General features: G+C 44.0%; 43 protein-coding genes and 1 riboswitch (1 of these 44 only partly in view). Of the genes, 21 read left to right on the top strand and 22 right to left on the bottom strand.

Translation table 11 applies throughout. The annotated features are described in order from the left end of the window. Nucleotides 1-58: 58 nt before the first annotated feature. Nucleotides 59-727, top strand: coding sequence for a potassium channel family protein (locus FHS10_RS22075; protein ID WP_259095001.1), 669 nt, complete (start codon nucleotides 59-61; stop codon nucleotides 725-727). A gap of 35 nt (nucleotides 728-762) precedes the next feature. On the opposite strand, the gene FHS10_RS22070 is transcribed toward FHS10_RS22075, so the two are convergent. Next, on the bottom strand, nucleotides 763-1,224 hold the full coding sequence (locus tag FHS10_RS22070) for an Lrp/AsnC family transcriptional regulator (protein WP_259095000.1): 462 nt from the start codon (nucleotides 1,222-1,224) through the stop codon (nucleotides 763-765). 185 nt (nucleotides 1,225-1,409) lie between these two features. Further along, a riboswitch (cobalamin riboswitch) is annotated at nucleotides 1,410-1,609 on the top strand. A 160-nt stretch (nucleotides 1,610-1,769) separates the two neighbouring features. On the opposite strand from FHS10_RS22070, the gene metE reads away from it, so the two are divergent. Both metE and FHS10_RS22060 read left to right on the top strand, forming a co-directional pair. Next, nucleotides 1,770-4,076, top strand: a complete 2,307-nt coding sequence (gene metE / locus FHS10_RS22065) for a 5-methyltetrahydropteroyltriglutamate--homocysteine S-methyltransferase (RefSeq protein ID WP_259094991.1) — start codon at nucleotides 1,770-1,772, stop codon at nucleotides 4,074-4,076. A 294-nt stretch (nucleotides 4,077-4,370) separates the two neighbouring features. Then, nucleotides 4,371-4,787 carry a 6-pyruvoyl trahydropterin synthase family protein gene (locus tag FHS10_RS22060; protein ID WP_259095051.1) on the top strand — a complete coding sequence of 139 codons (417 nt, stop codon included), beginning with the start codon at nucleotides 4,371-4,373 and terminating at the stop codon, nucleotides 4,785-4,787. Nucleotides 4,788-4,868: 81 nt separating this feature from the next. Here FHS10_RS22060 and FHS10_RS22055 read toward each other — a convergent pair whose 3' ends face one another. Next, nucleotides 4,869-5,534 (bottom strand): peptidylprolyl isomerase, encoded by a 666-nt coding sequence (locus tag FHS10_RS22055; protein WP_259094979.1) that lies wholly within the window; start codon nucleotides 5,532-5,534, stop codon nucleotides 4,869-4,871. Nucleotides 5,535-5,681: 147 nt separating this feature from the next. On the opposite strand from FHS10_RS22055, the gene FHS10_RS22050 reads away from it, so the two are divergent. Together FHS10_RS22050 and FHS10_RS22045 are read left to right on the top strand one after the other, a co-directional pair. Continuing rightward, a complete protein-coding gene (locus FHS10_RS22050) occupies nucleotides 5,682-10,088 on the top strand; it encodes an MBG domain-containing protein (protein ID WP_259094977.1) in 4,407 nt (1,468 codons plus the stop codon). A gap of 71 nt (nucleotides 10,089-10,159) precedes the next feature. Next, nucleotides 10,160-11,596: a DUF3863 domain-containing protein gene (locus FHS10_RS22045; protein ID WP_259094961.1), complete on the top strand. Its 1,437-nt coding sequence runs from the start codon at nucleotides 10,160-10,162 to the stop codon at nucleotides 11,594-11,596. A 23-nt stretch (nucleotides 11,597-11,619) separates the two neighbouring features. On the opposite strand, the gene FHS10_RS22040 is transcribed toward FHS10_RS22045, so the two are convergent. Next, nucleotides 11,620-11,946 carry a hypothetical protein gene (locus FHS10_RS22040; protein ID WP_259094959.1) on the bottom strand — a complete coding sequence of 109 codons (327 nt, stop codon included), beginning with the start codon at nucleotides 11,944-11,946 and terminating at the stop codon, nucleotides 11,620-11,622. Nucleotides 11,947-12,302: 356 nt separating this feature from the next. On the opposite strand from FHS10_RS22040, the gene FHS10_RS22035 reads away from it, so the two are divergent. Then, nucleotides 12,303-13,505, top strand: coding sequence for a glycosyltransferase WbsX family protein (locus FHS10_RS22035; protein ID WP_259094957.1), 1,203 nt, complete (start codon nucleotides 12,303-12,305; stop codon nucleotides 13,503-13,505). Between the two features lie 72 nt (nucleotides 13,506-13,577). Here the strand turns inward: FHS10_RS22035 and FHS10_RS22030 are convergent, their stop codons facing one another. Next, the gene (locus FHS10_RS22030) at nucleotides 13,578-13,958 is read right to left on the bottom strand and encodes a CPBP family intramembrane glutamic endopeptidase (RefSeq protein ID WP_259094954.1); all 381 of its coding nucleotides are present in this window, start codon (nucleotides 13,956-13,958) and stop codon (nucleotides 13,578-13,580) included. Nucleotides 13,959-13,986: 28 nt separating this feature from the next. On the opposite strand from FHS10_RS22030, the gene FHS10_RS22025 reads away from it, so the two are divergent. Both FHS10_RS22025 and FHS10_RS22020 read left to right on the top strand, forming a co-directional pair. Further along, nucleotides 13,987-14,181: a hypothetical protein gene (locus FHS10_RS22025; protein WP_259094952.1), complete on the top strand. Its 195-nt coding sequence runs from the start codon at nucleotides 13,987-13,989 to the stop codon at nucleotides 14,179-14,181. A 678-nt stretch (nucleotides 14,182-14,859) separates the two neighbouring features. Beyond that, on the top strand, nucleotides 14,860-16,680 hold the full coding sequence (locus FHS10_RS22020; RefSeq protein WP_259094949.1) for a DUF885 family protein: 1,821 nt from the start codon (nucleotides 14,860-14,862) through the stop codon (nucleotides 16,678-16,680). Between the two features lie 212 nt (nucleotides 16,681-16,892). On the opposite strand, the gene FHS10_RS22015 is transcribed toward FHS10_RS22020, so the two are convergent. Then, the gene (locus FHS10_RS22015) at nucleotides 16,893-18,437 is read right to left on the bottom strand and encodes a Do family serine endopeptidase (RefSeq protein ID WP_259094941.1); all 1,545 of its coding nucleotides are present in this window, start codon (nucleotides 18,435-18,437) and stop codon (nucleotides 16,893-16,895) included. Nucleotides 18,438-18,664: 227 nt separating this feature from the next. Here FHS10_RS22015 and dapF point away from each other — a divergent pair, with 227 nt between their 5' ends. Then, nucleotides 18,665-19,450 carry a diaminopimelate epimerase gene (gene dapF / locus FHS10_RS22010; RefSeq protein WP_259094932.1) on the top strand — a complete coding sequence of 262 codons (786 nt, stop codon included), beginning with the start codon at nucleotides 18,665-18,667 and terminating at the stop codon, nucleotides 19,448-19,450. A gap of 88 nt (nucleotides 19,451-19,538) precedes the next feature. Here the strand turns inward: dapF and FHS10_RS22005 are convergent, their stop codons facing one another. The 11 genes from FHS10_RS22005 to FHS10_RS21955 all read right to left on the bottom strand — a co-directional run bounded on the left by FHS10_RS22005 (nucleotide 19,539) and on the right by FHS10_RS21955 (nucleotide 37,627). Then, nucleotides 19,539-21,173 (bottom strand): RagB/SusD family nutrient uptake outer membrane protein, encoded by a 1,635-nt coding sequence (locus tag FHS10_RS22005; protein ID WP_259094925.1) that lies wholly within the window; start codon nucleotides 21,171-21,173, stop codon nucleotides 19,539-19,541. 20 nt (nucleotides 21,174-21,193) lie between these two features. Continuing rightward, a complete protein-coding gene (locus FHS10_RS22000; RefSeq protein WP_259094922.1) occupies nucleotides 21,194-24,424 on the bottom strand; it encodes a SusC/RagA family TonB-linked outer membrane protein in 3,231 nt (1,076 codons plus the stop codon). Between the two features lie 564 nt (nucleotides 24,425-24,988). After that, a complete protein-coding gene (gene pgl, locus FHS10_RS21995; RefSeq protein ID WP_259094915.1) occupies nucleotides 24,989-25,720 on the bottom strand; it encodes a 6-phosphogluconolactonase in 732 nt (243 codons plus the stop codon). Nucleotides 25,721-25,840: 120 nt separating this feature from the next. Next, nucleotides 25,841-27,355, bottom strand: coding sequence for a glucose-6-phosphate dehydrogenase (gene zwf, locus FHS10_RS21990; RefSeq protein ID WP_259094907.1), 1,515 nt, complete (start codon nucleotides 27,353-27,355; stop codon nucleotides 25,841-25,843). Nucleotides 27,356-27,508: 153 nt separating this feature from the next. Continuing rightward, nucleotides 27,509-28,933 (bottom strand): NADP-dependent phosphogluconate dehydrogenase, encoded by a 1,425-nt coding sequence (gene gnd, locus FHS10_RS21985; RefSeq protein ID WP_259094901.1) that lies wholly within the window; start codon nucleotides 28,931-28,933, stop codon nucleotides 27,509-27,511. Beyond that, the gene (locus tag FHS10_RS21980) at nucleotides 28,930-29,559 is read right to left on the bottom strand and encodes an HAD family hydrolase (RefSeq protein WP_259094898.1); all 630 of its coding nucleotides are present in this window, start codon (nucleotides 29,557-29,559) and stop codon (nucleotides 28,930-28,932) included. The genes gnd and FHS10_RS21980 overlap by 4 nt, the downstream gene beginning before the upstream one ends. Before the next feature lie 13 nt (nucleotides 29,560-29,572). Beyond that, the gene (gene tal / locus FHS10_RS21975; RefSeq protein ID WP_259094891.1) at nucleotides 29,573-30,664 is read right to left on the bottom strand and encodes a transaldolase; all 1,092 of its coding nucleotides are present in this window, start codon (nucleotides 30,662-30,664) and stop codon (nucleotides 29,573-29,575) included. Between the two features lie 179 nt (nucleotides 30,665-30,843). Further along, complete coding sequence (rpiA, locus tag FHS10_RS21970; protein WP_259094879.1) at nucleotides 30,844-31,551, bottom strand: ribose 5-phosphate isomerase A; 708 nt, start codon at nucleotides 31,549-31,551, stop codon at nucleotides 30,844-30,846. Nucleotides 31,552-31,662: 111 nt separating this feature from the next. Further along, on the bottom strand, nucleotides 31,663-33,666 hold the full coding sequence (tkt, locus tag FHS10_RS21965; RefSeq protein WP_259094854.1) for a transketolase: 2,004 nt from the start codon (nucleotides 33,664-33,666) through the stop codon (nucleotides 31,663-31,665). 21 nt (nucleotides 33,667-33,687) lie between these two features. Further along, nucleotides 33,688-34,443: an ROK family protein gene (locus FHS10_RS21960; protein ID WP_259094842.1), complete on the bottom strand. Its 756-nt coding sequence runs from the start codon at nucleotides 34,441-34,443 to the stop codon at nucleotides 33,688-33,690. A 784-nt stretch (nucleotides 34,444-35,227) separates the two neighbouring features. Beyond that, nucleotides 35,228-37,627, bottom strand: a complete 2,400-nt coding sequence (locus tag FHS10_RS21955; RefSeq protein ID WP_259094840.1) for an alpha-L-rhamnosidase-related protein — start codon at nucleotides 37,625-37,627, stop codon at nucleotides 35,228-35,230. A 600-nt stretch (nucleotides 37,628-38,227) separates the two neighbouring features. Between FHS10_RS21955 and FHS10_RS21950 the strand changes: the two genes are divergently transcribed. Together FHS10_RS21950 and FHS10_RS21945 are read left to right on the top strand one after the other, a co-directional pair. Next, nucleotides 38,228-40,663, top strand: coding sequence for a DUF2339 domain-containing protein (locus FHS10_RS21950; protein ID WP_259094838.1), 2,436 nt, complete (start codon nucleotides 38,228-38,230; stop codon nucleotides 40,661-40,663). Further along, nucleotides 40,644-41,864: a DUF3999 family protein gene (locus tag FHS10_RS21945; RefSeq protein WP_259094825.1), complete on the top strand. Its 1,221-nt coding sequence runs from the start codon at nucleotides 40,644-40,646 to the stop codon at nucleotides 41,862-41,864. The genes FHS10_RS21950 and FHS10_RS21945 overlap by 20 nt, the downstream gene beginning before the upstream one ends. Before the next feature lie 277 nt (nucleotides 41,865-42,141). Here FHS10_RS21945 and FHS10_RS21940 read toward each other — a convergent pair whose 3' ends face one another. Both FHS10_RS21940 and FHS10_RS21935 read right to left on the bottom strand, forming a co-directional pair. Next, nucleotides 42,142-43,071, bottom strand: coding sequence for a TIGR01777 family oxidoreductase (locus tag FHS10_RS21940; protein ID WP_259094823.1), 930 nt, complete (start codon nucleotides 43,069-43,071; stop codon nucleotides 42,142-42,144). Between the two features lie 5 nt (nucleotides 43,072-43,076). Further along, complete coding sequence (locus FHS10_RS21935) at nucleotides 43,077-43,895, bottom strand: DCC1-like thiol-disulfide oxidoreductase family protein (protein WP_259094820.1); 819 nt, start codon at nucleotides 43,893-43,895, stop codon at nucleotides 43,077-43,079. Between the two features lie 187 nt (nucleotides 43,896-44,082). Between FHS10_RS21935 and FHS10_RS21930 the strand changes: the two genes are divergently transcribed. The 9 genes from FHS10_RS21930 (at nucleotide 44,083) to FHS10_RS21890 (ending at nucleotide 51,519) form a co-directional block, all read left to right on the top strand. After that, entirely contained in the window at nucleotides 44,083-44,229 is a 147-nt protein-coding gene (locus FHS10_RS21930; RefSeq protein WP_259094818.1) for a hypothetical protein, read from the top strand. A gap of 189 nt (nucleotides 44,230-44,418) precedes the next feature. Then, on the top strand, nucleotides 44,419-45,432 hold the full coding sequence (locus tag FHS10_RS21925; RefSeq protein WP_259094816.1) for an aspartate-semialdehyde dehydrogenase: 1,014 nt from the start codon (nucleotides 44,419-44,421) through the stop codon (nucleotides 45,430-45,432). Between the two features lie 217 nt (nucleotides 45,433-45,649). Continuing rightward, the gene (locus tag FHS10_RS21920; protein ID WP_259094807.1) at nucleotides 45,650-46,051 is read left to right on the top strand and encodes a hypothetical protein; all 402 of its coding nucleotides are present in this window, start codon (nucleotides 45,650-45,652) and stop codon (nucleotides 46,049-46,051) included. A 51-nt stretch (nucleotides 46,052-46,102) separates the two neighbouring features. Next, a complete protein-coding gene (locus FHS10_RS21915) occupies nucleotides 46,103-46,696 on the top strand; it encodes a penicillin-binding protein activator LpoB (protein WP_259094804.1) in 594 nt (197 codons plus the stop codon). A gap of 54 nt (nucleotides 46,697-46,750) precedes the next feature. Then, the gene (locus FHS10_RS21910) at nucleotides 46,751-48,172 is read left to right on the top strand and encodes a COG3014 family protein (RefSeq protein WP_259094802.1); all 1,422 of its coding nucleotides are present in this window, start codon (nucleotides 46,751-46,753) and stop codon (nucleotides 48,170-48,172) included. 85 nt (nucleotides 48,173-48,257) lie between these two features. Beyond that, complete coding sequence (locus FHS10_RS21905; RefSeq protein WP_259094800.1) at nucleotides 48,258-49,034, top strand: hypothetical protein; 777 nt, start codon at nucleotides 48,258-48,260, stop codon at nucleotides 49,032-49,034. 68 nt (nucleotides 49,035-49,102) lie between these two features. Next, a complete protein-coding gene (locus FHS10_RS21900; RefSeq protein ID WP_259094791.1) occupies nucleotides 49,103-49,885 on the top strand; it encodes a hypothetical protein in 783 nt (260 codons plus the stop codon). A 9-nt stretch (nucleotides 49,886-49,894) separates the two neighbouring features. After that, on the top strand, nucleotides 49,895-50,794 hold the full coding sequence (locus FHS10_RS21895) for a LysR substrate-binding domain-containing protein (protein WP_259094789.1): 900 nt from the start codon (nucleotides 49,895-49,897) through the stop codon (nucleotides 50,792-50,794). Between the two features lie 185 nt (nucleotides 50,795-50,979). Then, nucleotides 50,980-51,519: a DinB family protein gene (locus FHS10_RS21890; RefSeq protein WP_259094778.1), complete on the top strand. Its 540-nt coding sequence runs from the start codon at nucleotides 50,980-50,982 to the stop codon at nucleotides 51,517-51,519. Nucleotides 51,520-51,619: 100 nt separating this feature from the next. Here FHS10_RS21890 and FHS10_RS21885 read toward each other — a convergent pair whose 3' ends face one another. Further along, nucleotides 51,620-53,278: a S8 family serine peptidase gene (locus FHS10_RS21885; protein WP_259094776.1), complete on the bottom strand. Its 1,659-nt coding sequence runs from the start codon at nucleotides 53,276-53,278 to the stop codon at nucleotides 51,620-51,622. Nucleotides 53,279-53,302: 24 nt separating this feature from the next. Next, nucleotides 53,303-54,844, bottom strand: a complete 1,542-nt coding sequence (amaB, locus tag FHS10_RS21880) for an L-piperidine-6-carboxylate dehydrogenase (RefSeq protein ID WP_259094758.1) — start codon at nucleotides 54,842-54,844, stop codon at nucleotides 53,303-53,305. A 231-nt stretch (nucleotides 54,845-55,075) separates the two neighbouring features. Here amaB and FHS10_RS21875 point away from each other — a divergent pair, with 231 nt between their 5' ends. After that, complete coding sequence (locus FHS10_RS21875; RefSeq protein ID WP_259094755.1) at nucleotides 55,076-56,479, top strand: tetratricopeptide repeat protein; 1,404 nt, start codon at nucleotides 55,076-55,078, stop codon at nucleotides 56,477-56,479. An 83-nt stretch (nucleotides 56,480-56,562) separates the two neighbouring features. Here FHS10_RS21875 and FHS10_RS21870 read toward each other — a convergent pair whose 3' ends face one another. Together FHS10_RS21870 and FHS10_RS21865 are read right to left on the bottom strand one after the other, a co-directional pair. Beyond that, entirely contained in the window at nucleotides 56,563-57,447 is an 885-nt protein-coding gene (locus tag FHS10_RS21870) for a KilA-N domain-containing protein (protein WP_259094752.1), read from the bottom strand. Nucleotides 57,448-57,606: 159 nt separating this feature from the next. Beyond that, a protein-coding gene (locus FHS10_RS21865; RefSeq protein ID WP_259094749.1) for a M56 family metallopeptidase crosses the window boundary here: on the bottom strand, nucleotides 57,607-57,671 show its 3' portion. Its footprint extends 1,930 nt past the window's final position; 65 of the gene's 1,995 nt are visible here — the last part of the coding sequence; its start codon lies beyond the right edge, outside the window; its stop codon occupies nucleotides 57,607-57,609.

The following is a 57,671-nucleotide window of genomic DNA, read 5'->3' as shown; positions in this document are numbered from 1 at the left end:
TGGTAATATTTAATTAGGGTAGTATAGTTTTGAGGCAATAGTTAATACCCTATAACGCATGGAATACCATCCGCTGTTAAAAACACTGGAAAAATTAATAGCCCGTAAAAAATATGAATTGCTGCTGGTAAGCTTTTTAATTCTCATTTTTGGCAACACTTTCATCACCATACATACCGCCGGTGTTTTTGATATCTATCAGAACTTTTTTACCGGGCTCATTGTGTTCTTCTATAAAAAATGGCTTCGCTTTTTTATATTATTGGTTATTACATTTAATGCGGGCTTAGATGTTTTTGCCAAAGAACTGTTTTACCTTGATTTAAGAAGCTGGCACGGTATAGTATATATTATTTTTTTTGTGGTGATTTCTAAAGAGGTTTATAAAGAGGTACTGTACGCTAAAACGGTAAGCCGGGAATTGCTTGCTGCTTCGCTTTGCGGGTTTGTGCTGTTATGTTTGATGGGCACTTTTATATTTTACCAAATTGAGATTAAGCTTCCGCATTCGTTTACCAATGCGGGGCAAAAAAATGAAATTCTCAACAACCTCAATTATTTTAGCTTTACTACCATACTTACTATCGGTTATGGCGATATAGTCCCGCTATCGCTTGTTGCCAGGAGGGCTGTAATGTTTGTAGGGCTTTTTGGGCATTTTTATACGGTTTTTGTTACCAGTATTATTATAGGAAAATACTTGTCGGCAAGTAACGCAAAGGGCTAAATAGCTGGTGAGTTCAACTTCCTTATTTTACAGTACTACAAATTAATATTGTAGGAGTTTTTGTTCTCGCACATTACAAAGGTACTGTGCGCGCTGCCAATGCTTTTTACAGATCCCAGTTTGTTGAACACAAAATCCTGGTAGTGTTTCATATCCCGGGTGTAAACCTTGAGCAGAAAATCGAAATCGCCGGAGATATTGTAGCACTCAACCACTTCTTTTAGCCGCATAATGTCGGTTACAAACTCATGGCCTATGCTTTTATCGTGCTGCTTTAGCTTAATGTTGCAAAAAACAATTAAACCGTAGTTGAGCTTTTCGGCATCAATGAGTGCTATGTATTTTTTGATGTAGCCATTGGCTTTCAGCTTTTTTACCCTTTCAAAAACCGGCGTGGGCGATAAGTTTACTTTGGCTGCCAGCTCCTTAATGGTTACCTCGGAGTCCTCGCCCAATAACTTTAATAAGTGCAGATCGGTGTCGTCCGGTTGTTCCATAGAATAATTTTCTTTTATACCGTTGATTGCGTTGTGCGAAGGGTTTAATAATCTTTTATATAATCAAATGTAGATTATTAATCCTAATTAATGGGTTAATGATAGTGATTAAATCTTTCTTAATAGATTTGACAGGAATTTAGTCCTGTAATGGGGCTTTGTTATAACCAATAGTTCTTTTCTTTACTTTATCTACCGAAACAGGTTTTTCCCGTCGGCCGGCGGGGAGATTAAAAGGGAACCGTGTGCAAATCATGGGCTGTCGCGCAACTGTAAATAACAAAAAGGGTTTTAGCCGGTAATGTCCACTGACCGCCAATCGGCGGTTGGGAAGGATGGCTAAAATGTTATAAGCCAGGATATCTGCCCGTTTCGGAAGGACAATGCTTTCGCGAAATAAAGCAAACGGTCTTACCTGGTGTCTTTTTTACCGGCCGGCAATCTGCCAGCCCCGGATGTCATTGTATGCCCTGTTTTTCGCGACGCGTTGTAAAGTTTGTAAAAAGCGCTTTTAATCTGTTTTTATAACTAAATCAATTAAAAAAATGCTGACGCAAAACCTGGGCTATCCGCGAATTGGTAGCCAACGACAACTAAAAAAAGCCTGCGAACAATATTGGGCAGGTAAAACCGATTTGCGGGAACTGAAAGAGGTTGCCCGCAAGATTAAGGAAGAAAATTGGCAAACCCAACTGGATGCCGGCATCGATCTTATCCCCTGTAATGATTTTAGCTTTTACGACCAGGTGCTTGACACCAGCCTGATGCTGGGTGTTATCCCGCAGCGTTACTCACCCATATTATCGGAGGTGAAAACCAATAGCGAGATCGACCTTTATTTTGCCATGGCCCGCGGTTATCAAAAAGATGGGTTGGATATTACCGCCATGGAAATGACCAAATGGTTGGATACCAACTACCACTATATAGTACCTGAATTTACCGCCAACCAGGAGTTTCGTATTTTTCATGAAAATGTTTTTGGCGAATACAACAGCGCCAAACAACAGCTTGGGAACAAAGCTAAACCCGTATTGGTTGGGCCGGTGAGTTACCTGTTGCTGGGTAAAGAAAAGGAAGCCGGTTTTGACCGCGTAGACCTGATCAAAAAACTGGTGCCGGTTTATGTAGAGATCATTAACCGCCTGAAACAGCTTGGTGCCGAATGGGTACAGCTTGATGAGCCTTGCCTGGCGCTTGATCTATCTAAAAAAGAAAAAGAAGCCTTTGATTTTGCTTATCGCAGCATTGCCAACAGGGTAAGCGGTGTTAAGCTATTGGTGGCTACCTATTTTGAAGCTTTATTGGATAATACGCAATTGGCGGTTAACCTGCCGGTTACCGCACTGCATATTGACCTGGTGCGTGCGCCCGAACAACTGGACGAAGTGCTGGCCCTGGTTCCGGAACGCCTGCAGCTTTCACTGGGCGTGGTTGATGGCCGTAACGTTTGGAAAAACGATTACCAAAAATCATTGGGTCTGATTAACAAAGCAATTGAAAAGTTAGGTGCTGATAGGGTGATCATCGCGCCGTCATGCTCGCTGCTGCATAGCCCGATAGACCTGGACCTGGAAACGGCTATCGACCCGGAAATAAAAAACTGGATGGCCTTTGCCAGGCAAAAACTGGTTGAAATAAGCGAGATTAGGCAGATAGCCGATGGCAACAGCGATTTGCTGGAAGTCAACAAAAAAGCGATTGAAAGCAGGCGATTATCACAAAAAGTACACAAACAGGTGGTGAAAGATAGGGTTGCGGCGATTACCGAGGCAGATGCTACCCGTACAAGCGTTTTCCCGGTTCGCCAGCAAATACAGCGCGAGCGCTTTAACCTGCCCTCCTTCCCTACTACTACCATTGGCTCATTCCCGCAAACAGATGATATCCGCCAGTTGCGCGCTAAATTCAAAAAAGGCGACCTGGCACTTGAAGCATATGAAATGCAAATTGAACAGGCTACCATTGATGCCATCCGCTGGCAGGAGGAGATTGGGTTGGATGTACTGGTACATGGCGAATTTGAGCGCAACGATATGGTGGAATATTTTGGCGAACAATTGGATGGGTTCCTTTTCAGCAAAAACGGCTGGGTACAAAGCTATGGCAGCCGCTGTGTAAAACCACCGGTTATTTATGGCGATGTAAGCCGACCCAAAGATATGACCGTACGTTGGAGCACATTTGCCGCCGCGCAAACCAACAGGCCGATGAAAGGAATGCTAACCGGCCCGGTAACTATTTTGCAATGGTCTTTTGTGCGCGATGATCAGTCGCGTGATGTAACCACCAACCAGATAGCCCTTGCCATTCATGACGAAGTTTTAGCATTGGAGGCAGCGGGCATAGGCATTGTACAAATTGACGAGGCTGCTATTCGTGAAGGTTTGCCCTTGCGTAAATCAAAACGCGCGCATTACCTCAATTGGGCGGTTAACGCGTTTAGGATCACCGCCAGCGGCGTTGAGGACCGTACGCAGATCCACACGCATATGTGCTACAGCGAGTTTAATGATATCATTGAGCACATTGCCGCAATGGATGCCGATGTGATCACTATTGAAACATCGCGGTCGCAAATGGAATTGCTGCAGGCCTTTGCTCATTTCGAATATCCAAACGAGATTGGCCCCGGCGTATATGATATCCATTCGCCACGGGTGCCCACTACCCAGGAGATGGCCTCCCTTTTGGCCAAAGCGGCCGACTTACTGCCGGCACGCCACCTATGGGTAAACCCCGATTGCGGACTAAAAACCCGCAAATGGCCCGAAACGAAAGCCGCGCTGGAGAACATGGTAGCCGCCGCCAAACAGGCCCGGGAACAGATTAGTATTGAAAGTGTAATTTAATAACGGGAACGGCGGGCAATGCCCGCTTTTCTTTTTAAACAGGCTACTGTGTGTACATGCCTCTTTTATCAAAGAAAAATGTCATTTCGAACGAGCATGGGTAGGTAAAAGCGGGGTTGCGAGGAGAAATCTTATACGCCCTGCATGGTCGAATGTTCGCTTTTACAAGATTTCTCCTCACCCTAGGCGCACAATCCACCATCGGTTCGCTCGAAATGACAACGTTTTTGTTTAGTGATACGATTTTAAAAGATGTGTAGACACAGTAGCTTTTAAACAGGAAGGCAACCAATGATAGTACACGTTACCCGCAGGGAACATTTTAATGCCGCGCACCGGATGTACCGGGAAGAGTGGAGCGCGGAGCAAAACCAGGCTGTATTTGGCAAATGTGCCAACCCCAACTGGCATGGCCACAACTACAACCTGTTTGTAACGGTTAAGGGCGAAGTGAGTTATGCAACCGGTTACCTTATAGACTTGAAATTGCTTAAAAAGATCATACACGAGCATGTAATTGAAAAGCTTGATCATCAGAACCTGAACCTTGATGTTGATTTTATGCAAGGCAAAATGGCAACTACCGAGTTGCTGTGCATTGGCATATTTAACCAATTAAAGGCACCAATAGAAAACAACGAAGGCGTTTTTCTGCACTCGGTTAGGTTACACGAAACAGAAAATAATTCGGCAGAGTATTTTGGAGGCTGATAGAATTTGGCGCTTGCTGATGACAAATAGAAGGGGCAAAACATTCGTTTTGTGTAAATCATTACATTAACCCCGAGAGCTTTACTTTAAAATCTTGTCGGCTTGTTTATCCGTCAGCAGGGTCAGCTTCATCCACACCGCCTTATCAGGATTACCTGCTTTATCAACCTTTACAGCGGTGATCCGGTCAATCAGCTCAATCCCTTTAACAATCTCACCAAATACGGTATAATGCTGATCGAGGAAAGGCGTGCCGCCAATGGTACGGTACACGTTGCGCTGCTCATCGGTAAAATGAGTTTTATATTTTATTTCTATCGCGTCTAATTGTTCGTTGGTATAGGTTTTACCATCTACAATGTAAAATTGGGTGGTAAAGGATGATTGGGCTGCATTGCCATCGCGGCCCATGGCCACCGCGCCCCGGCGGTGATATAATCCGGCGGCAAATTCGGGAGCTATCCAATACATTTCTGGTTTTAACACATGTCCCTTTTCATATAGGGAATCTTGATCACCGCCCTGTATCACAAAGTTTTTGAGGATGCGGTTAAAAGTAGTGGCATCGAAGTAATGACTTTTAACCAGCTTGATAAAGTTATCGCGGTGTACCGGCGTTTGGTTATACAATTTTACCACGCACCAGCCCTGTGGCGTTTCTATTTTAACATATTGGTTTTTTTGCTGTGCGAATGTGTTTGCCAATAAGCAAAACATGAGGGCGGCGACGAGTAGTGATTTTTTCAAAGTGGAAAAGATTAAAATAACGTAAGCAGCTAAGAATACTAATTTATATAAAAATGAATAACCAATTCAACTGAATAAAATATATTTGAGGTTAATTAATATTATATCTAAACCGTTGAATACATTAGTGGATACAGCACCGTGCGAATGAAGAAATGTTTACTTTTTATAGCCATTACGGCATTTCTTTCCTGTTTATTAACCCGGGCTGGTGCGCAAACCAATCAGCATATTAAAAGCGGAGACCCTACCACTGCCGTTAATTTCCCGGCAGGCGGCTGTGTTTACACCTGGACTAATAACACTCCCGGTATTGGCCTGGCAGCCAGCGGTTCGGGCAATATTCCGTCGTTTACAGGTATCGATCCTGGTACTACGCCAATTACGGCTACCATCACTGCGTCGCCGGTATCCTCGGGGTTTGGGTATATCGCTAATTTAAGTTCAAATACGGTTTCTGTTATCAGTACGGCTACCAACGCTTTATTAACAACCATTCCGGTAGGTATAGCGCCTATTGCTGTAGTGGTTAGTCCCGATGGTAGCCGGGCTTACGTGGTAAATAATGGATCGGCCAGTGTTTCTATCATTAATACGGCAACTAACGAGGTAATATCTACCATAGGCGTGGCTGCTTCGCCCAACGGCGTAGCGATAAGCCCCAATGGCAGAAAAGTATATGTAGTAAGTCAGGATGAAATATCGGTGATAGATGTTATAGCCAATGCTGTATCTACAACATTCCCTGATGGTAGTCATCCCACCGGGATATCGGTAAGTGTTGATGGTACGCTCATTTATGTTACAAATGGCACGGCCAACACAATCTCTGTAATGGAGCCTATAACCGGTACGTTGGTAAAAACTATTACAGTTGGCACCAATCCCTTAACTTCGGCGGTAAGCCCCGATGGTAAATTTGTTTATGTTACTAACCAGTCGTCGGCCGGGGTATCAGTAGTTAGTACTACCAATAACCAGGTGACAACAACCATTCCGCTTAGCGGCACCCCGGCGGGGATTGTTTTTAGCCCCGATGGCACCAGGGTTTACGTAACAGACCCTACCGGCGGACAGGTTTTTGTGATTAATACCGCTATTAACGCGGTAACAACCAGCATATCCATCCCTACAAACCCTCAGGGTATTTCCATCAATCAGGATGGCAGCCGGCTATATGTTACCGATAGGGGAAATGCGGTTTCGGTAATCAATACGGCCAATAACGCTGTAATTGGCACAATCACTGTTGGGCAGTACCCGGTTTCGATAGGGAATTTTATAACACCTAACCTGGTTTGCAACGGGCAGCCTGTAAGCTTCAGTATTACTGTTGATCCTATTCCCATTGTTATTACAGATGTGGTTAGCGGCCATATTGCAACCTGTAAAGGTACGCCATCGCCCGTTGCGAATATCGCGCAATTCCCGGTATCGGGCAGCGGCGTATCTGCCGATATTACTGTAACAGCGCCTACAGATTTTGAGGTGTCTGTAGTTCCCGGCAGTGGCTACAGCAATACTGTTGCGCTAAAACAAACCGGCGGGGTAGTAAATAACACGGTGATTTACGTGCGGGCATCTGCACAGGCTGCAGCGGGAAATATAGCAGGCAATGTTATAATTAGCACCGCAGGGGTGCCAGACCGAAATATAGCAGTAACCGGTGTTGTAAACAACGCGCTTATGGTGAATACGGTGGCCAGCCAATCATTAGCCAATGGCGAAATAACCAAAGCAATAAAATTTACGGGTAACGGCAGCACCTTTAGCTGGGTAAACAACACGCCTGGCATTGGACTTGCGGCAACGGGAACAGGTGATATCGCCGCATTTAAGGCCATAAATACCACTGGTAGTCCTATTACGGCCACTATTACGGTTACGCCATTGCAGCCACCGCTTGCCTATATCACTAATTATTGGGCCAGTAGTGTTTCTGTTGTTAATACGGTAACTAATAAAATTATAAGCACTATACCAACAACCTTACGCAGCGATCCTTTTTACGTTGCGATAAGCGCGGATGGGAGCCGGCTTTACGTTAGCGAGGCAGACCAGGATGCTTTGGTAATAAATACAGCAACTAACACGGTAATAACAAGCTTTTACATTGGGGGGCAGGGTTTAGTTTTAAGCCCCGATGGCAGCAAGCTATATTCTGCCCAAACTTTGGGGGATAGGATTGGGGTATATAATACAGCTACAAATACGCTCATCAATACCATTAATATGTCCACCGCATGGGGAGCAGAAGGGTTGGCCATCAGCCCGGATGGAAGCCGTTTATATGTTACCAGTCAGCAAACTGGCTATGTTTCTGTATTTAATGCCACAACGGGGGCGCCCATCACCACCATTAAGGTTGGATTGCGCCCATGGAATATAGCCATTAGTCCGGATGGTAGCCGGGTGTATGTAACAAATATCAACTCAAACAGCGTATCGGTAATAAACACAGTTACAAACGCGGTTATCGCTACAATACCCGTTGGGGCTAACCCGGAGGGAGTTACCGTAAGCCCCGATGGTAGCCGGGTTTATGTTGCCGTTGCCGGGGCCAATTCCGTTGCGGTAATTGACGCGGCAAGCAATGCCGTAATAGCCACCGTTGGCGTGGGGTTAAACCCCTTTGGAATAAGTGTAACCCCGGATGGTAAGTTTGTTTATGTAGTTAATCAAGTGTCAAGCGATGTTACGGTTATCAGCACGGCTACCAATACCGTTTCAACTACTATACAGGCCGGGATAGGGAATTACCCAACATCACTTGGTAATTTTATTTCAAATGGAAGTAACATTTGCTCAACGCCTGTAACTTTTACCATAACGGTTAACCCTACCGCAAACATTACAGCTACCGTGCCCCTGCAAGCACTTAACACCACTTATGGTACGCCATCGGCATCAACCAGCTTTACGGTTTCGGGTACCAATTTATCGGCAGGTATTTTAGTTACCCCACCCGCCGGGTTTGAATTAAGTACCGATAATATAACGTTTACCAGTACTGTTACGGTAGGCGCGGCGGGTAGCCTGAACGCGGCACCGGTTTATATCCGGCTAAAATCAACCACCAATGCAGGCGGTTATGCCGGTAATATTGTACTAAGCAGTGCTGGCGCGCCTGCCACAAACGTGCAAATGCCCAACAGTATGGTAACCCCTGCGCCATTAACCATTCTGGCTAATAATGCCAGTAAAGTTTACGGAATGGTATTAAATAGCAACATAACATCTGCGGCATTCACCGTTTTGGGCAATGGTTTAAAAAATGGCAATACCATTACCACAGTTAACCTGTTTTTTGATGGCGGCACCCAGGCAACAGATCATGTAGGTATATATGAAACCATTATGCCTACAGTACCCACAGGGGCAAATGGCTTTTTGCCCGGTAACTATACCATAACCTATATTCCGGGCGCTTTGAGTATTACCCCAGCGCCGTTAACCATTACCGCTACAGATGTAAGTAAGCCCTATGGTACAGCGCTTACCGGGCTTACCGCATCTGTAGCGTTTACATCAAACGGGTTACAAAACCAGGAAAATATTGGCAGTGTTGCGGTAGCTTACGGCACTGGCTCGGGCGTTAACGATGCTTTAGGGTTTTACCCGGGTACCATAACCCCATCGTTGGCCGGCGGCGGAACATTTGATCCGGGCAATTATTTGATCACTTACAAAACAGGCAGCATCACGGTAACCCCGCCAACAGGTATTATCGTATCTGGTACATTGAACGCCCTGAATACCATTTATGGCACACCGTCTGTATCTACAAGTTTTAACGTTTCGGGTACCGGCTTATCTGGCGGTATTTTGATAACGCCGCCACCTGGTTTTGAAGTAGGCACCAACAATTCTACCTTCGGCACAAGCGTTATTATAGGGCAGGCCGGCGATGTTGCCGCCACTACGGTTTACATCAGGTTGGCTGCCACAACGCCGGTTGGCACTTATAGCGGTAATATTTCATTAACCAGTGGCACGGCAAACGCCAATGAAGCTATGCCTGCCAGTACAGTAATAGCCACTCCTTTAACCATCATCGCCAACAATAAAACCAAGGTTGCGGGGACTGCCAACCCAACCTTAACGGTAACATATGCAGGCTTTGTAAACAACGAGAGCGTGGCGCAGTTAGTAATTAAACCCATAGTAAGTACTACGGCAAATACATTGTCGGCAGCGGGGCTGTATCCAATAATGGCAAGTGGAGCTGCATCACCAAATTATATTATCAGTTATGTTGATGGTGTATTAACCATAAACCCTTTACCTCCATCGGTTAATATTCCCAACGCATTTACGCCAAATGGCGATGGCACCAATGATGTGTGGGCTATTGCGTCATTAGCCTACTATCCAAATAACACGGTAAGTATATATAACCGCTATGGTCAGCAACTTTACCATTCGGCGGGGTACGCAAAACCCTGGGACGGTACTTACAACGGTACCAGGGTTCCTGAAGCGGTTTATTATTACATTATACAGCTGGATAAAAACCAGCCTGCACTATCGGGGCATGTAACTGTTATACGGTAACAAATATGATGTAAACAGCCTTGCGGGAGTAACCGGGCCGATGTTTACATTTGAATCAACAATTTCAAAAAATGAAACGACGGGCTTTTTGTAAAAACGCTTTATTGGGCGGTGCCGCGGTACTGGCTAATCCCCTAACCGGCAAGGCCGATGCGCTGAATATTTTTGGCGGCAATCAACTAACCCCTTTAATGGGCAACCGGTTTGTTACTTTTTGTATTATGATCCGTACTTCGCCATGGGAGGTATCGCGGGATGTGAAGCTGATTAACCGCGACGAAGCTTTTGCACATACCTTGGAGGTAGCGCAGCGCTTAAGGGAAACCTTTGCCAAAAACGCGCCCGGTGGCCGGCTAACCTGGGGTTTTACGCTGAATGCACTGGAAGATAAACGCCAGAATTATGTGGATATCCGCAAGTATGTAGCCGATTGCCAGCTTAAATATGGCGATGAGGTTTCTTATTTCCCCGGTTATTTCCCGGCCATGTACCTGCCCAGGAAAAGGATAAACCAGGAAATGACCGAAGCCCTGCAGCGTATTACCGCCATGGTTGGCAATGGTTATCGCCCCAAAGGTATTATGGGGGGCTTTTTATCTGCCGATAACCTGGCTTACCTGGCCGAAAAGGAAGATATCCATGTGGCGCATGCCGTGATCTGGAGCCAGCATGAAACCGATGGCGGCGGGGCGGATGGCTCGCCCTCCTACCCTTTTTATCCATCCAAACAACATTTTTGCAAACCCGCGCAAGGCAAAAGCGATTTTATTGATTGCGTAAACCTGGATGGCTGGAGTGTGGATTTTTTATGCGCCCTGCAAAGCGGTAACGTATGGGGTACTACCCCATTTAATGGTGCAGCAAGCCGTCGCGGCGTGGGGCCGATAGAAACTTATGGCGATTGGGGACTGGATATTGGTCACCACTCCGTAATGCACACCCAATCTATCCATTTTGATAAAGGTTTTGAGTTGAATGGTTTTGGCTGGATCCCCAATATATGGGAAGCGGCATTAGTAAAGATAGCCGAACGCAAGAACTGGGACGATACCCTGGCCTACCGCGCATTGGATAAATGGATAGGCGCTACCGTACAACGCTGGCCCGATGTAAAATTTGTAACCTTTGGCGAGTACGGCGAGATTTGGCGCGGGCATTACCGTGATAACAGTCAATGGAATTACCGCTTTGAAGAAAAGGGCCTGGGCATTGGCAATTCATGGGGTAATGAAGAGATCAAATGGTATATGAACAAGGAGTTTCGCCTGGCTACGCTCAGGAACTGGCACCGTAACACGCCCGAAATGGTAGTTGATTTTACCCGGTATGACCTCCCGGCTCAGGAACCTGCCGATCCATCGCCACAAAAACCGGTGAAAGACTGGAGCCTCATGAACCGCATTAATCAAAAAGGCTTACGCCCGCAGGATGCGCCCATTTTATTGAGCCAATTGGGGAACGATGAAAGGGATATGATTGCTAAATATTATCCGGGGTTGATTAAGTAGGGGGATTGCCCCTTTCGGTTGGACTATTCTTTTGGATGCAGCGGCTTATTTATGCCCGGATGGTCTTTATTGTACTCAACTTCAACACTATCTCCAATTTTCAGTGTAGTATCATGAGCATTTCCGATATATTTTTGACCCTTAATTACGAATTGATATGAGTAAGAGAACTTTGGGTTGACCGGTTGATTGCCCATAAAGTTTTTTTCATCAATGATTATTGCCTTAATATGTTGAGGGGTATCGCCGAGAAAATGTTCTGTAAATGAGTTTTTAGCTATCTTATAAACAAGGCATCCTATTATTGCTATTCCTAAGGTTATCCAAAAAGCATTTTGTATTCTTTTCATTCTGTTTTTGCAATCAAAAAAAACGTGTTCGGCGCTTTAAAGTTAAGCTTTTGTTATAATTCGGCCTGTAAATATTAACGAAAAGCGAGATAATCAAAAGGTAATAAAATAAATGTCGCTTGTTATCCTAAATTAACCGCATTAGCGATAGTAGCGGATACCGGCCCCGCGCATAAGGCCCGTGGCGTATGAGCGGATAGCGCGGCCCAAAGGGAATGCTCTGATTATATTAACGGCTTAGTTTATTAATCCAAAAGGTAGTTGAATAACGTGCAATTAGCGCCATTTTTTACATGATGGTATAGGACAGTTGATTGCGTAAATAAAGTAGGTTTGAAAGTTAAACCGCTCCCGCCATGATACCTAAAAACAAGTTAAAATTAGCGCTGGCTATTGTTGCCATATTTTGTACAAACGTTGTTATAGGCCAGGTAAAAAAAACGCAGCCCAAACAGCATTATGATGTGGCCGCTTTTTTGTACCCCGCTTATGCCACCGGCGATCCACGCCTTCGGCCGTTTTGGCCGCAGGGTATTGGCGAGTGGGAAACGGTTACTAATATGCAACAAAGGTTTCCGGGTCATTACTGGAACAGGCAACCCGCCTGGGGAACGGTTAATGAGGCCGATCCATCCGTAATGTCGATGGAGATAAACCAGGCCACTAAACACGGCGTAAACGTGTTTATTTTTGACTGGTACTGGTACGATGGCCGCCCGTTTATGGAAACCACTTTAGATAGCGGATTTTTAAAGGCTGATAATGTTAACCAGATGAAGTTTTACCTGATGTGGGCCAACCACGACGTGGTAAATACCTGGGATACCCGCCTGAACAAATACCACGAAGATAATGTGATCTGGACAGGCAAGGTAAGCCGGGCCGAGTTTGAAAAGATCTGTAAACGCAACATCGAAAAATACTTTAAGCTTCCCCAATACTATAAAATTGATGGCAAACCGGTATTTATGATCTACGATCTGCCGCAGCTTATTACCGGGCTTGGCGGTGTGGAACAGGCTGCCGACGCGCTCACCTGGTTTAAAAACGAAACGAAGAAGGCAGGTTTTCCCGGGTTGGAATTGCAATTAACCATGTGGTCTATCAACGTAAATTACAGCGGTTTTGACGGCGGCAAGACAAAAAATCCCGAAAATGCTTTTGTGAAAAAGCTGGGCTTTACCAGCGCAACCCATTACCAGTTTGCCCATTTTGTAAATGTTGATGACGATTATATGCATATCCTTGATGGTGTTAAAAAAGAATGGGCCAGGATAGATACTACTTTTGAGCTTACCTATTACCCGCACATCAGCGTAGGCTGGGATAACAGCCCCCGCACCGGGCAAAGCGCCGTGGTGAAAAACAATACGCCTGCCAACTTTGAAAAAGCGTTACGCATGGCCAAAGGCTTTGCCGATGCCCACCCCAAACAAGCCCCTCTTATCACCATTAACAGCTGGAACGAGTGGACAGAAACCAGTTACCTGGAACCGGATAACGTGTTTGGGTATGGATATTTGGATGCTGTTAAAAAGGTTTTTGTTGATGGGGAATAGGTTGATTAGTCGCTACCGCAAGGTTCTGCCTTGTGGTCAATTAGAAAGGCAAACGCTATGCCGACCTCGTTTCTATTGATTTACCCTGACAGGAGCGGTCTTTCTATCAATTATAAAGCATCCACCCACAAATACAATTGCGGCCAAAACGCATAGCACAATGTAATAGGGCATTCCCAACAGGTTTAAAAGATCCTGCTTGTTTTTTGGTAAAAACACAAATAGCATCACGAGGCCATTATTGGTAGCATGAATGATCATTCCCGGTATCACCGATTTTGTTTTATAAAATATCCAGCCCAAAAACAAGCCTGAAAAAAAGGCGGGTAATGCCTGCCATGGATTAAGGTGGATGAGCGCGAAGAAAAGGGCCGAGATCAGGATGGCTTTATACGGAGGATAGTTTTTTAACAGGCCACCTAAAACAATTCCACGACAAAGGAGCTCTTCCATAATGGGAGCGGCAATAACCACACTGATAATGGAAAAAACATCCTTAGTAAAAATGTCTTCAAAAAACTTTTGTACCGAAGGCGGCATAGGTAATATGTCTGAAATGCGTTCTATCCCAACTACTAATCCCAATGTGGTGATGATGATTACCGGGAAAAGCCAACCAGAGATTTTATTAAAACTAAGGCTGAAAGAGTTGCCCTCCTGTTTTTTGCTTTTTTAATGGCATATCTTATGGTGAATAACAAACTAAAAATGTATCCCAACAAATTAACAAAGGGTTTTAGCAATGGCGGCCTCCACTCTAATCCCTTCGCTATAGACAGTAAAACAAGTAATACTATTGATCCGAGGATAGAATAAAAAAGCAGCACAAAAAACAACCTGATTATGGATTTGCCATCAGGATAGGCGGGCTTTAGAATTTCGCGGTCAAAAGATTCATTGATGAGCAGGCTTTCAGGTTCGGGTTGATTCATACACAAATATTATAAACAATATTAATATAATGGTTATGACTTAGCTTAATATTGGTGACAGGGCCTGATTAACGGTGGTGACACTATTTTGTCAGTAATTGCGCGAATTTGAGCTAAATTATGCCGGTTTTACGCTAAATGCCTGATACGCAGATATTAAAGTGTTCCATCGTGTTGGTTTTTAAATAATCTTAATGTCCTGGTTATCAGCGATGAAGGCGTTCGGGGTGTTCCAGGCGTTCCACACGTTCCGATGGAACACCCGCTGAAAAAACTCGGCCTAATACCTGGTATTTTCGCCCGCTTTAAGATAAAATTCGCCCATAATTGGCTAATCGCGGGTTTAGGCTTGCAGATGGATAATACTTATATTGAGATGCGGTAATATGCCGTGTTTTTAATTGTATTTCAACCCATATCGCATGTATCTAAAAATACCACATCGCCATTTAAAAAGCTTTCTAAAGCCCCTGGTTTTCACCATCGCCGCAGGGCTGGCATTATTGATCCCATATCAAATCTCGGCCCAAACTGCGCAACAAAAGTCGGCCCTGTATGAGCAGGCCAGCGAGGTGTCGGGCCTGGTGATCCAGTACGGGCGGGACGTGAACGCCATCCGCGATTTTTATTCGCCCTATACCGCCATTGACGGTTATACCGATCAATCGGTACAGGTATCGCCAGAAGAAAGCAAGCGCCTCACCGAAATAGCCAACGATTACCTGGAAAAGCTCAAACAAACCGATTTTGACGGCATGAGCATCTACGGTAAGGTAGATTATACGCTGCTAAAAAAACAGATAGTTTATGACCTGGGTGCCATCAACCTTGATGCCAGCGAATACAGCAAAATAGCCGGCTACATTCCCTTTGCTGATGAAATTTACCAGCTGGAAAAAAAGCGCCGTCGTGGTATTTATGTTGATGGGCAGGAAGCGGCACTACAGCTTAACAATATTTTAAAAGAAGTTAAATCCGCCCAAACGGCTTTTGCCGCCGTTAAATCATTAGATATGCCATTGGCCCGCAAAGGCAAAGCCGCGGCGCGGGGCTTAAGCCGCCGCCTTAAAAGCTTCTATGATTTTTACATGGGCTACGATCCTAATTTTACCTGGTGGATGCCTAAGCCCTACAAAAACCTCGATTCTGCATTGAATATGTATGCCGATCAGCTGATGAGCAAGGGCAAAATAAGCACCACACAAAAGCCCGATAGCAGTGGCATTAAAGGTGTGCCCATTGGTAACGACGAATTAGTGCGCCAGCTTAAAGCCGAAATGATTCCTTACTCGCCACAGGAACTCATCGCGTTAGCCAATAAAGAATTTGCTTTTTGCGATAAGGAAATGCTGAAAGCCAGCAATGAAATGGGTTTTGGTAACGATTGGCACAAGGCGCTTGAAAAAGTAAAGAACAGCTATGTGCCCGCCGGTCATCAGCCAGAGGCCATCCTCAAATTATACAACGACGCCCTATCGTTCATCAAGGCGCGCGACCTGATCACCATACCGCCGCTTGCCGAAGAAACCTGGGGTATGACCATGATGACGCCCGAACGCCAGCTGGTTAACCCCTTCTTTTTAGGCGGATCGGAGATCATTATCAGTTACCCCACCAACACCATGAACGAGGCCGATAAGCTCATGAGCATGCGAGGTAATAATCCTTATTTTTCGCGCGGTACAGTGCAGCATGAACTATTGCCCGGCCATAACCTGCAATACTTTATGAACAGTAGGTACAAGCCTTACCGTGATATGTTCAGTACGCCGTTTTGGATTGAAGGATGGTCGTTATACTGGGAGTTGTTACTGTACGATCAAGGCTTTGCCAAAACGCCAGAGGAACGCATAGGGATGATGTTTTGGCGCATGCACCGCTGCGCCCGTATCATTTTCTCGCTCAACTATCACTTAGGCAACTGGACACCGCAGCAATGTATCGATTTCCTGGTCGACCGTGTGGGCCACGAGCGCGCCAATGCCGAGGGCGAAGTGCGCCGGTCGTTTAAGGGCGATTACAGTCCGCTGTACCAGGTTGCATATTTAACCGGTGGTTTGCAGTTGATGAGCCTGAAACGTGAATTAGTTGATGGCGGTAAAATGACCTATAAACAATTTCATGATGCTATAATGAAGGAAAACGCCATGCCGATAGAAATGGTGCGCGCAACTCTCACCAACCAAGCCCTTACCCGCGATTTTACCACACAGTGGAAGTTTTATGATTTTGGAACAAAATAAAAAAATGTAGAGACGCAATATGTTGCGTCTCCCGCGTGCAAATCCAACACGCAAATCGCCCCGGCAAATTCGCCCTGTACAGTTGGAGACGCAAAATATTGCGTCTCTACATTGAAAATCAAAACATAAAAACATAAAAGCCCGGCGTCAGCCGGGCTTTTATGTTAAACATCATCTGCACATCTGAAATCTGCACATCTGCATATCAGGGTTTACTGTACCTGGAACATGTTGTTAAAGTTTGTGCCATCCGGGTAATAGCCAGATATAACCAGGTTGCCATTACGCAGGTTGGTGATCACTTTATCAATATCTGCAACACTGTTAATTGGCGATTTATTGATGCTGGTGATGATAGATCCAACCGGAATTCCAAAGCTATCAAACACACGGCCTTCACGCACCTGGGTTACCAATACGCCCGAGTTTACGTGATATTTGGCTTTTTGTGCCTGGGTTAATGGCTGGAAACTTGCGCCCATTTTGTTAAACAATTCCTCGGCCGATTTTGATACCGCCGCGGTACGGTTAGCAGGTGGGGTTGCATCAGCTTTGAGGGTTACCGCAAAGGCTTTTTCTTTGCCATCGCGCAGTACGGTAAGGTTTATTTTATCGCCTGGCTGCAAGCGGCCAACATGCTCCTGCAGGTCAGATGATTCGTAAACCTGTACGCCTTCTACCTTTTCAATGATATCGCCTTTTTGAAGGCCCGCGGCCTGTGCACCACCGCCGTCAACCAGCTCATTAACGTATAGGCCGGTTGTTTGGTTAACGCCTAATTTTTGCGCCACATCCGGGTTAAGCTCGGTAAAGCTTACGCCCACGTAGCCACGTTTTACGGCACCGTATTTTTTAATATCGTTCAATACTTTTTTGGCCAGGTTAACCGGAATGGCAAAGCCATAGCCTTCATAGGAGCCGGTGTGAGAAGCTATCGCCGCATTAATGCCTATCAGTTCGCCTTTGGTATTTACCAGGGCGCCACCGCTATTGCCAGGGTTAATGGCGGCATCTGTTTGAATGAACGACTCAATAGCCTTGTTCAATTTTGGTGCGGCCTGCTGATTGCGGGTACGGCCAAACGGGTTACTCTCGTCCTGGTTGTCTTCGCTGCCAATGATGCCAATGTTGCGGCCTTTGGCGCTGATGATGCCTGCTGTAACAGTTGAGGTAAGGTTAAAAGGGTTACCCACGGCTAACACCCACTCGCCAACACGGGCATCGTCAGAGTTGCCTAATTTTACAATTGGCAGATCGGTAGCGCTGATCTTGATCAGGGCCAGGTCGGTGTTCGGATCGGTACCAATCACTTTAGCCTCAAAGGTGCGGTGATCATTGGTAGCCACGGTAATCTTGTCGGCTTTTTCAACTACGTGGTTATTGGTAACAATGTAGCCGTCGTTTGAAATAATAACGCCAGATCCCGATGCCATTTGCGGCCCTTGCGGGCGCATACGCTGACCAAACATATCGCCAAACATTTGCTGCAGCTGGTCCTGGCTGCTGCTGCTGCCCTGACTGCTGTAAGTGGTGCGGATGTAAACTACCGCCGGCGTAACAGCCGCCGCGGCCTCTGTAAAATCAAGTGCTCCGGTCGACGATACTACCGGGGCCGAAGGGTTACTGGTAAAATAAACTTTTTGTTTGTCTTCGAAGCTCAGATTATCCGAGTATTTATTCTCGATAACCTTGTATGCGCCTAAAGCCATGGCTCCTCCAACAAAAGCGGTTAATAATGTTAAACCAATCTTTTTCATCTTTATATTTGCCTTTCTTTATTTTGTTTATAATTAACAAATCAAATTTAATACCATATAGACTACATAATCAACGATAAGTTATCATCGATTGTGTTAAATTTTGTTAAAATGATTTTACTGAATTTAAATTTCGGATTTGAGATGTTCGATTTCGGAATTTAGAAGCAAATGAAGTCTCCCCTACAGGGAGGAGATTTAGAGGGGGCTAACTAAATTACATTATTGTGAAGATACGATTTTATAAATACCAGGGTGCCGGCAACGATTTTATATTGGTTGATAACCGCGAAAACATTGTTGATCATAACAATCCTAAGCTGATTGAGCGCCTGTGCGACCGTCGTTTTGGGATCGGTGGCGACGGTGCAATGTTTTTGCAAAGCAAAGAGGGGTTTGATTTTGAAATGGTTTATTACAATGCCGATGGCCAGCCCAGCAGCATGTGTGGTAACGGGGGGCGCTGCATTGTAGCCTTTGCCAAATTTTTAGGGGTGATAGGTGCCGAAACTGAATTTTTGGCGGTTGACGGGCCACATAGTGCCAAAATTTCTGCCGAAGGCGATTGGGTGAGCCTGCAAATGATAGATGTTGATGAGCTAAATACCGACCTGGGCGCTTACGTACTCAATACGGGATCTCCGCATTACGTGAAATTAGTTGACGACCTGGAGAGCCGTGATGTATTCCATGAAGGCAAGGCCATCCGCAACAACGCTACCTACCGCGAAAAGGGCATCAACGTAAACTTTGTTGAACCGATGGATAAGGGATATTTTGTACGCACGTTTGAGCGTGGTGTTGAGGATGAAACCTTCGCCTGCGGTACAGGTGTTACCGCTGTAGCCTTAGCCATGGCCAGCCATAACCAGCAAACCGGTCACATAGATACACCGATAAAAGTATTAGGCGGTAACCTCAATATCCGTTTTGATTACGATGGCAAAGTGTTTACCAATATATTTTTAGAAGGCCCTGCAGTGCAGGTTTTTGATGGCGACGTAGAGATATAAACCAACGGTGATAAAAAATAAAAGGCCGTGCATTTGTTTGCACGACCTTAGCAGTATTAACTGAAATTATATAAAGAACGACAACAAATCAATTTGGATTTTTTACAGGGGCGCTGCCTGTTCCCGGAGGATTTAACACCGTTTCATCTGCCGGCACATCCCAGTAATCAAGAAAGTTGTAGTTGATGGTAGCATGTGTGTTCAAAACGCCCGCAGGGGTTAGTACAACGCAATTGGTACGGCCGCCACCTTTTGATATGTCGTAAATAACGCCCCATCTGCGGGCATCGTAAAACGCGGTACCTCTAAATAATAACGCCAAACGTCTTTCTTTTCTTAACTCTTCCAGTGCCTGTGTTAAAGTAAGGCCCGTGCCCGATACTTTTGCAAGGCCTGCGCCCTGGTAAGTACGTACATTATCAATACTTGCCAAACCAAGGTCAATTTTGCCGGTGTAGATGAGTGCTTCAGCTTTCATTAATTCATTTTCTTCGTAACTGCCGGCCATATACACTTCTTGTTTGCCCGGTGTTTTATTAGCTATCTGGATAGCGCCGGTATTAGGCACAGAATCAAGCTTGGCATCATACAATTTCCACCTGGTGCTAAAGGTGAAACCACCTACCTGGTTGTAAAAAGGCTTTACCTGCAAAAAGTTTTGTGTTTTGCGTTTATCCCCGGTCTTGATATCCTGTACCAATCTTTCGCTTATGGTAAAGCTGCTGGCGGTTTCATCGCCAGAGGTATTGGCTGCTACCGAGCCGCCGCCTGCCGAAAATACATAGTTATTTGCTGTGGTCCAGCCGGCAAATACATTATCTGATGAGATAATACCCGCATTGGTTAGGGTAAGTATGCTTGCCCAGTTATCGGCTGTCATGGCCGATGTTTTGGTGTTTACCAGCAGGTTACGCGCCAATAAAGTGTTTATGCTATGGATAAACATTTCGGGAGTAGGCACCTGTGAGTTTCCTGTTTGGAAAAACGAAGGGAGCAGCGACTTCATTAAAGTGGTATAAGCATCTGTACTGCTGATTGATTTCAGAAGCGTTGCTGCCTGGTTCAGATTTTTATTTGATTCGGCAATTAAAGCCGCGCTGGTAACGTAAGTGCTGTTTGTGGCACTTACTGCATCGTTAATAAGACCGGCGTAATAAACCGAGCCCAACCTGGCATAAGCATAACCTTTCCACCAGTAGGCCCATGCTTTATAGGTAGCCAGTTTGGTTGCAGCATCGCCGGATAAAGGTACGCTACCAGCAAGTGCCAGGATTTGATTGGCTGCGTTGTTTAAACCGTACATACTTTGCCACTCGTAGTAAAACATGTTGGTGCCTTGCTTATCGCGGGTATTATTAAGGCGTAAGTTGGCAATTTGCGGCTGTGGGTTGGTTACTCTTGATCCGTCGTCCAGTATAGCATAATCCGGTACGTTTACAAGGTTTACGTTTTGGTTTGATGCCTGCGCAGAAACATCATCGGCAAGTAATTCATGATAGCCGTAGCAAAGCGAGAAAAAACTATCGCCTAACCAGCCGTCGCCGTTTACAAAACCGTTAATGTAAATACTTCCTGATGCCAATGAGGTGAGGCCGCTTTCGGTTTTTGCCTGTTCAAGTGTCGGCGAATTGGGGTTTTTAACATCCAGTTCTTTTTTGCACGATGATGATACCATACTGCCGGCCAACAGTACCGATGTTACTATATATTTATATTTTTTCATTTCTGTTTAGTTAAATTCAATTAAAACCCAAGATTTATGCCCACCTGGTATGATTTGTTGTTTGGCGTTGAGTCATGGTCAACTCCCCTGTCAAACGGTGAGTTTGATGCTCCCGAGCTGATTTCAGGGTCAAAACCGGTGTATTTGGTAAAGGTTAAGATGTTGCGCCCGGTGAATGTTAAAACAGCCTTTTTGAATACTTTACCGCCAATGTATTTCGAGAAGTCGTACCCAAGGTAGATGTTCCTTAATCTTAAAAACGACGCGCCTTCATAAAAATAATCCTTGGTTCCGTTCCTGGCACCGTTCCTGGCGCCAATGATATCGGCGTAAGCGCTTCTGTAGTATGCCGTGTAAGCGCCAGAAGTACCCCCTATGTTTACAGCTTTATCATAATCACCACTTATACCATCCCGGTATTGCCATTCTTTGGTTTGGTTATAAAGGTGGCTGCCATAAACCCAATCAAACTGAAAACCGAATGAAAGTGACTTGTAGTTAAAGTTGTTGATAAACGACGCGTTAAACTTAGGGTTCGGGTCGCCAAATGAAGTAGCCTCGCTTGCAAACTGAATGCCTTTTGTCGCTATGTTAACAACCCGGCCATCTACAATGGTGTATTTGCTGTAATCGGCCGGCAGTATGTATGGCACACCCGCGCTGTTTGTTTCGCTAAGGCTTGTTAAGGCTTTGTTGCCAAATATCTGACCTATTTTTTGTCCTGCGGCCAGGGTTAACTGGGTACTGCCTGCGGCGGTTGCAAGAATGATTGGCGCACCACTTGTGCTGGTGATAGTAGTAGTGGCTTTGCTGAAGTTTGTGGTAAAGCTCCAGTTAAAGTCCTTTGCTTTAAGTATCATCAGGTTTACTGATGCTTGTATACCGTGTGATGCAAGGCCTATCGCGTTGGTTTTTATTTGTGTACCTCCGGTTGATGGTGGTGTATTAATGTTATAGATAACATTGTTTGCTTTGCGGTTCCAATAGGTGCCGCTTACATTTATTTCGCTAAACCAGTTACCGGATGATCCTTTGATGGCTATATCTGTACCAACTTCATATTCTTTGGAAACCTCTACCTTTAAGTTGGGATTGGCCAGTGAGGTAGGTAAGTTAAAGGTAAGCGCTGTACCTATATTGCCAGGGTTAATAGTTGGATACCTGTCAAAAGGCTGCGGCTGTGTACCGGCCTCGCCGTAAGCGCCCCTCACTTTGAACTCGGGGATAAGGTCGCCTAATTTTGAGTTTTTCCAGAAATCAAAAGAAGACACCCTGATGTATGCATTGGCATTTGGAAAAGTAAATGGTTTTGAACCCCCGCCAAATGCAGATGAATAATCGCTTCTGAAACCCCCTGCCACACCTGCATAATCGCCGAAATCAATTTTTTGGTTTACATAAAAACCATACGTGATAAAGGGCTGGGTATAATCATATGATACCGCCTGGGTTGCTGTTTGGTTAAAGTTATAAATGGCGTAAACCGGTAACTCTAAACCATAGGTGTTAAAATATTTGTCGACATTTTTACGGTAGTCATAGCCTAACAATGTAGTTGTTGTGATAGGTACGTTGATATGAAAATCTTTTTCAAAATCGGTTTTAATGATAGCCGAACCGTTGAAGTTTTGAAAGGTGGTGCTGTTGGTGTTTTTATCCAGCTCGCCGTTAGGGTTGGCGGCATAAGCGCCATAGTATGATCCAAGATCAATAGCGGTAAGCGTTGCCGACTGGTTTTTGAAGATGGTATTCTGCTCGGTGTGCTGGTAGTTAAGGCCGTATTTGGCGTTTAAAGAGATGAATTTGTTGATCTTATAATCAGCCTGGAAGCTTTGTAGCAGGTCTTCGCGGTTAGCTACCCTGCTTGCCCATTGGGTATAGTAGTTAGGGTTTGATCCGTTTACGCTCACTGTACCTGAGTTTAACGAGAGCGGGTAACTTCCGTCGGCATTTTTTTGATTGAAATCATAGTAAGGCGAAGCATTCAATACGTCAAAAATACCGCCGGCATTGCCTATCCCGTAGTTGGGGTTGATTGTGTTTTTGGTATAAATAAGCTGAGTGGTTGACTGGATGGTAAAACCCTTGAACAATTCGGCACCAACATTGGCGGTTAAGTTTGTTCTGTCGTTATAACCATTATTGCGGATGTTACTTTGTTGATGGTTATTTGATAACGTTAACGCGTAATTAGATTTTTCACTTGCACCAGAAATACCTACGCTGTTATTGGTGGTATACGCTGTTTTAAATAACTGGGCAAGATGGTCATAATATTTTAAGTTAGTGCCGTATTGCTGATGGGCAATATTTAAAGGGTTCGACATTGCTGTCGGCGCGCCATTTGAAGGATCGGCGCCATAAGCCCATTGGATGCCAAGGTACCGGCCATCCTGGTTTCTTACAATAGGTTTGTTGTCGGCATCTATAAATATGCCGCTGGCGTTAGTTGCAAAGCTGCTCAGTTTTGCCTGGTGTACATCGCCAAGATTTAAGTAGCTGCCAGCGCTTACACTTGACGAAACATCTATCCGGGTTTTACCTAATTTGCCCTTTTTGGTAAATACCTGTATAACGCCATTGGCGCCTTGTGCGCCATAAATGGTTGAGGCGGCGGCACCTTGAACGATCTCGATGTGGTCAACAGTAGCCGGGTCAAGCTGAGTGATATCTGTAGTACGTGATTCAACTCCATCTACCAATATCATTGGCGATGTACTGCCTTGTACCGTATTGATACCTCTTAGCACAATGTTGGTTTTTGCACCTGGGGTACCATCAACAGATGAGATCTGCGCGCCGGGAACCAAACCTATTAAGCCCTGGTCAATTGATGCCTGGGGCGAGGATGACAAGCTTTTCCCGGAAACGGCTTCTACAGAAATACCCAGTTTTGCCTTGTTGGTGGCAACGCCCGATCCTGTTACCACAACTTCGCTCAGGGCTTTAAAGTCATTGGCGAGGGCCACGTTTACTACGTTGCCTTCAACCGGTACTTCGGTTTTCAGGTATCCGATAAAGGAAAAGACAAGAGTTGCGCCAGACGAGGGTACGTTTAACGAAAACTTACCTGTGCCGGATGTTTGTGTGCCGGTATGTGTACCTTTTATGGAAACACTTACCCCCGGGATGGGTAAACTGTCGTCTTTACTTGTTACGGTACCGGTAATTGTTCGATTCTGGGCGTAAGCGTACTGGCAAAATAAGGCCAATAGCATCCCGATCAAGTTTTTGAGGAAACTTTTTTTCATGCTTAAATCAGTTAAATAGTTAATAGTGTTCAATTACAATATACATTGTAACAAACGCATTACAATTCATCGTGTGATTTTTAGCATTAAGGCAAAAAGGGGCGGGGATTTTAGGGGGAATTAATGCTTTTTGTAAATTTTATATTACAATATTAAAGAAATGTTAATATAAGTTGAATTTGCGACGATAATTAAAACGTTTTACCTTGTTTTATTAGGCAATAAAATGGCAAACTTAAACGTTAAAGTAAAAATGAGTTGATTGTGTATGGATTTATGTTGAGTGAAATAGTCTTTTTAATCTATTTTGATGGAATAAAATTTATTTTGATAAGTTAAAATATAAAAAAGCTCAAAATAGTGTAAGTTTTAATATTAAAAGATTAATATTTAATCCATTTTATAACAAATTGTTCACTTTTATTTCAACAATTTAAATACACTAAGTATGCTTCAGCAGAAAATTGTTCATCTCCAGGAGGGACAACTATATTGGAGCGATACAAACATAAAAAAGGCCACAAACGTTACGCTTGTGGCCTTTTGTTTAAATAAATGGTAGTCTTATTCTAATTCCTCTAAGTTGGCGGCAGCGGGCTCATCTAAAAACCATTCTGTTTCGCCTACAATAGAGTCAATCAGTTGGGCAGGATATTCTTCAATATCCTCGTCATCCTCCAGTACGTGGTGTACGGCTATTGCTTTGCCTTCGCCGTAAACTAAGAACGCAATGTAGCGTGCATCGTTAATGAGCGGCGCATTTAACGTAATACGCCATACCTGCTGATCCTCCAGCCATACTTCCTTTACGCCTGGCGTGGTATCGTGCAATACCGGTGTGTGCGGGAATAACGACGCGGTGTGCGAATTATCGCCCAGGCCTAATAATACCAGGTCAAAACTCAACTCTTCTTCATCAAAAAAGGTTGAGATCATTTGCCAGTATTTTTCAGCGGCTTCGGCAGGTTCAAATGTGGTGTCAACCGCGAAAACGTTGGCCGGACTGATCAACAAAGGGTCAAACAAGGCTGTTTTAGCCATCAGGTAATTGCTGTCCTTATGGGTTTGGGGCACATTGCGCTCATCGCCAAAAAAGAAATAAACCTTCGTCCAGTCTACCTGGTCGGCATAACTGGTTGAGGCCAGCAATTCGTAAAGTTTTTTAGGCGAGCTGCCACCTGATAACGCTACGGTGAATTTGCCCCTTGCGGTTATCGATGCATCGGCTATTTTAACAAAATAATCTGCCAGCGCCATCAGCGTTTCGTCGGCAGTATTAAAGATATTTAAATTCATATTTTATTTTTCGGTGGTCTGAGGTCTGGAATCAGAGGTCGGTGGTCTGAGGACTGAATTAAGAATAAGATATTTCACTTTCAGACCTCAGACCACACACCTCTGACCTCAGATGGATTATTATTTCTTTCCATTAACCGGTAAGGTAAACCAGTTATAACCATCGCGGGCAATTAAGGCCTCGGCAGCTTCTGGTCCCCATGAATCGGCAGAATAATTAGGGAAATTTAAACTCTTTTTATGTTGCCATGTACTTAGTATCGGCATTACCAATTCCCATGCTGCTTCAACCTGGTCGCCACGCATAAACAGCGTTTGATCGCCCATCATGGTATCCAGTATCAGTGTTTCGTAAGCTTCTGGTGCCTGGTTGGTGTAGGTACCTTTATAATCAAACACCATATCAACAGCGTTTAGTACCATATCAATACCAGGGCGTTTTGCCTGCACTTGTAAACGGATGCTCATTTCTGGCTGTATGCTGATGATCAGCCTGTTTTGCTGCCAGCTTTCGGTAGACTCGGCAGGGAATATCATGTGCGGCACATCTTTAAACTGTATAGTGATCACAGATGATGACTGGTGCATTCTTTTACCTGTACGTAAATAGAATGGTACACCTTGCCAGCGCCAGTTATCAATAAAGAATTTAATGGCTGCAAAAGTTTCGGTATTTGACTCCGGGTTAACCTTAGGTTCTTCGCGGTAGCCCGGTACTTCCTTGCCTTTCATCCAGCCGCTGCCGTATTGGCCTCTTACTGCCGAATTACGTACATCCTCTGGTGTAAATTTGCGCATGGCTTTTAATACATCAACCTTGCGGTCGCGTACTTCATCGGCGCTAAAGCTAACCGGTGGTTCCATGGCTATGTGGCAAAGTAATTGCAACAGGTGATTCTGGATCATATCCCTCATGGCACCGCTGCCATCGTAATAATCACCGCGTTCTTCAACGCCTAATTGCTCGGTAACCGAGATCTGTACATGCTCAATATAGTTACGGTTCCATAGCGGCTCCATAATGGAGTTGGCAAAACGGAAGGCCATAATATTCTGAACGGTTTCTTTACCCAGGTAATGGTCAATACGGTAGATCTGGCATTCGTCAAAGATGCTCTTCAACAACGCATTCAGTTCCTTAGCTGTTTCCAGGTCATGACCGAATGGTTTTTCAATGATGATCCTTACACGTTTTTTATCCTCGGCCAGTTTGGCTTTTGAAATATTTGACGCAATGATTGGGAAGAAATTTGGTGCTACCGCAAGGTAAAACAACACGTTTGCCTTGGTTTTCCACTCGGCATTGTGTTTATCAATACGTTTGCCAAACTCTTTGTAGGTTTCGGCGTCGGTGGCATCTGATACCTGGTAGTAAATGTTATTTACAAACTCGGCCCATTTTTTCTCGTCGGTTTTACCGCTGCGCGAAAACTGGTTAATATCGTTATGCAGGTTTTCCCTGAATTGTTCGTCGGTAAGTTTGGTACGACCTGTTCCAATTATCGAAAATTGTTTAGGCATCCAGCCATCTAAAAATAGATTGTAAAGGGCTGGTGCAATTTTCCGGGAATTTAAATCGCCGGTGCCGCCAAAAATAATAAATATGGTAGGCTCCGATTTGGTGGTTGTGCTCATTGTGATTTTATTTTGTGAACAAGATTTTTGGGACAAAGGAGCAAGGATTTTTGGAACAAGGATTAAAGAGCAATTTCTTAAATCCTCAACCTTGCCATCCTTATTCTTTACTCCCCCAAATCCTTGCTCTTTTGTCCTTTCGTCTTTACTCTATTACTCTGCTTTGGTCCACTGTGTATGGAAGGTGCCTTCCTTGCCAATCAGCTCATAAGTATGCGCGCCAAAATAGTCGCGCTGGGCCTGGGTAAGGTTTGATGGCATCCTTGCACTGCGGAACGCGTCAAAGTAGCTTAATGATGCAGCGTAGCCTGGTGTAGCTATACCTGCTGCAATAGTTTTTGATAATAATGTTCTGATACCTTTTACAGAACCTTCAACCAAAGCTGCCACATTGCTATCTAACAGCAAATGCTCCAAACCGGAGTCTTTTTCGTAAGCTTTAAAAATATCGTTCAGGAATTTTGAGCGGATGATACAGCCGCCTCTCCATATCTTGGCAATTTCGCCTAAGTGAAGATCGTATTTATACTCGGCAGATGCATTTGAAAGCAATTGCATGCCTTGGGCATAGCTAACAATCATGGTGAAGTAGAAAGCCTGCTCCAATGCAACAAGTATTTCTTCTTTATCAGCATCAAAAACAATTTCTTCGGTAGCGTAAATAGCGGCAGCTTTTTCGCGCAGTTGTTTGTATTTTGACATATCGCGCATAGATACCGAAATATCAACAGTCGGGATTGGGGCCTGCAGGTCCATAGCCACTTGTGATGTCCATTTACCGGTACCTTTGGCGCGGGCCTCGTCCTTAATATCATCTAACAACAAATGATCAGTTCCCGGGGCTTTAAAGGCAAAGATATCTTTGGTAATATCTAACAGGAATGATTGTAAACGGCCTTCGTTCCATTGGGCAAATACCTTTTGCATGGCATCATTGTCCATTTTAAGGCCTTTTTTCATTACCTCGTAGGTTTCGGCAAGTAATTGCATTAAACCGTACTCGATACCGTTGTGCACCATTTTTACAAAGTGGCCAGATGCACCCGGACCAATATAAGTTACGCATGGCGCACCATCAACTTTAGCTGCAATAGCTTCAAAGATAGGCTTCATTACGTTATAGGCTTCTTTATCGCCACCCGGCATCATGCTTGGGCCACGACGGGCACCCTCTTCGCCACCAGATACGCCCATGCCAAAGAAATGCAGGCCGATAGCCTCCAAAGCATCAACACGGCGGTTGGTATCTGTAAAGTGCGAGTTACCGCCATCAATTAAAATATCGCCTTTCTCCAATAACGGAATAAGTTCCTCAATTACGGCGTCTACAATTTTACCGGCAGGTACCAGCATCATAATGGCACGTGGCGTGGTAAGGCTTTGTATAAATTCTTTTACGTCGCCAAAGCCTTTAGCGGCCCTATCGCCTGCTTCTTCATTTAATGATGCTACTTTAGCGGCATCTTTATCATGCCCGGCTACTGCAAAGCCATGATCGGCCATGTTTAGTAGTAAGCTGCGGCCCATAACGCCTAAGCCTATCATGCCAAAAGCATATTTATCTGTTGTTGCGCTCATGTTGTTTTGAGGTTTTCTTTTTTAAGGTCTTCTAATATTTTTTTGGTGGTTTCGAAGCTGGTATGCTGAAACGAGCGGATGCCCAGCTTTTGAGCCGTGGTAACAAACATTTGTCTATCGTCAAAATATACGCATTGTTGCGGCGATACCTGGGCAATACCCATGGCCAGCTGCCATATGCCCGGATCTGGCTTGCGCATTTTTACCTCGCACGATGATACAAACGCATCAAAGCACTCGTGTAGTTTAAACTTGCGCACCCGGTAATCATTAAGCTCTTTACCTTCGTTATTCAAAGAAATAATACGGAAGCCACAGTCTTTTTTCCACTCTTTTAACCATTGCAGCATATCGGGCAGCTCAACCGAGGTAGAGAAAATAAAATCTTTAAAATCCTCGCGTACAAAATCCCTGGGGTGGTTAAATATTACCGTATCCAGGTACTCGTCAAGCGTGATACTGCCAATTTCATATACGTTGAAAATGAAATTGTGCAGGGCATTTACTTCGGCGTAATCAAGATTAAACCTTTTTGCCGCTTCCTCGCGTGCTTCGTGCCCCCAGCCGTTTGACAGCAAAATGCCGCCCACGTCAAAAAAAAGGATCTTCAGATCTGCAACTTCCATAGGTGTGTAAGTATTATTTGTTTTTTTGATCTTCGATAGCTTTTAACAGCTTTTCAAAAGGCTTGTTAAATTTCTCGATGCCTTCATCCTCTAATTGCTGAGTGATAGCGTCAAGATCAATACCCAGGTCTTTCAATTTAGCTAAGGTTGCAGTTGCTTCATCTAAACCAGCTTCTAAAGTATTTGCGGCAATACCATGCGCGCGGAAAGCGTCAACAGTTTCCAATGGAACGGTATCAACAGTATCCGGGCCAATTAATGCCTCAACGTATTTGGTGTCTTTAAATGCAGGGTTTTTGCTGCCTGTACTTGCCCAAAGCAAACGCTGTGGCTGCGCGCCTTGTGCGGCAAGTTTTTGCCACCTTTCGGTGCTGAATACCCTTTTGTAAATTTCGTATGCTTTTTTAGCTGACGCGATAGCAACCTCGCCAAGTAAATCTGTAGCTCCTTTTGCCTCCAATAACGGATCAACAATAACGTCGATACGGCTCAGGAAGAAGCTGGCTACTGATGATATGTGCGCAATTTTATGGCCTGCAGCTAAATGCTCCTCTAAACCGGCAATATAAGCTTCGGTAACGGCTTCGTAACGTTCCAAACCAAAAAGCAGGGTAACGTTAATGTTAATGCCTTTTGCAATTGACTGCCTGATAGCAGCCAAACCCGGTTGTGTACCAGGGATTTTGATCATTACGTTTTCGCGGTCAACTTTTTTCCAAAGTTCTTCTGCCTGTTTAGCGGTACCTTCGGTATCTAAAGCTAAAAATGGAGAAACTTCTAAACTTACGTAACCGTCAACTTTGTTTGATTCATCGTACACGCCTTTGAACAAAGCGGTAGCATTCTGAATATCTTTAACAGCTAATTCAAAAAATAAAGCTTCGTTATCTGAAGTGGTTTTAGCTAATTCCTTAATATCGGCATCATAATCAGAGCTGCTGGTTATTGCCTTTTCAAAAATGGCCGGGTTTGAGGTTACGCCTCTAACGCCATCTTCGTCAATTAATTTTTGCAGTTTTCCGGATGCCATGATCTCGCGGTCGATGAAATCAAGCCAGATACTTTGTCCGAAATCGTGTATCTGTTTTACATTGTTGGTTGCCATATTGGTCTGTTTAAAAATTATATTTTTTATTGGATTGAATTTATAAACCTGCGAATGCCTATTAACTTAATAGATATTTGTGCAAATGTATTCGTTTGATCCGTTTTGTAAAGTTGTTTGTTAATATTCTGTTTATTGTAAGCCAAATATCATCATTCGGTTACAGTAAAGTAACAATGTTAAGTATTTGACGCCACTAAAATGTCCAGGTTGTAGCCTATAAATAATCCGCTTTCAATAACACCGGTAATGCCTTTAATATCTTTTTCCATGCTTAGCGGCACTTCATTAAAATGGCAATCTAAAACCATGTTATTGTTTTCGGTAATGATTGGTCCGTCTTTGCCTTTTGCCGGCCTAACCACTATGCTGTTAGCCCCTAACTTTTGCAGTTCAGCTTCTACATGCAACAGGGCCTGCGGAAACACTTCAATAGGAATAGGAAAGTTAGTACCTATCTTATCCACTATTTTAGAGTCGTCCACAATGATGTAGTTCACCGGGCTTGATGCTATCAAAAGCTTCTCTTTAAACATCGCCCCGCCGCGGCCTTTAATTAAACTGTTGTTAGGGTCAACTTCGTCGGCACCATCAAATAACCAGTCGGGTTTATGTTCAAACAGTGTGGTAAGCGGAATGCCCAGCTTGGTGCAAAACATCGAGATTTCTAACGACGTTGGGATAGCTAAAACGTTTAGCTTCTCGGCCTTGATCCTATCGGCAATAGCTAACAAAGCCATATACACAGTAGATCCCGAGCCTACACCAAGCACATCGCCATCCTTTACCTTAGCGGCAATTTGCTGCGCTACCTTTTGTTTGCCACTCGGATTAATAATTTCCGATGACCACTTCAGGTTTTCAATAAGATTACTATTCCAATCCATCTTTTTAGTATCAAGTAGTTAGTATCAAGTATCAAGATGCTGATACTTATGGATAAGAGCGAGTACCAAGTATGCAATCATGTCTTTATACTTGATACTCGCTACTTGATACTATAATAAAGCTTTAGCCCTGGCCACTACATTATCCACTGTAAAGCCAAAGTGCTTGTACAGGTCTTCGGCCGGGGCCGATTCGCCAAAGGTGGTCATGCCAAGCATGTCGCCCTCGTCGGTAGTGTATTTATGCCAGCCCATTGGCGATGCCATTTCAACAGCTAAGCGTTTTTTGTATGCTTTGGGGAATACCGACTCTTTGTATGCAGCATCCTGTTTTTCAAACAATTCCCACGATGGCATACTTACCACTCGGGTTGAAATACCTTCGGCCTCTAACTTAGCCTGCGCATCCATGATCAAAGCAACTTCAGAACCTGTTGCCATTAATATCAAATCCGGGTTTTTGCTGGCTTCAGATAATACGTAGGCTCCTTTTTCAAGATTTTCTGCCTTGCCGTATTTATCCTGGTCAAGGATAGGTAAGCCCTGGCGGGTAAACACCAATACAGTTGGACCGCCTTTTTTCTCGATAGCTACACGCCATGCATGCGCGCTTTCGTTGGCATCTGCCGGGCGAATGATGGTTACGTTTGGTATAGAACGTAGTGAAGCTAATTGCTCAACCGGCTGGTGGGTTGTACCATCCTCGCCCAAACCAATACTATCGTGGGTATAAACAAATATCGGGCTCACTTTCATAATGGCGGCCAAACGGATTGGCGGGCGCATATATTCAGAGAACATGAGGAAGGTGGCACCAAACGGCAACACCCCTTTGGTTAAAGCCATACCATTTAAAGCCGAACCCATGGCATGCTCACGGATGCCGAAATGGAAGTTACGGCCACCACGGTTTTCTGATGTAAAGGAGTCAAACCCTTTCAGGTTGGTTTCCGTAGATGGGGCTAAATCTGCCGCGCCGCCAATTAAGTTTGGCAGGCCTGCAGCAAGCGCGTTTAATGTTTTACCAGATGCCACGCGGGTAGCCATTTTAGGATCTGATGCTTTAAATACCGGCAATTTATCTAACCAGCCTTCAGGCAGTTCGCCTTTAAACGCGGCTTCGTACTCGGCAGCTAATTCAGGATATTCTTTTTTGTAATCGGCAAATAGTTTGTCCCATTTTTCTTCGGCTGCACCACCGCGGGCACCTTTATCATGGTAGTATTTCAATACCTCATCTGGCACGTTGAATGATTTATCCGGGTCGAAGCCAAAAAACTCTTTAACCAGTTTAATTTCATCGGCACCAAGCGGCGCGCCATGTGAACCTGCAGTGCCAGATTTATTAGGGCTGCCATAGGCGATCAACGAACGTACACGGATCAATGATGGTTTCTGCGCTTCGGCTTTGGCGTTAACCAAAGCTAATTCCAGGGCATGGGTATCATTAACATCCGGTAAATCCTGCACGTGCCAGCCGTATGAACGGAAACGGGCGCTTACATCTTCGTTAAAAGTTATATCAGTAGCACCTTCTATTGATATATGGTTATCATCGTATAAATAAATGATGTTACCTAACTCTAAATGACCAGCCAATGAAGCAGCCTCAGAAGTAACACCTTCCATCATATCGCCATCGCTCACAATAGCGTAAACATGGTAATTAAAAAGATCAAAGCCTGGTTTGTTGTAACGCGCGGCTAAATGTTTTTGCGCTATGGCAAAACCAACACCATTGGCAAAACCCTGGCCCAAAGGACCGGTAGTAACATCAATACCAGGAGCCAAACCGTACTCGGGGTGACCGGCGGTTTTGCTGTTTAACTGGCGAAACTGTTTGATGTCATCTAAACTTAAATCGTACCCGGTTAAATACAAAAAGCTGTATTGCAACATACAAGCATGACCGCATGATAGGATAAACCTGTCGCGGTTTGCCCAATCCGGGTTTTTGGGATTGTAGTTTAATGCTTTTGACCATAAAACGTGGCCCATAGGTGCCAATGCCATCGCTGTGCCGGGGTGACCCGAATTTGCTTTCTGCACGGCATCTGCCGATAAGATCCGTACGGTATCTATTGCTAATTTTTCTATGTCCTGTGTGTTTTCCATTATGTTTAAAGGTATTGTATGTTATTCTGTTGGTGTTGCTACTGCACGTTTGGTTTTGCTTTCATTATCATCAAGCCATAACCTTGCGCCGCCTTTAATGCCATCGGCATTGGTTACAATTTTCATGTTTTTATCCAGCTTAAAAGTAAGCAGGTCTGAATTGCCGCCGCCTATGTATAAAGTATCGTAATTGAATACAGTTTTTAAAATCTCAAAAACCTTTTTCATGCGCTTGTTCCATTTTTCTTTGCCTTCTTTCTCCAATGCCCGTTCGCCAATATAATCGTCGTAATCTTTACCCTCTTTAATAGGCAGATGCGAAAGCTCAAAGTGTGGCAGCAGGTGGCCATCCATCAATAAAGCTGTGCCAAAACCGGTGCCAAGGGTTATTACCATTTCAAGGCCTTTACCGGCTACAACACCTAAGCCCTGCATATCGGCATCGTTTACCACCTGGGTTGGCTTGCCTAAGGCTTCAGTGAGCTTTTTGGCCAAATCAACATCGGCCCATAGCTTGGTGTTTAAATTTGGCGCTGTTTTAACAACCCCGTTTTTTACATAGCCGGGAAAGCCGACCGAAACTTTATCATAAGCCGGGAATTTTTTTATCAGGGTTTTAATGGCGCTTATCATATTGTCGGGACTGGCCGGTGCCGGGGTCGCGATTTTATCATACTCCATTTTTAGTTCGCCCTTGATGTTTAAAATGGTGGCCTTAATGTGTGAACCGCCGATATCGATTGAAAGAATTTTTACCTGAGATGGAGTTGTTTTCATTGAATATAGATTTTAACGCCCTGGAAACCCGGTGTTAACCAGGTAGTTTAACAATTACTGTGCGTAAATATCACATTTTTAATAATATCTGTATGTTAAATTGTATAAATAACACACAGGGCGGTAAGCAGTATAAGTACAAGAGTAAAGTTAGCCCGGATGTTTGCTTTGTCAACAGAAATCTGCAACTATTTACTTAAATGTGGCAAAAATGTGTCATATCGACACAAATGTGCATAACTCCCGGATCTCTTTGCAGCATAGGGATCGGTTTTGAATTCATCGCTGGTTAATTAAACGCTTATCCCCTTTCCCCCGGGGTTACTGTGTGTACACATCTTTTGAAATCGTATCATTAAACAAAAACGTTGTCATTTCGAACCCTTGAAGGGCGGGGTTTTGCGGGGCGAGGGTGAGAAATCTTATACGACAGGCTACGTTTGCTCTTCGCTTGCATAAGATTTCTCTTTCGCCCCCACCTTATACCCCTCCTTCGCTCTATCGAAATGACATTTTTCTTTTTTTAGAAAGATGTAAACACACGGTAGTCTCCCCGGGGAAGAAATTGTGTGAACCCATCACCCTTTGCTGTTTTTGAGCCTTTATTTTAGTGTTATGGTGCCATTGAGAAGCAAAATATTATTGCCAATTGCCGTAAATTTACTATAAAATAAATTTTGATGCTGTTTTGGTGTGTTAAATCGGTGTTTTTTTATTTGATTTGTAAAAAGTAATGCAAATATGTTCTTTTTATCAATAGTTTCATATAAAAACATGATTTAAATCATGTTTTTGGTGTGTTTTTAATAAAAAACACATTTTTACCCGGTTTTATGGTGTGTTTTTGCGAATTCCATATAAAAATGCCCGGTAAATTTTGCGGTAGCGTTATATCTACGTTCAGCTTTTCTTTTCCTTGTTGGTATTTTACAACTATTCTACCATTAGGATGTGGGATTTCGCCGCTAACCACTTTCAGGTTGCCCAGGTGCGGCTCTATTTTTACTTCGCTAAAGCCAGGGGCGTAGCTATCAATCCCTAAAACAGTGCGGTAAAACTCAATATTGGGGCTGGCACCCCAGGCATGGCAATCAGAGCGGTTATGCTCCAGGTCCGAGATTTCGGCCCAGGTTGTTAAGCCCATTTTAATATTGCTGCGCCAAATGTCGAGCCAGTTCATGTATTCATCACCAAAGCCAGCTTTTATTAAGGCCTGGTGCAGGTAGTATTTAAAGTAGATGGTACATTGGGTAAGGGTACTATCAGTCATTAGTTTTTGAGCAAGGGCATGTGCTTTATCGCCGGTTACCATGCCTGTTAAAATTGCAAGCGAGTTGGTATGTTGGGAAAAGAGTTGTTGGTCTTCCACATCGGAGTATAATTGTTTGCTATCTACCCAATATTTTTGTTGTATAGAGCCCTTTAGCGCATAGGCTTTCGCTTTATAAAGTTCGGCCATGATGGGTATACCCAGTTTTGCCTCCATTTGAGAAGCCTGTTGGAAAGCCCAAAGCAATTGCAGGTCTAACAATGCCGAGGAGCCGTTGGTGCTTACAGGGGCTGCGCCAAAATCCCAGCCTTTACCTCCAACCCAGTCGGCAAAGTTCCAATATGGTGTGTTTTTTAGCGAGCCGCCCGTTTGTTGATATCTGCCAAAAAAAGCAAGTATATCTTCTACCCCCTGTAATTTACTTTGCACAAAGTTGCTATCTGGTCGGTACATCCAATAATCATGAAGCATGCCGATGTACCACAAAGAAAAAGTTGAAATGATTTGGGGCGAAAATGACGGATGGCGGCTTAGGGTAACACCTTCGGCCAGGCGCGAGTGGTCCATCAGGTTAATGGCGTTGCGCACCAGTCGGTCGTCGCCGCTGTTGTAGTACGATACAAGCGCCTGGATGCGGGTATCCCCTACGTATTGTAACTGCTCATAATACGGGCAATCGGTATAGGTTTCCCAGGCACAAAGGCGGGCGGTGCGCCAGCCAATATCCAGCATTTTTTGCATTTCGGGCGTGCCTTGCAGCTTGGCGTTTAGCTGAAACGGGTAGCCTGTAAAAGTTCCATACAGGTCGTCAATAATTAAAGGTTCGCTGCCTGTTTTAACCTGCAATTGTATATAGCGATAGGTGCGAAATGCCAGCGTAGTAAATGATTGCCCAACAGAGCCATTCGAGATAATACTATCCTTACGACCTGCAAAAATATGACCCTCCACCTCATCGCGGTTACCTTTTGCCCATTCGCCGTTGGGGTTTAGTTTGGTAAACATGGCTTCGGCATAGCTTAGGCTGATGCCCGCGTTTTTACCCTTGCTAAAGTTAAGGGAGACATAGGCGTTGGTTAAAAAAGTTTGATCGAGCAATAAAGTAACCGTGGTATTTGCCGGGATGGTAACCGGAGTTTTTGCAGCGGGGAAAGCTTTAGGAACACTGATGCCCTCTGCTTTACGAATTACCGGAATACGCTGTGTTGTTAGTTCAACAGCCGGGATGGAAGAAGGCACCAGCATCCAGCCAAAAGCGTTTACGGTGCCTTTGGGGTTGCCATTATCAATTTTGATGGCGTTTTTCCAGTTGCTGTCATCAAATGATGCCGAGTCCCAGTTGTCAATGCCCTGGTTCATATCAATCCGTTCGCCGGGGCCGGCTACGTAATATGGATGAAAACCAATGCCGGTAAGCGGTTTGTAGGCCTGGCTGCGGATGCCCTTCCAGGTTTTATTGGTGTTGATAATAGCTTCGGCCTCCGAATCGCCCTGCATAATAAAGCCCGTTTGCAGGGAGATCTGCGCCTCGGGGCGATAATCGCCTTCGTTCCAAACCTGAGCGGCAATGATATTGGTGCCTGGTTTAAGGTAAGGAGCAAGATCAACGGTTTCGTAATTCCAGTAATAGGTATCGCCACGGGCAGGACCTAATGATACCAGTGTTTGGTTAACATATAATTTATAGCGGTTATCGGCAGATACATGGACAATGAAGCTGGCCGGTTTATCTTTCACATTGATGCTTTTCCTGAAATAGTATACCCCATAATCTTTTAACGATTCACCCGGCAACGTGATCCAGGCGGCTTTCCACGAGCCTTTTAACAAGGCAGGGTTAATGGTTTGGGTATTTCCGTGGATTGCTGCCGATAAAAAGAGCAGGAACAATAAGGACTTGAGCTGTGCTTTCATGAAAGAATAGGTTATGCGTGGTTACGGGGTATGTTATGCTAAATTACAATTAAGTTAAATGGATTGGTGTATCAATATTGTGGAAAAAGATTTTGTGCTATTGAAAAGCCAAGGGGCGAAAAAATCAGATGAGAATTGAGGTGTCGAATCTTTCCCCCGTAGCAATGAGTTTAAAACCCATTGCTACGGGGAAAGATAAACTGTTGCGGTTTGCAAAATATGACAATTGGTAATTTGTTGGCTATTAGAAGCTTGATGTTTTGAAGCGTTTTGCTTGTTGCGCAACACAACAGTTTTGGGCTCAGGTGTATCATATCAATATTGCAGGGAAATCGCTTTTAAATTTCAAACACAAAAGGAGGCACCTACGGAGCCTTGCTTTAAGAACTAATTTGGACTATAAACACGCGACTCCGCTGGAGTCTGTTTAATGCAGTTTAAAACTCCGTTAGGAGTATCGTGTTTATAGGTTTACAATCATCTGTCTTTTTGACTCCGTAGGTGTCTCCTTTTTAAAAGCTATTTCCCTGATCAATATTGCGCTAGTATGCTGTTTGTTTTATAAATCCGCTATCTTTAGTTTTTGCCAAACCTACTACTATGGATATTTTAACCGTATTCCTGTGCCTGCTCATCATCATATTAGTGATTAACGGCAAGGGCAGTTTAACCCGCCAGCTCAACAGCCAAGTTGAAGAATTGCAGACCCAAATATTGCAATTAAAGCGGATGATAGAACACCTAAGGTTATCCAAACCTGCCGATGATCCTGATAAACCTTTCGCTGAACCCGCGCCGGCAATCAAAGAAATTCCGGTTGTTAAGCCACCGGTAGAACCGGTTATAGCGCCGCCAATTCCTGTTATTATAGATATAGATATAAAGGCCGAACCTGTTGAGCCAATTATGGTCGAACGGCAGCCGGAGCCAATTAGCGACAGTTTATCAACCATACATCGCCCTATAAAAACCACGGCTCACATTCCACCAGCTCCGGCCGAACCAAAACCATCCTTCTTTGAAAGCCACCCCGACCTGGAGAAATTCATTGGCGAAAACCTGATCAATAAAATTGGTATCGCCATATTGGTATTGGCCATTGGCTACTTTGTAAAGTTTGCTATTGATAATAACTGGGTTGGCCCGCTGGGGCGTATTGGTATTGGCGTGGCTTGCGGTGCCATTTTAATTGGGATAGCCCATCGTTTACGTAACAGCTATAAGGCATTTAGTTCGGTACTGGCTGGCGGTGGTTTGGCGGTGTTTTATTTTATTATTACGCTGGGGCATCACCAGTTTCATTTACCCGATAGCCAGGTGGCGGCCTTTGTTATTTTGATAGTGATCACCATTTTCGCGGTGCTGCTCGCCTTGTTATATGATAAGCAGGAACTGGCGGTTATTGCTTTGGTGGGCGGTTTTGCCAGTCCGTTTATGGTAAGTACCGGCAAAGCCGATTATGATGCGCTGTTTATTTACCTGCTGATATTGAATACCGGCCTGCTGGTTATTGCCTATTACAAGGCCTGGCGGGTGCTTAATATTGTATCCTTTGCATTTACCGTACTGGTGTTCGGTGGCGTGGTGTATACGCTTACTCCGGCTACTTACCATTATGGTTTTATATATGCCAGTATATTTTACGTACTGTACTTTGCCATTAACGTGGCCAATAATGTAAAGGAAAACAAAAAATTCATCGGCTCTGATTTCAGCATCCTGCTACTCAATACCGGCTTGTATTTTGGAGCGGGATTGTACCTGCTTACCATGATGCACGAGGAGCAGTTTCGTGGCTTGTTTTGCGTGAGCCTGGCCGTGGTGAACCTGGTTTTATCATATGTACTGTTCCGCAACCGTAAGGTAGATACCAATATATTGTACCTGCTCATTGGTATTACGCTTACCTTTATTTCATTAGCCGCACCCATCCAATTGCACGGCAACAGCATCACACTTTTCTGGGCTACCGAAACCGTGTTATTGTACTGGCTGTATCTGCGGTCGGACATTAAGCTCATGAAGCTCACGTCGCTTATTTTATATGTGGCCATGCTGCTGAGTTTGCTGATGGATTGGGAGCAGATTTATCCCGGCCACCTGTATACCCTGGCTATTATCGCTAATAAAGGCTTTATCACAACGGTAGTGGCGGCTATCAGCTCGTTCCTGCTTTATGGGCTTATTGATAGGGATAAAGATGTGGCTGCCTATATAAAGGTTAACAAATATGTATTCAGCACTATCGGCCTGGCGCTTTTGTTTTCGAGCGGATTGCTGGAGATCAATCACCAGTTTTTAAACCGCTACCCTAATACATCATTAAATATTTTGTACATGATGCTGTATACCCCGGCTTTTATTTATGCTTATTACCTGGTATCGATGAAAGCGCCGGCATTAAAGTTTAATGATAACGTGCGTATTGGTATCCTGATGGTTTGCATCACGGTTTATTTGGCATTGATGCCTGGTTTTTTTAACCTGCTTACCGATATGTTGAGCTTAAAGAAACCACCGCTAAGCCATTACACCGCGCATTGGATCAGCGCTTTTTTTGTTTGCTTGTTGTTCTACCGCATCATCCGCCTTTGCCAGGCTGCGTTGGATGATGGCATGAAAACCATTTTCACCTGGATCATCAGTGCCGGTGTTGTTATCTTTTTAAGCCTGGAGTTTTGCCTGCTGAGCAACTTATTGTTTTACGGTAAAATGCATGATATAGCCAGGATTGAAACCGTATACATCAAAACTACCTTGCCTATTTTGTGGGGATTGCTATCATTCGCGCTCATGTGGCTGGGTATGCGGTATAAAATGCGCACCATGCGTATCGTATCGTTAAGCCTGTTTTCGCTTACGTTGTTAAAACTATTTTTGTTCGATATTGTGGATATCCCACAGGCGGGTAAAATAGCGGCATTCTTTTGCCTGGGTGTTTTGCTGCTTATTATATCGTTCATGTACCAGAAGGTTAAAAAAATTATTGTTGATGATGAAACCAGCAAAAAGGCAGATGAGTCTAAGGAAGGATAGGATTGCACTAACCGCGTTATTTTGCGGCTTGATGCTTTCTGCATCGGCACAAAAAACTTTTAAATATGGTGCTAATCTGCAAAAGGTAGATAGTACCGGTTTTTACCGTATTAACCTGCAACCGGCTTTCATAGCCAAAGCAAAGGGCGATATGGCCGATATCAGGATTGCCGATGCCATGGGAAATTTTGTGCCTTATATACAGGCAGGCAGTCTGCCCCAAAAAGACCAGAAAAGCTTCGTTGTTTTTAATACGATAGACGCCCGTTTGGCAACGGATACCGGCACTACCTACATAGTTGAAAACAAAACCGGGCTACCGCTTGATCGCCTTTGGATAAAGCTGCAAAATACCGCTGTGCAGCGCAAGGTGAACCTCATGGGTAGTGATGATCTTAAGCAATGGTTTGCCATACAGGAAAATATCCCTTTGCAGGAAGCGGTGCAAAACAGCGAGGGGACCTATATGCAATCGCTATCGTTCCCGGCCAGCAGCTACCGTTATTTAAAGCTTTTGGTTGATGATAAAAACAAAACGCCTATCAAATTTCTGCAGGCTGGTGTTTATACCGAGTATGCCGCAACCCTGGCTTATACCCCTATCCCTGGGCTTAGGTTTACCCGTGCCGATAGTAACAAGACCACTTTTATCACCATTAAACTAAATGATAACTACCAGGTAAATAAGCTGCACTTAAACATCACCGCGCCAAAATATTTTAAACGGAACGTTACCATTTACCAGGTGATAAACGGTTACAAAGAAGCTATTTTAGAAGCAGAGCTAAACTCTATAAAAAACAACGATCTCCTTTTTGCAGCAAAAACGACTGAGTTACAATTGCAGATCGGCAATGGCGATAATCAGCCTTTGGTTATCAATGGTATTAATGTCTATCAATCTAACGAATACATTATCAGTTACCTGGATGGCAAACAAAACTATCATCTTTTGGCCGGCGACTCAACCGCCCAGGCACCGGAATATGATCTGAAATTTTTTGCCGATAGCATAAAGGCTAATATTCCGGCAATTAATCATCAAGCTATCGTTAAAAATATCGTAGCCAGCGCCGAAAAACCAAAAGCAGCTAAAGATTATACGGCGCTGATCTGGCTTGCTATTATAGCCGCTGTTGGTATGTTGCTGCTGCTTACTTTAAAGATGGTGAAGGAAGTGGGGAAGAAGGCGGGGAAATAGTTGTTATTGAATCGATAGGTAAATCGTTATTACTTTGGCGCTCGCATTATGGTTAAAACGCTCTGCCAGCCTTTGTTGCTACCAGTGACAAGTCCACCACATGTCATTGCGAGGCACGAAGCAACCACGAACTGTGCAGATCTGCCCTGTAGAGCATGAGATTGCTTCGTGCCTCGCAATGACATAGCTTTATTATTGTCATTCCACCTTCAGAATTTCGCGAAATTTGGCAGCTTAGGATGAGATGTTTTTTGGCCTTTTTCATCTCGCAATATCCCTACCCCTTTATACTCAAAATATCATGAATAGCATACTCCGCTTTTTCGTACTGAAAAGTAAAACCTGCATCTAACAGGCGCTGTGGTTTTACCCAGCGGCTTTTCAAAATCAGTTCTGTTTCGGTACCTATTACTTTAGCGCCAATTTCAAGCAGCCATTGTGGGGCCGGTAAACCAATGGGCATCCCATATGCTTTGCGGATGAGGCGCATAAAATCGGCGTTTTTTTCGCCAAAAGGGGCGGTGCAATTGTAGTTGCCTTCCATTTCTGGATGGTCTAACAGATATTGGGTGCTGCGCGCTACATCATGTTCATGTACCCAGGCCAGGTATTGCTTGCCATCGCCTTGTTTGCCGCCCATGCCCAGTTTTACCAGGTTAAGCAATCGGGGAAAAACACTATCGCTATGGCCAAGTACAATGCCCATGCGCAGGGCTATTTTGCGGGTTTGCGGGGTTTCGCTTTGGTAAAAGGTACTTTCCCAAATGTTACACACATCTATGCTGAAGCCATAGCCAATTTCGCCGGTTAGCTCGTCCTGTGGATGGTCCTCGGCATGGCGGTAAATAGTGGCAGAAGTAATGTTGATCCATAGCTTTGGTGGATCGGTCATTTTATGGATCACATCGCCCAACAGTTTGGTAGGCACCACCCTTGACGCGATGATTTCGGCCTTATTCTTTTTAGTGTACCGGCAGTTTACGTTTTTGCCGCAAAGGTTAATGAGCATATCGGCATGGGTTAACTGCACTGTCCAGCCGTTTTCTGTTTTGCCGTCCCAAACTACGGTGCGGATATTATCAACAGCAGGTGCCTGCTTACGGGCCAGGATGATCACTTCATCGGCCAGGTTTTTATAGTATTTGGCAAGCACCGAGCCCAGGTAACCGTTACCACCGGCAAGCACAATTTTTTTGTAGGGTTTCATGGCTTTTAATTTAAAATGACGAATAATAATGCAATACGGTAACACACCCAGGTAATGGTCATTACCCAGCCCAACTGTAATAGTTTGGTACGGCGGATGTGTTCTAAAAACATGAGCCCGGCAACGCCCATAAAGCAGATAGTAGCAGGCAATGGTCCAAACTTAAACCAATGGCTAACAGTCAGCGGGATAAGCAACAGCAAGCTGCCTGCAAAAGAGATGGTCATCATATTGCCCAAATACGTCCACATTTTTTCTTTGGCGAAGGTGCTGATCACCAGGGCCTGGAAAACAACTTGCCCGCCACAAATCAGGTATTCGCGGTAGGCGTTACCCAGTGGCACCATGCCCACCAGTAGGTGCGCGTACCGGGTTAATATAAACCCGGTACAAAACCAGGTGAACAATAAATAAGCAATGCGGTAATGTAGTTTAAAAGTTGGCTGATAGGCAAAGCCTGCATCCTCAGTAGTTGGCGGTATAATAACCCGGCGGTTGTAAGATATAAAAGCGTAAACCTTGCTCATCAGCCATACAAAAGGATTAAATGCAAATAAGGGAGCAAATACAGGCCAGGCGTTACCCAATATTTTAAACAAACTTTTAATGCCATAAGTAACCTCGCCGCTTTTAAGGTCAATAAGGGCTATCTCATTAACAGCACGCTGCCTGTCATAAACCGGGCAGGCGTTTTGGTGCATGGTTTGATAGGCTGCCCTGCCGCCGTCATCAAGCATGCCGGTTTTTACAAAGGCCTTGGTGTATACACGGCACATGGGGCATTCTGCATCAAAAAGTACCACGTGGTTGTTAAGCGTTTTCATTGTATTTGAGTTTTGCTGTTACTGTTTAACAAATCAAATATACGATTTATTTTGTATTTTCAATAAATACTGAAAATATAGTTTATATTGTTTAATCAATGCTCAAACTCATTTATTAACAGGGCAAACGCATCTGAATAGTTAACGGGGATAAGCTGTTATTTAATAATGGCTAACAAATAAGCTTATGCCGTGGGAATATATAAGCATCAAACGATACCTTGTTTTTATCGCCTGGTGCTGGTTAAATGATCAGGTATCAAATGGACTTGTATTGGCCAACAACAGGCACAAATATTTGGATGCGCCTAAGGTGCGTGATACATCTGTTTAGTGTTAACCCTGTAAAAATGTAAGTTATTGATTATTAACTATTTATAAAATAAATATCTGAAATGTGTTAAGTTATGTTAACCCAATTAGATGCGTTTGCCCTGGTTTATCAACTACTAACTCAGTAGATTATCAAAAAAATGTGCATATTTGGGGTTTAAAGTTTATTATTTAACAAATTAACACAACAATGAAAGTCGCAGTAGTAGGTGCTACTGGCTTAGTAGGCACCAAAATGTTGCAGGTTCTGGCAGAACGCAACTTCCCCGTTACAGAATTAATCCCCGTAGCTTCAGAAAAAAGTATTGGTAAAGAAATTACTTTTAAGGGTAAGCAGTTTAAGGTAGTTTCTGTTGAGGATGCGATTAAGATGAAGCCGGACGTTGCCATTTTCAGCGCCGGCGGAAGCACTTCATTGGAGCAGGCTCCGCTTTTCGCAGCAGCAGGCACAACTGTTATTGATAACTCATCGGCCTGGCGTATGGATCCAACCAAGAAACTGGTTGTACCCGAAGTAAATGCCGATGTATTAACCGCCGATGACAAGATCATTGCCAACCCAAATTGCTCAACCATACAAATGGTAGTGGCTTTAAAACCACTGCACGACAAATATAAAATTAAACGCGTAGTAGTATCTACCTACCAATCGGTAACAGGTACCGGCGTTAAAGCTGTTGACCAGCTGTTTAACGAGCGTAAAGGTATTGATGGCCCGAAGGTTTACCCCTATACTATCGATTTGAACGTGATTCCGCAGATTGACGTTTTCACCGATAATGGTTATACCAAAGAGGAAATGAAAATGATCCTGGAAACCAAAAAGATCATGGGCGATGATAGCATTAAAGTTACTGCTACCACCGTACGCATCCCGGTTATGGGCGGTCACTCAGAATCTGTAAACATTGAGTTTTTACACGATTTTGATTTGAGCGAAGTACGTGAGCTTTTGGCCAATTCACCAGGTATAGTAGTGGTTGACGATCCCGCCAACCTTAAATACCCAATGCCGTTGGACGCGCATGATAAAGACGACGTTTTTGTAGGTCGTTTACGCCGTGACGAAAGCCAGGATAATACTTTAAATTGCTGGATAGTATCAGATAACCTGCGTAAAGGTGCCGCTACCAATGCGGTGCAAATTGCAGAGTACCTTGCTGCTAAACACCTGATCGGCCAGCCGGTTGAGGCAACAGTTTAATTAACCGGGCTCGCTCGGGCATATTTAATAAAAATTCGAAAGCCTGAAAATAGCAGTGTAAACGCTACTATTTTCGGGCTTTTTTTGTGCAGGTATAACTTTATCCTTCATACTTAAGTAAAAAGATGTTTATTAACATAATTTAACTGTATACCAGCGTTAACTTATTACGTTTAATAACGTCATTTGTATTTCAATTACATTATTTTATTTCACAATGAAAACTAAGATAATTATAGCAGCGGTTACCGTTTTATGTGGCTTGTACAGCGGTATAGTTAACGCCCAGCAAATCACTTTACTTGCCGATCAAAATCCACGCTATAGGGAAAGCCAAATTAAATATAGTAGTGGGGCCGATAGCCTGAACAGCCTGCATGGAACAACCATACAGGATACTTATAAAGCTTACGATTGGTACGAGGCCAAACTTGAGCGCAGGCAGCAAAACCGCGAGTGGAGACACCAGGAACGTATGAATGGTTATTTTGATTATACACCATCATGGGGGCTTTACGATAACTATTATTCGCCTTCAATTAACTTTGGTTTTGGCAATCGCTGGGGCCGCGGCGGCTGGGGTGGCCGGTCAAGTATAGGAGTTGGCTTCGGCTGGTAATAAATAGCACAACATACAATCTAACTATCATAATTTAATAACATACTATCAATGAAATTCAATAGGATTTTAACCATTGCTGCGGTTGCAGTTTCAACCCTTTTCGTGGCATCATGCTCAAGGCAGGTAACCCGCGTTAGCACCGATCAAACTATAGATGTAAGCGGTAACTGGAATAACAGCGATTCAAGAATGGCCGCCGATGAACTTACCGGCAAAATATTAGGTGCAAGCTGGATAGATACCCATCAAACCGAACACCAGGGCAAAAAGCCAGTAGTTATTGTAGGCTTTGTTCAAAACAAAAGCCACGAGCATATTGATGCAGAAACGTTTTTAAAGGATATTGAAAGTTCATTTATCCAAACCCAAAAAGTGCGTTTGGTGCAGGGGGGCAAAAAACGTGAAGAATTGCGTGCCGAAAAAGCCGACCAGCAAACCAACGCCACCGTATCAACCATGAAACAATTTGGGTTAGAGAATGGTGCCGATTATATATTGCAAGGATCAATCAACTCCATAGTCGATTCGCACAAACGTCAGAAGGTTGTTTACTACCAGGTAAACCTCGAGCTTACCAATATTCAAACCAACGAAGTAGTTTGGATTGGCGAGAAAAAAATAGCCAAATACGTAAAAAATTAAAGCAAGTAAGCCCTGGATGTGATACGCCACGTTCGGGGTCACTTACACCTTATAATGACAAACATACGTAGGTATTTTTTCGGTGCATCACCTGTTATCGGGATGATGCTTTTTTTATTTGGTTGTACCACCTACAACCAAAGCCTCACCTCTTATTACAAAAATGTTTATGCCGGTAACTATCCCCAGGCCGAAAAAGATCTGGACAATAATGGCCTCATCCAAAAGCCGCGCAACAAACTCCTGTACCTGATGGAGCGGGGCCGGGTAGCGCACCTTAGGGGCGAGTATGAATTAAGCAACAAGTACTTCAACAATGCCGACCAATTGCTGGATAGTGGCTTAAACGGCGCGGCTGATGCGGCTGTTGGCCTGTTGGTTAATTCGATGTCGCAAACTTACAAAGGCGAGGATTTTGAAAAATTCATGATCCACTATTACAAAGCGCTCAATTACCTGTTTTTGAACAATACCGAAGATGCCATTGTTGAGGCCCGCCGCATTACCTTACAGGCGCAGGATCAGGGCGATAAGTTTAATAACAAGGACAACCGTTATTCCAATGATGCCTTTGCGCTGATGTTCCAGGGGATGCTTTACGAAAAGAATAACGATGTAAATAACGCCTTTATCTCCTACCGCAACGCGGCCGAGATCTATTTAAAAAGCCCCGACCAAACTTACTACGGGACCCCAATGCCCCAGGGTTTAAAAGAGGATGTGATCAGGACGGCGATGTTAAACGGTTTTACAACCGAGGCCGATCAGTTTGAAAAAACATTTAATATTCAATTCACACCGGATAAGCCTGCCGAAGGCGGCGAACTGATCCTGTTTTGGGAAAACGGCCTTGCGCCTGTTAAAACCCAGGTAGATGTATTTTTTAGCCTGGTGAGGCATAGCGATGGTGGTCTGTTTTTTGTTAACGGAGCCGGTTTAGAAATTCCATTTGATTACAGCGGGGATAGGAACAGCGTGAAATTAAAGTCGGTTGAAAGCATGCGGGTGGCATTTCCCAAATACGTAGCCCAAATTCCCTATTACTCAAATGGCAGTATCGCCGTTAATAATCAACAAATACCGTTAGAAAAAGCCGAAGATATTAATGAGTTAGCTTTTAAAACGCTTCAGCAACGTACCTTAAAAGAAATGGGAAAAGTGTTATCGAGGCTTGCCGTTAAAAAAATTGCCGAATACAGCGTGCGCGCCGCAGCCACCAGCGATGGTAAAACAAACGGCGTTTTGGAAGGATTGGGCTATGGCATACAGCTTTACAGCCTGCTATCCGAAAAAGCCGATACGCGTAACTGGCAATCACTGCCGGCTTCTATCTCTTATGCCCGAGTGCCATTGCAAAAGGGGCTTAATAAAGTAAATATTGCTTTGAAAAATGCCCAGGGCGTTACCGAAACAAAGACTATTGAGATACAGGGTAACGGAAATACCCAGTTTTACAATTACGCGACTTTGAGGTAGGGTATCCATTTATTGCAGTTTTTAATTAGGATATTGAATAGGGAGATTTGCTGATTATCCCTATTTTTATTTGTAAATATTTGCGATGAAATCTTCAGTTCTGTTTGTGTTAATCCTCTTTATTTTAACATCAATAAACGTATTTGGGCAAGGCTCAAAAGCAACTGATCCCGACTTATTAAGAGCGTTTAAAAAGATTGGGTGCTGGGATAAAATGCGAGAGGATACAACCGTGAGCGCCTTAGATTCTTTATATCTGGCAAATAGCATATTTGAAGGGAAGCTATTGCAGGCTGCCGCGAAGTATCCGTTTACCGTTAGTAATTTCTTTAAATCATTTGATGATGAGCCGCTTGGAATAACGACCTCCGCTGATGGCGTGCTTATAATTTATTGGTGGGATACATTAACAGGCGGCACCCAACATGCCTACAGCTGTGTTGCACAATATAAGACCGCGCACGGCATAAAATCAGTCTCTCCAGCCAGTCCTAATAAATATAGCTGTTCTTATTCTAAAATTTATTCATTAAAAAGCAAAGATAAAATATACTACCTGGCTGTTTACGATGAGATTTTATCTTATCATGACCGCTGCCAGGGAATTCAGATCTTTTTGATCGATAAAGATGACCTGATGCCGGCTAAGCTTATTAAAACGCAAACGGGGTTACATAGTAAAATAGACTACTTATATAATGATAATTCCATGCGGGATCAAAATTGGGAGAACGAATTAACCTACCACGAAAAAACACAGACCTTAACGATCCCTGTTGCTTTAGAAAATGGAAACTTGACAGATAATTACATCACGTATAAGTTCAACGGGGAATATTTTATAAAGCTTAAAAGCAAATAACAGCTTAGTTGGTTATAAATTATAACTATTATCTTAGCATGTTGAAGCTTTTTACTAACTTGTTTGCGATGAGATCATTTAAGCTGATATTTATTTTTTGCAGCTGTTTTATTACTGCCCATTCATTCGCGCAAACCATAAGCAGTCCGCAGGCTATTGAAGACGATTTGCTGCGGATCTTTAAACGGGTTAATTATTACGGCACGCACAAAAAGGAATTTAAAGCCATTGATTCCTTAAAAAAGATGAATAGCATCTTTGCTTTCAAGCTTAAATATTATACCTCCAAATATCCCTTTACTATCAGTCAGAAATTTACATCGCTGGTAAAGGAGCGTATGGTAGTAGCCACATCGGCAGATGGCATGTTCCGTACCTACTCCTGGGATACCCGGCTGGGTAATGGCGGTTACGATTTTGATAATATACTGCAATACAAAGTTGGCGCACAAACGCAGTCGCTGTTAAAAATGGACCCTCCGGGTAAGGAAGCTTACTGGTTCCCTAAAATTTATACGTTTACGGCCAATAATAAAACCATGTACCTGGCGGTGTACAACTCTGTAATGTCGGCCACCAAAGCCGGGCAGGGCATCAGGGCCTATGCTATTGAAAAAGGAGTACTAAATGGGCGTGTGCCTATGGTAAAAACGCCCACAGCGGTACTAAGCCGCTTGTATTACGAATACGATTTAAACTCGGTTGCCGATTGGGATATCTTCCCAACCATAACAGTTGATGTTAAAAACCAAACCATCCTTACACCATTGGTGGATTATAAAGGCAAAATGACCCGCAAATTTATTACCTACAAATTTACAGGCAGGTTTTTTGAGAAGGTAAAAAGCTAACTTAGCGGCATGATCTCTTTCGCTCACCGTGTTTTTATGGAAGTTGCTGCCAATTTGAGTTTTTCGAAGGCGGCACAGGTGCTGTTTGTAACACAGCCAGCCATCAGCAAACACATTAAGGCGTTAGAGGATCAATATAAAGTACCCCTGTTTGAACGGAAAGGCAATAGCATCCTGCTCACCGAAGCGGGCAAAAAGCTCAATGAATACCTGCAGCAGGCTACCGAAATAGAACGAAAGATAGAATATGACCTATCGGTGCTGAGTAATCTTTCACAGGCCGCGGGGCATTTGCGTTTGGGAGCCAGTACCACCATTGCCCTGTACATTTTACCTTCTATATTATCCGGCTTCCAGCGTGAATACGCCAATGTAGATGTGCAACTGGTAAACCGTAACTCCGAATATATCCTGAACGCCCTGCTTAACCACGAGGTAGACATCGGTATTATTGAGGTTGATAATAAATTAACCACGGTATCCTACAAGCCGTTTATGAGCGATGAGGTGATACCAGTATGCTCTGCTAAAAGCCCTTTAGCGGGCCGCTCGCTTACGCTGAAGCAATTTGTTAAAACACCGTTGGCTGTTAGGGAACGCGGCTCAGGCACGCTGAACGCGGTATTAAAATCGCTTTCTGCACTGCATATCAAACCGGCCGATCTATCGGTAAAGATCCGCCTGGGCGGCACTGAAGCTTTAAAAAACTTTTTATTGGCCGATCAATGCCTCGGCTTTATGCCCCGCCCATCCATAGTAAGGCAATTAGCCGAAGGCGACCTGGTTGAAGTACCTATAGAAGGCTTAAAGATCACCCGGGATTTCTTTTTTATCCGCCGTAAGGGAACGGAGGATTATGGCTTAACCAGCAACTTTATTAATTTCGCGTTGCAGCATATCAACAGCTAATCTCTTTTTAATTCCCTGCTATAACATCTGCCTTGTAAGCAATGGTATGCTTTTACTTTATCGGTTAGTTTATTAGCATCAAGCCGTGTTTAACTGTCGCAAATAACCCGTAAAGTGTCGTTTTTTGCCCCGTCTTGTTTAGCCTTTCTAACCTTATCTTTGAGATATAACATAAGGGATAAGCCATGAAAGATCAGCAAAGTAACCTACCACAACCATTAGCTATCGAGCTTCAATCAACAGCAAAAGATTTAATAGCGGCAATTGAGGCCATCAGCAATGATGATTTTAACAGCGCACCCTTTGAAGGTAAATGGAGCGCGGGTGAAAATGCCGAGCATGTAAGATTGTCGGTTGAGGGCGCTCCTTCGCTATTGAAAGGACCGGCAGCTAAAACCAACCGCGCACCCGACGAGCATGTTAATGCCATCAAAACCTTGTTCCTTGATTTTAACGCCAAATACCCATCGGCACCAGGCCTTATACCGGCTGCGAAGCAATATGATAAGCAAACGTTGATCAAGGCGCTTACTGCCGCGTTTGATGAAGTAGCGCAGGTTTTAACGCAATTAGATCTTACCGATACCTGCACCGCCGCCGAGTTTAATGGCATAGGGAAACTTTCCCGCCTGGAATGGATTAGCGTGGCGGTATACCACACGCAGCGACACACGTACCAGTTAGAGTTGATCGAAAGTAAACTAAAAGAAAAGGCCGCCAATTAAAGGCAGCCATTTGATCTAATCTTTTATCCTTGATCTATAAATCCTTTGTTCCAAAGTCCAACAGTCTCAAAGTCTGCCAATCCCAAAGTCCAATAAAGGCCTACTTCCGCTCTCCTGTCATTTTTGATGCTATTTGTAATGCCTTGTAGGCATTTACAATACCGCCGGTTTTACTCAGGGTGGTAAAGTCAACCTTTTCGGTTTTGCTGCCGGGTTTATATACCATGGTGCCGGTTAAAGGCGTGGCCGATTGCAGAATGGCTTCTTTTAACTGTTTGGCGCTCAGGGTTGGATAATATTCCAGGATAAGGGCCGCGATGCCCGCTGTTATGGGCGATGAAAAGCTGGTACCATCTTCGGTATTAAATTCAGCATCGGCGTCAATGGTAGTTACTTTTACGCCTGGTGCAAAAACATCTACATTTTTTTTGCCATAGTTGCTAAAATCGCCGGCCAGGTGATCGCCTAATTTGGCGCCCGACGCACCTACGTTGATTAGGTTATCCGCATCGGTTGATGAGCCATCAAGAAAAGTATCATTCGGGTAATCCGGGTCTTTATCCATATCGGCATTGTCATTACCTGCTGCCAATACTAAAAGTACATCTTTAGCCGCGGCGTATTTAAAAGCTTCATCCACCCATTCTTTATGAGGAGATATCTTTTTGCCGAAGCTCATGTTGATGATCTTTGCTCCGTTATCAACCGCGTAATGGATGGCATTGGCTACATCCTTATCATACTCATCGCCATTGGGTACGGTTTTAACCGCCATGATGCGTACATTATCGGCCACACCATTGATGCCATAGTTATTGCCGCGGATGGCTCCTATCAGCCCGGCTACGCCTGTACCGTGCGATGCGTCGGCATATTTTAACAGGTTGTTGCCGTATGGTTTATGATCCATGCTATCTACGTTATCGCCAACAATGCGCTTGCGGGATTCCAGGTCGGGCGATAGGTCGTTATTCAGTTTTTCCAGGTATTCGCTCAGGTCTTTAATAATGGCGGCGTTGGTTTTGTTGCCTCCCTCCTGCGAAAATATAGTTGCCCATACATACTTGCTCTGGCTTAAGGTATCGTTAGTGGTGGTGATCTTTACCAGGTCCGTCTCTTTAAAAGTACCGCCGGCATCAAGCTTAAGGGCTTTTTTAATGTAGCCGCTGGTAGCCATCAGCGCGTTCATAATAGGCTGTAGCTGCTCGGTTTCGGTGCGGGCTTTGTTTATGGTAGTATCATAAACGGTTTTAACCCGCTGCCAGTAGGCAAACGCTTTTTTATCAGGTGCGGTAGCCTCGGTAAGCGTGGCGTATTTATCCTTTAACTTATTGTATTCGCGTACCTCTTCGGTGGTTTCGTTAAAATCGGCTTTACCACCCGCACCGCCTAAAAAGTTCCAGCCATGGATATCGTCAATATATCCGTTATGATCGTCGTCAATGCCGTTACCGGGGATCTCTTTAGTGTTTACCCACAAAATGCTTTTCAAGTCCTTTTGCAGGGTATCAACCCCGCTATCAAGGGTGGCAACTACCACGGTTTTGCTTTGTTTACCTTTTACAAACAGATAGGCTTGTTTAGCGCTGATACCAAAAAAGCCGGTTTCCTTCAAATCCATTAATTGCCAGTGCCTTGGCGGCTCGGCATCGGGTTTGGCCACAGCATCGGGCTGCGGATTGGTTTGCGCAAATACAGAAAAGCTAACACTAAATGAAGCAAAAAGAACGGTAGATATTAAAGGACGAAAATTGAACATGTACAGTTATTAGTAATAAAAAAATTAGAGGTCGAATTTGATCCCCTGGGCTAAAGGCAACGTTTTTGAATAGTTAATAGTATTGGTTTGCCGTCTCATATAAACTTTCCATGCATCAGAGCCAGATTCGCGACCGCCGCCGGTTTCTTTTTCGCCGCCAAACGCGCCGCCTATTTCCGCGCCCGATGTACCAATGTTTACGTTGGCAATTCCACAGTCAGAACCCGCGTAGGATAGGAATTGTTCTGCCTCACGTAAATTATTAGTCATGATGGCCGATGATAAGCCTTGTGGTACACCATTTTGCAGGTCGATAGCCTCTTCAATGGTTGAATATTTAATGAGGTACAAGATAGGCGCGAAGGTTTCATGCTGCACTATCTGGAAATGATTTTCTACTTCGGCGATACATGGCTTCACATAACAGCCAGATGAATAGGCATCGCCCTCAAGCTTGCCGCCTTCAACCGCGAACTTGCCACCCTCGGCTTTACATTTCTCAATCGAATTTAAATAAAGCGCTACCGCGTCCTGGTCAATCAGCGGGCCCATATGGTTATGCTCGTCCAGCGGGTTACCAATGCGGATCTGCGCGTAAGCATTTACCAGTTTTTGTTTAAAAGTATCGTAAACACTTTCATGGATGATTAACCGGCGGGTGCTGGTACAGCGTTGCCCGGCAGTGCCCACTGCGCCAAATACAGCGCCGATGAGGGACATATCCAAATCGGCATTTTCGCTGATGATGATGGCATTGTTACCGCCAAGCTCTAACAAGCTATTACCCAACCTCGCGCCAACCGCGGCGCTTACCGCTTTACCCATGCGGGTTGAACCGGTTGCCGATATCAGCGGGATGCGGGTATCATTAGCCATTAGCTCGCCAATGTTACGGTCGCCAATTACCAGGCTTAATACGCCTTCTTCAATATTGTTTTTTGCCAAAACCTCCTGCGCAATGTGCAGGCAGGCTATCGCAGTTAATGGTGTTTTTTCTGAGGGTTTCCAGATGCTTACATCGCCGCAAACCATGGCTAATAAAGAATTCCAGCTCCAAACCGCAACGGGAAAGTTAAATGCCGAAATGATTCCCACAATACCCAGTGGATGGTATTGCTCATACATGCGGTGATTAGGGCGTTCGCTATGCATGGTTAAGCCATACAGCTGCCTGCTTAGGCCAACGGCAAAATCGGCAATATCAATCATTTCCTGAACTTCGCCCAGGCCCTCTTGCAGGCTTTTGCCCATTTCGTAGGATACCAGGGTGCCCAGGTCCTGCTTATAGGTGCGCAATGCATCGCCAATTTGCCTTACTATTTCACCGCGTTTGGGGGCGGGTGTTTGTCGCCAGGTTTTAAATGCTGTAGCCGCCGTGGTAACTACCTGGTTATAATCGGCTTCGATGGCAAACCTTACCGATGCTATTTTTTTGCCGTCAACCGGCGATATGATGTCTTTTACTGTAGCGCCCGTGCTGCTGCCCCAGGTGCCGCCTGTACTAAAAGCGTCATTTACATCGTTTATATGTAAACGTTTTAGAATAGCCGAAATATCCAAGCTCATAATTGTTACTTTTGCCAAAGGTAGAAATCTTTGAGGCAATATTTGAAATTGCGGGGTTTTAATGATTGCTGTTAATTATCAATCATTTGTAATTAACAGTTGTTAACAATGTGTGAATGTTGAAAACTAAATTGTATTAAGGTTGCTTACTTGTTGTAATTTAAACTCAATAAGTCTTTACAAAGCAATTACATTGTTAACCTAAAGCGGATGTTCTGCAAACAAAATTGAATGGAAGAAGAATTTGAATTTGGTTTTACTGAAGATCCCAAATTTTCGGTAGAACGGTACGAGGAAATGATCCGAAATCACGACCAGTACTTTTTTGATGCCCAGGCGTTTGAGAACATTATCGACTATTACATAGAGAAAAATGATCCGCCGAAGGCACTGCAAGTTGCAGAGTATGCGCGTAATCAGCACCCATTTGCAGCGGTATTTTTAATTAAACAGGCCCAGTTACTGGTAGTAGGTAACAAAGTGCCCGAGGCTTTTGCCGCGCTTGAAAAAGCCGCTATGCTGGAAGCATCGGATGCCGATATCTACATTATTCGCGGTAACCTGTACGAGAGTATGGAGCGCTTTAGCGAGGCCCTTGAAAACTATGAAAAGGCGCTGGAACTTGCCGAAGAAACCGACGAGATCCTGCTGCACATTGCCTACGTTTACCAAAACATGGGCGACTATGATACCGCCGTGAGCTACCTTAAGCTTTGCCTTAAGCAAAACATGGAAAACCAGGATGCCCTTTACGAACTGGCTTTTTGCTACGATGTAATGGACAACCAGCAGGAAAGCGTTCAGTTTTATCAGCAATACATTGATAATGAGCCATACAGTTATGCCGCATGGTATAACTTAGGCAACGCCTACACCAAGCTTAGCTTATTTGAAAAGGCCATTGATGCTTATGATTACGCCATTCTGATTAAGGATAGCTTTGCATCGGCCTACTTTAATAAGGGTAATGCCCTGGTTAACCTGGAGAAATATGCCGAGGCTATTGAGGTTTATCGCCATACGTTTGAGTACGAGCAGCCTAATGCTGATACCTATTGCGCTATTGGCGAATGCTACGAAAAACTGGAGCAAATGGACGATGCCCGTGCGTTTTACAAAAAATCGGTTAAGATGGACCCTAAGCTGGCCGATGCCTGGTTTGGCATTGGTGTTACGCTTGATTTTGAGGAACGTTATTTTGAGGCTCTGCACTTCTACAAAAAAGCACTCGACCTGGATATCGCGAATGCCGATTACTGGTTTGCCATTGCCGATGCCGAGTACAAACTTGGCCATATGACCGAAGCCGAGCAGGCTTACGAAAAGGTGGTTGAGCTAAACCCGCTTGATATTGATGCCTGGCTGGATTACTCTTCTATTTTATATGAGCAGCAAAGGTTGGTTGGCGCTATCGAGATTATATCGCAGGCGATAAAGAACAACCCCGAAGCGGCAGAGCTTTATTACCGTATGGTGGCCTACCTATTTGCCAAAGGCGAATTTAATGAGGCCCTTAACCAACTGGAAATGGCCCTAACCAGCGACCCGGAAAAACATTATATTTTATTTGATTACCTGCCTCAGTTACAATCAAACAAGGTAATAGTTGATATCATCAACCGGTATACGAAGTAGGTTTTTAGATGTGCAGGTTTCAGATGTGCAAATAAAAAAGGGGATGATGATTTCGTTATCCCCTTTTTCTTATGGCTTTTATGTCAATTTTTTTCTTTGTCACCGTTGCCAATTTTTTTCGGGAAAGATGTGCCTTTTTCTAATCTAAATGGACTTTTTATTTTATCGGTAGTGTAAGATGATTTGCGTAAGGATTTAAGTTGCGAAATAGCATTTTTTCTCAAATCCAATAATCTATCTCTTTGCGGTACTCCCTTACCTATTAAATAAGCATTGTTGTTTTCAAGATTTGACAACACGATTAATTGGTGTACATCGGCCAAATCTCGCATGTTTAATCCCTTGCTGGCATGATCTGGATTTTTTTCTTTCCATTGCTTCGCCGTTAGTCCGAATAAAGCAACGTTTAACATGTCAGCTTCATTTGAATAGATATATTTTGATTGATCTTCGGTTAAATCAGGGATAATATGTTCTTTGATGGCATCGGTGTGAATTACATAGTTCGTTTTTGCTAAAAAGCGACGATAGTCCCACCCTGAAGCTATTCTATCAGCTTCGTCTTTCTTTAATCTTTGATATTCGGTAACTAATAATAATTGAAATTCAGGGCTAATCCACATTCCAAAATGAAATGCAATGTCTTTATGTGCATAAGTGCCCCCATAACGCCCTGTTTTAGACTTGATACCTATAGCGTTGCATTTTTCGGTTAAATCTTTAACGCTTACTTTAAATGAATTTCGCCCGGCTCCGTTGGTAATTATGGCGAATTCGCCATAATTAAAATCGGAATTATTTAAACGCTCCCAAACTGAAATATAGTCTAAAGTGTTTTTGTTTCTAAGCCAGTCGGTTATAAAAAATTCACCATCTTTAGATTTTAACATATCTGTTAAACAGATGTAGTCATTATCCCCTTCAGTTAAAATGGTGATTTCATTATTGTTAACTTTTATCTTGCCCATTTTGCCATCAACTCCTTATTTAACCAGTATAAATATATGGCATAGTATATCTTAAATTTGATGTCTAAATTACAACGATTAAATGGAAAGTAAGTCCTTAAACATGTTTCCTGTGGATTATCTCTTCATAGCAATAGCGGTTCTTCAATCGTCTGCACATTACTTCTTAGTTGTAATCAACACCACCCCGTTAAATGCCTTATCGCCATAAAGACTGGTAGCCG

Source organism: Mucilaginibacter dorajii, assembly GCF_024808255.1.
GTDB lineage: Bacteria > Bacteroidota > Bacteroidia > Sphingobacteriales > Sphingobacteriaceae > Mucilaginibacter > Mucilaginibacter dorajii.
The sequence above is the reverse complement of the archived record's forward strand: the minus strand, read 5'-3'. Positions and strand labels throughout refer to the sequence as shown.

What these genes read in the sequence shown, in the direction of transcription:
- FHS10_RS22075 (WP_259095001.1), top strand. Translation starts at nt 59, where the DNA reads ATGGAATACCATCCGCTGTTAAAAACACTGGAAAAATTAATAGCCCGT.
- FHS10_RS22070 (WP_259095000.1), bottom strand. Translation starts at nt 1,224, where the DNA reads ATGGAACAACCGGACGACACCGATCTGCACTTATTAAAGTTATTGGGC.
- metE (WP_259094991.1), top strand. Translation starts at nt 1,770, where the DNA reads ATGCTGACGCAAAACCTGGGCTATCCGCGAATTGGTAGCCAACGACAA.
- FHS10_RS22050 (WP_259094977.1), top strand. Translation starts at nt 5,682, where the DNA reads ATGAAGAAATGTTTACTTTTTATAGCCATTACGGCATTTCTTTCCTGT.
- FHS10_RS22045 (WP_259094961.1), top strand. Translation starts at nt 10,160, where the DNA reads ATGAAACGACGGGCTTTTTGTAAAAACGCTTTATTGGGCGGTGCCGCG.
- FHS10_RS22040 (WP_259094959.1), bottom strand. Translation starts at nt 11,946, where the DNA reads ATGAAAAGAATACAAAATGCTTTTTGGATAACCTTAGGAATAGCAATA.
- FHS10_RS22035 (WP_259094957.1), top strand. Translation starts at nt 12,303, where the DNA reads ATGATACCTAAAAACAAGTTAAAATTAGCGCTGGCTATTGTTGCCATA.
- FHS10_RS22030 (WP_259094954.1), bottom strand. Translation starts at nt 13,958, where the DNA reads ATGGAAGAGCTCCTTTGTCGTGGAATTGTTTTAGGTGGCCTGTTAAAA.
- FHS10_RS22025 (WP_259094952.1), top strand. Translation starts at nt 13,987, where the DNA reads ATGGAAAAAACATCCTTAGTAAAAATGTCTTCAAAAAACTTTTGTACC.
- FHS10_RS22020 (WP_259094949.1), top strand. Translation starts at nt 14,860, where the DNA reads ATGTATCTAAAAATACCACATCGCCATTTAAAAAGCTTTCTAAAGCCC.
- FHS10_RS22015 (WP_259094941.1), bottom strand. Translation starts at nt 18,437, where the DNA reads ATGAAAAAGATTGGTTTAACATTATTAACCGCTTTTGTTGGAGGAGCC.
- FHS10_RS22005 (WP_259094925.1), bottom strand. Translation starts at nt 21,173, where the DNA reads ATGAAAAAATATAAATATATAGTAACATCGGTACTGTTGGCCGGCAGT.
- FHS10_RS22000 (WP_259094922.1), bottom strand. Translation starts at nt 24,424, where the DNA reads ATGAAAAAAAGTTTCCTCAAAAACTTGATCGGGATGCTATTGGCCTTA.
- pgl (WP_259094915.1), bottom strand. Translation starts at nt 25,720, where the DNA reads ATGAATTTAAATATCTTTAATACTGCCGACGAAACGCTGATGGCGCTG.
- zwf (WP_259094907.1), bottom strand. Translation starts at nt 27,355, where the DNA reads ATGAGCACAACCACCAAATCGGAGCCTACCATATTTATTATTTTTGGC.
- gnd (WP_259094901.1), bottom strand. Translation starts at nt 28,933, where the DNA reads ATGAGCGCAACAACAGATAAATATGCTTTTGGCATGATAGGCTTAGGC.
- FHS10_RS21980 (WP_259094898.1), bottom strand. Translation starts at nt 29,559, where the DNA reads ATGGAAGTTGCAGATCTGAAGATCCTTTTTTTTGACGTGGGCGGCATT.
- tal (WP_259094891.1), bottom strand. Translation starts at nt 30,664, where the DNA reads ATGGCAACCAACAATGTAAAACAGATACACGATTTCGGACAAAGTATC.
- rpiA (WP_259094879.1), bottom strand. Translation starts at nt 31,551, where the DNA reads ATGGATTGGAATAGTAATCTTATTGAAAACCTGAAGTGGTCATCGGAA.
- tkt (WP_259094854.1), bottom strand. Translation starts at nt 33,666, where the DNA reads ATGGAAAACACACAGGACATAGAAAAATTAGCAATAGATACCGTACGG.
- FHS10_RS21960 (WP_259094842.1), bottom strand. Translation starts at nt 34,443, where the DNA reads ATGAAAACAACTCCATCTCAGGTAAAAATTCTTTCAATCGATATCGGC.
- FHS10_RS21955 (WP_259094840.1), bottom strand. Translation starts at nt 37,627, where the DNA reads ATGAAAGCACAGCTCAAGTCCTTATTGTTCCTGCTCTTTTTATCGGCA.
- FHS10_RS21950 (WP_259094838.1), top strand. Translation starts at nt 38,228, where the DNA reads ATGGATATTTTAACCGTATTCCTGTGCCTGCTCATCATCATATTAGTG.
- FHS10_RS21945 (WP_259094825.1), top strand. Translation starts at nt 40,644, where the DNA reads ATGAGTCTAAGGAAGGATAGGATTGCACTAACCGCGTTATTTTGCGGC.
- FHS10_RS21940 (WP_259094823.1), bottom strand. Translation starts at nt 43,071, where the DNA reads ATGAAACCCTACAAAAAAATTGTGCTTGCCGGTGGTAACGGTTACCTG.
- FHS10_RS21935 (WP_259094820.1), bottom strand. Translation starts at nt 43,895, where the DNA reads ATGAAAACGCTTAACAACCACGTGGTACTTTTTGATGCAGAATGCCCC.
- FHS10_RS21930 (WP_259094818.1), top strand. Translation starts at nt 44,083, where the DNA reads ATGCCGTGGGAATATATAAGCATCAAACGATACCTTGTTTTTATCGCC.
- FHS10_RS21925 (WP_259094816.1), top strand. Translation starts at nt 44,419, where the DNA reads ATGAAAGTCGCAGTAGTAGGTGCTACTGGCTTAGTAGGCACCAAAATG.
- FHS10_RS21920 (WP_259094807.1), top strand. Translation starts at nt 45,650, where the DNA reads ATGAAAACTAAGATAATTATAGCAGCGGTTACCGTTTTATGTGGCTTG.
- FHS10_RS21915 (WP_259094804.1), top strand. Translation starts at nt 46,103, where the DNA reads ATGAAATTCAATAGGATTTTAACCATTGCTGCGGTTGCAGTTTCAACC.
- FHS10_RS21910 (WP_259094802.1), top strand. Translation starts at nt 46,751, where the DNA reads ATGACAAACATACGTAGGTATTTTTTCGGTGCATCACCTGTTATCGGG.
- FHS10_RS21905 (WP_259094800.1), top strand. Translation starts at nt 48,258, where the DNA reads ATGAAATCTTCAGTTCTGTTTGTGTTAATCCTCTTTATTTTAACATCA.
- FHS10_RS21900 (WP_259094791.1), top strand. Translation starts at nt 49,103, where the DNA reads ATGAGATCATTTAAGCTGATATTTATTTTTTGCAGCTGTTTTATTACT.
- FHS10_RS21895 (WP_259094789.1), top strand. Translation starts at nt 49,895, where the DNA reads ATGATCTCTTTCGCTCACCGTGTTTTTATGGAAGTTGCTGCCAATTTG.
- FHS10_RS21890 (WP_259094778.1), top strand. Translation starts at nt 50,980, where the DNA reads ATGAAAGATCAGCAAAGTAACCTACCACAACCATTAGCTATCGAGCTT.
- FHS10_RS21885 (WP_259094776.1), bottom strand. Translation starts at nt 53,278, where the DNA reads ATGTTCAATTTTCGTCCTTTAATATCTACCGTTCTTTTTGCTTCATTT.
- amaB (WP_259094758.1), bottom strand. Translation starts at nt 54,844, where the DNA reads ATGAGCTTGGATATTTCGGCTATTCTAAAACGTTTACATATAAACGAT.
- FHS10_RS21875 (WP_259094755.1), top strand. Translation starts at nt 55,076, where the DNA reads ATGGAAGAAGAATTTGAATTTGGTTTTACTGAAGATCCCAAATTTTCG.
- FHS10_RS21870 (WP_259094752.1), bottom strand. Translation starts at nt 57,447, where the DNA reads ATGGGCAAGATAAAAGTTAACAATAATGAAATCACCATTTTAACTGAA.